This is a genomic window from Enterococcus rivorum (assembly GCF_001742285.1).
Taxonomy (GTDB): domain Bacteria; phylum Bacillota; class Bacilli; order Lactobacillales; family Enterococcaceae; genus Enterococcus_L; species Enterococcus_L rivorum.
The window spans coordinates 57672-115342 of the sequence record NZ_MIEK01000045.1 but is presented as its reverse complement, the minus strand read 5'-3'; the positions used below and the strand labels follow the sequence as shown (position 1 = coordinate 115342).

Sequence of the window (57671 nt, the reverse complement as noted above, 5' to 3'; positions counted from 1 at the left end):
TCAAAGTATTGTCTGTTATTACTCTTTATAAATCCTTTTAATGAACTATTTCTAATGAATAATGATTATTGAAAATATCCTATTCCCCAACACTTACTCTCTCCCCAGTTTTTTTCCTTCATATTCGTTCACTTCCACTAAGTCAAACTTATCTTTACAAAAATTTCTGCACAAAAGAAAGCGGATTCACCCGATGGTTCAATAATCATAATCCGCATTTTTTGTAGAATTGTACAATCACTTTATAATGAGATTTCCTTGAGCATCAAATGTGTAGCTAATTAATTCATGGCTAGTTCCATACATCCAAGTAATTGTACCAAAATTATCACTGTTCCCCCACAGAGAATTGAAGTCATTCCATTTTGTTACAGGGTCTTTTTTTTGCCGATAGTCAATAAAATAGGTAGGGTGTGTCTTCATAAATTTTTCTTCTACCGCTGATAAGGATCTATATTGAAACCAGCCACAAAATACTGTTGCTGGAATCCCAAAATGAGCCCCTACTTTTAGCATATAAGCTGACTGAGAATAGCCTGTTAGTTGCTCAATCGTCCAATCTGGGTGTTTCTCTACAATATCTCCCACATAGGAAATGGCTTCCTCTCCCTGGGGAGAACCAATGGGTCCCATGCCCTTAACTGCCGAAACTACGTCCTTAATATCACTTGGAAAGGTACCCGCTGAAACTACTGTCACATGATTAATATCTGCTTGCTCATCTATAATTGGTGCAACCGCCATTCCTTGGAAGCCATGACTGCCATTTCTTGTTGACAAAATTTGGAAGTATCTTCCTCCAATATAGAGTTTGTTATCTTCATTTTCTTTTAAATTAGCCGTTTCCTTACTAATAAGAACCCTATTTCTATCATAGTTCGGATCAACATAGTACGCCTCTTTATTCAAATAGACCAGATCTTTTTCGCTAAGCAAATAATCTTCATTTTGAGCCTCGGAAAGAATGATATTTACTTGATCTTTTGTTTTCCCTCGCTCAATCAATTCTCCGTCAAAGCTAAAATTTTCTAATGTATCTCCAGTATCTGGTGGTAAATCTACTCCCAAAATAATCCTACTTTTTTCTGTGACTACTTCAACATTTACCCCAAAAAATCCTGCTAAATCATTTTTACTATAACTTTCTGAAAAATGGATTTCTTTAACATCAGCAAATGTATTTTTTATTTGCTTCGCTACAATCATTTCCATGTCAGAAATATCTTTTACTTCTTGCTTTTTCTCTCGATCCTGCTCATAAAAAAATAACCCCACTCCTACTCCTATAAAGCTTAGAATAAATCCCCCTATAAACAACCCTTTTATTTTCAAAATAGCCTCACCTCTTTTTCTTACTTCTTTTGTTCGCTAAGATGACCATTTTAGTTAAAAATACGACTGAACATAATTCTAATTGGACGTAAATTTTTTTAATCTATTGAATAATTCCGAAAAAAACACTTAGTTTTATTTTAGTATAAATGATGTATATCTCTTGAAAATAATAAAAATGTTTTAAATAAGCTTCAATACAATCTCTCGTTTTCTTATTATACCGTATTTCATAATCAGAATCAGTTATTAAAATTTTTTTCTGTGTTCTGATTCTTTAAAAACACATTGTTTGTCAAATTCAAATAGTTAGATTTTTTTCCACTACTCAACAATTACAGATTGCCCTTCCCATAAAAATAATATAGAGTTCTAAAAGACCATGCTCCAGCCTTTTCAGAACTCTATATTTTGTAAAATCATTTTTTATTAATTTATTTTATTCAATACCAAAAAAATTTTAACTGATTTTTATCAATGAAATAATTCCACCAGCTTGTGGGTCATTTGCAGTAGTAATCCTAAGTGTTTGAATACTATTTATAAGTTTCACTGACTCTTCTTTTACCCACTCAGGATCAGTATCATAGCGAGCATCTTGGTAATGATTTGGATTTCGATAGAAACGAATAGAACCATCATGATTCGATATATACGTCACATAGACCGTAGAAGCCATTGAACCATCCATGTTAAAACTTAAAGTGACACTATTTTCCTCTAAAATCTGCGATCCGTTAAATGGTAATACTTGATGTCCAATCGCATTTTTTGTTACAGATATCTCAATTGGTTGACCTACAATTCCATAATATTGTAATAGTTCTTCTGTTACTCGAGCGTATTCAATTTGCTCATCTGAATATCCTGCAAAAACATTAGTTACTGGATTTTGAACATTATTTGAGTTTGCTAACAACACTTCTAACATAACATCCGCCTCTCCATCAGCATAATTTCCAGCATAGTTGGGAGTTGCTAAAGAAATACCTCCATTTTTATTAACAAAAAGATAGAGTTTGTTGATTTTATCAGTTACAAGCTGTCGGTCATAACTATTTGTCGGTTCCATCGTGATTTCCGTATTTACTTTAACTGTTCTAATTCTATTGCCTGTTGTGCCATCAGCATTAGAAACTCTAATCTCTTTTGTTGGTATATTGCTAAAATTCGCATTATATTCTTGTTGTCCAACTAAATTAATATCAAAAATCACCTTTCCAGAATTTCCTTGTGAAAAATCTAAAGTGACAGAATTCGGCACATTCATTCCATGAAAGTCGAATGTTGCCGGATAGGTCAATCCCTCTCGAGCTACCGCGTATGGATAATCTTCTTGAGTGTTTCCTTCCCCAACACCTTTATTAGGATCAATTTTATCTTTATCTTTAATTATTGACTGAGAATAAATTGAACCATCTTTATTTTTCACAGTAATCTTATTATCTCCAAAAGAAAGAACTCTACCGATAGGCAGTACGTACTGATCCCCTTTGGTTAAATTTATCCCATTAATTTCTGCTAATTTTTGATACTTTACATTTATTTTTTGACCAATTGCCCAAAGCGTATCACCTTGCTTCATCGTATATTCTTTCTGATTGTTAGAAATTTGAATAGTATCTGGATAATTGGCTTTCCATCCACTAGCAGAAACCGTTGCCTCTCCAAAATCCGTAAAAACCGCAACCCCAAATAATCCAGACACAACACCCAACGTTATTATTTTCTTTTTCATTTCATGTTCCTCCCGAAATTAGTATAAAAACAAGAAAGCTACACTTTCATTAAATATATTACCATAACATTTACAATATTACAACAAGATTACTTAAACATGACTAAAAAGTCTTTTTGTTTTCAAGAAAGTAACTTTTAAAACATTAAAATGTCTAGAGAATGCTATCTGAACAAATATCTTTTTAACCTTCGGATCGCGCCAACAAGCTTCTTGATGATCACTTCTGTAGCCTCTAATAGGAAATCTCAGTTTATCAATCTATATCAAAACAGAATTTATAAGTTAGGCACATCATATACTAGTAACAGCTATCTATCAGACGAGCTAGTGGTAGTGGTTGTATCGATAGTCGCTTGAGTTGTTGTAGTATTACCGGTTTCTTTTTCTACTGCAGTACTCGTTGTTTCAGTAGTTTGAAGAGATGTAGCTTCATACCTTGGACTGATTGTAGCAGTTAGTGGTGTTCCTTTCAGAACGTACTCACCAGGTATTACTCTTTCTCCATTATATCTAATTTCTTTAATTGGACTATCTAAGGCAATTTCGTGCAATTCACGTTCAAATACCTCGACACGAATCCCAGCCTCCAAAGCTTCTTTATACGTAGTAATAGCAGTAATATCAATATAGTCTTTTTGAGTTAGGGCTTGCATCATTTGCTTTTGCATTTGCCATTGATCGTATTGATTCGCTACCTCATTCATAGTGACTGCATTTATCCAATCCCCACTCATTAGTAGAATGTTCAGTTCTTTTATATTAGGAAATTTTATTAAGTCCATTTTTTTAATCTGTGCTAAAATGCTGTTTGTATCTACGGTTGTTAACTTTCGATTGACTAACACGGAATGTCCTGATACCTCACCTAGCAGTGGCAACGTTGTATCAATGAACTCCTTTAAAGAATTATAATCTTTTACAATAGTTGTTAGCTGTTGAAGGTATGCATTGTTAACCTCTGAATCGTCTTCCAGGGTTAAATATTCCATTTGATGATACAACGTTGATAATCTAGTTGGTTCGGGATTTTTATACGCCTCAGGGACAAAGGTTGTAATATCCAAGTAGATACGAAGTAATTTTATTTGCGCGGCAATCTCACCATCTGTAATATGTTGTTTCTCCTTACTCATTAAAGCTTGTTGGTAGATTTCTTCTAAGCGCTCAACATTCTCCAATGGAATCATTTTTTGCTGTTGGATCATTTGCAACTCTTCTTCCAACTTTTTCCATATTTCAAGGTCATCCACTTGATCTGTCGTAAAATAATTCTTTGTTAATTCTGGCGGGACATTGTTTAAAGTTCCTTCTAATTTTGTATTTTTCCAGACAGCTGTTTGCTGATATTGATAGAGGACTTTACGTCCATAAAAAACAACCAAAACAATCACACTCGTAAAGACAATCAAAAAAAGTCCTTTGCCAATTTTTTTCCATATCATTCTACGTTCCCACCTTTTGGTAATCGTAAATACAACTCTGTTGATAATACTTCAGGTGGAAATGTCCCACCATCCAAATAATACTGATAAAACGGATCTTTTTCACTCTCTGGCCACCCTTTTGGTAAAACTGCACTAGAAACAACTGCATCAAGTTGAGTTGCTTGATAGTCTAGGGTTGGTGGTAAACTGATTGACGAGGTTCTACTATCTTTTGCATCTGTAATGGCCACATCCATCATTAAACCATTGCCACCTAACACCTTAACCGTGTCTGGCTTAATCCAATTAGGAGGTTGGGTTCCATTATTTAATAGTAATTGCAAATCCCTATTCAACTGTTGATACCCTTTATAAGTATCTGGTATTTGTGGTGAACTATTCGGTTCATCATAGCCAGTCCAAATAGAAATCGTATAACCATTATTTGTATAACTTACATACCATGCATCACTTCCCCCAACACCATATGGAGCGGGCGGATTAATATTCTCAGAAAAACCAACTGTTCCTGTTTTCCCTGCATACCCCTCATACTGAGGAATCGCTGCTGCGGCAGCTGTATATTCTGGTTGTGGCACTCCCCGAAGCATATGGTTAAGAACCCATGCTGTTGAAGCAGTCATACTTTGTTTCGTCTGCGGTTCAAACTTTTTTTCACTTCCATCTGTATACTTGATCGACTTGATAAAACGTGGCGCGATATATGTGCCTAAATTATTCAGAGAATTGTAGGCACTTGCTGATTGTAACGTTGATATATTTAGTCCTATACCATCAACCGATGAGTACGTATCTTGAATATCAAGATTCACCCCATGAAGAAATATTTTCATCCGATCTGAACCAAGAATTTCATCGTCAATTCGACCTACAACAGTATTAAGTGATAAGCGTAACGAATCTTTCATACTTTTCATTCCATAAGTATACTGTCCCCAATTCTTCATTACCTTATTTGTTCCTGGATAAACATAATCAGAGGAGTCAAACAAGGTGCCTGTGTTATAAGTATCTCCTAAATATTGAATTAATGGCCCATAAGCCGTAAATGCTTTCATACTGGAGCCACTAGAACGTGTATTTTGAACAGCGCGATTTAATTCATCATCTGGTTTTCGACCGCCAACCATCCCAACAACGACTCCGTCTTTATTCATAGCCGTTACTGCTATTTGTTGTTGTTCATCTAAATAATACTGATTTTCTCTTACTTTATTCGCAATGCTATCGTACACTTTCTCATCTAAAAATGTATGTACTGTTAATGAGATTTCTTCAGGGACATAGCCCATTTTTCTTATTTCATTTAATACTTCATCTGTGTACACTTTATATTTTAAATTCTGCTGTCGTTGTCGCTCTGATTCCCTAAAACGTTCTAACAATCCTTTAGACAAATCATACGCTAGTGCTTCTTCATATTCCTTTTTTGTAATCTTTTTCAACTCATACAATCTCATTAACACCGTCTCTTTTCGAGCATTGGCAGCCTTGGGATTTTCATACAGATTGTATTTAGTGGGCGCCTGAGATAAACCAGCAATATAAGCCTGCTCCGCTAGATTGATCGGCGTCCTCTCTTTATAATCGGCTGGTGTTTTCCCAAAATAGGTTTGGATGATTGCTTTTACCCCTGTCGCGCCCTCTGCATAACTTAAGCTATTTACATAAAAGGTTAGAATTTCTTCTTTTGTAAAATTTTCATCTAATTGTTTGGCCAAAAATAATTCCTGTACTTTGCGAGTGGTGGTCTTATGACCTTCCCCACCATTATAATATCGATTTTTAATTAACTGCTGATCTATTGTTGAACCACCACGAGGGATATATTGAGGGTTTATTTTACTGTAAACCACACCGCCTAACATATTAATAACCCCAGAAATTGAGAAGCCTTTGTTTGTCCAAAAATTTTCATCCTCAATAGCTAATAACGCGGTCTTATACATTTCAGGTATTTCTTCATAGGTCATTGTTTGAACGCGGTGGTCTGTCGGTTGCCAGATCACTTGACCTTTGTTATCTAAAATACGCGTTGGCTCATAAGTCTTTAAATACTGTGCATCCACAGCTGGTAGGTTAACTAGTTTTTGCTTTACATATAAGGTCATAGCCAGAACGCCCAACATAGTAATGAAAATTAGGATTAGAGATGACCAAATTACTCGATTTACCCATTTTCTTTTTGGTTTTGCTTTTTGTTTATTTTTCATTTTTGGGGAATTTTTAATGTATTTTTTAGGTCTGGCTTTTTGCTTCATACTTTTTTCGCCTTCTTTCTTCAGCAATCTCAATTCTATATTTAGTAGGTATTTGAAATAAAAAAATCGCTCTGTTCCTTAGCAGTCGTCTTTATGGTTATTCCAATTCACATAATTTTCAGACAAACAGGTATAATCACTCTAATTGAGGTTAGTGTAATTTTTTCCCAATACCCATGAAGACTTCATCATTCTTTATTTTACAACGAACTTTTACCGATTACCAATTTCAGTCTCGTTGTTCATTCGACAGTTATGAGAATAAATCTGTCACTTGAATGTAGTTTTACTTGCTAACTTATTCTTTCCCAGTAAACGAAACGCTTTCAATCATTTGCCGCATGTACGTTATTTCAAAGTAAGTAGGATACTACTTATCGCTGTATTTCTTTTGGTATTTGTTCATTGACTCTTTTTGTTAGATAGCGATTACCGTTGCTTTCAAACATTATTTTCACTCCTCCTTCCTTATTTTTGGCAACACAAAAAAGAGCCAATTACAGCGAAGCAATCGACTCTCATGATCATAATATATGGTTATTTTTCTAGCTATTTCAAAGCTTGTTTTACATCGCCTTTTTTCAACATTTTCCCTTCATTCTTCAACCACTCATTGTATAAATCATCGAATCGTTCTTGTTCCTCATCTGTATACCCAGCAAAAACAACTTTATCAATATTTTCTTGATTAAAATAAAGAACTTCCTCTGGATTTAAGCCATTCGGGAATTTACAGCCACTGTAGTCATAGAGTACCTTTTCATCATTTTCCTTTAAGACCGGCCCTCTGTTCAAGACCATAATTTTCTGACTACCTTCTCTTAAATAAACAATTGAACCAATTGATAACATTTTTTATCCTCTTTTCTAAATGTATTTCTAAACAAACAACCTAATTTACTTATTTTTCTCTCTATTTTTTGAGTAAGCATACTCCATATTAGTATACGGTCTCACAACAGCAGTATTCAAAAACAATAACACAAAAGATAATAACGCTATTATAGTTAAAACGATGACCTCAAGATATGCGATATACAAATAAAATAAAAAGAGATAAACACCAAAGAAGATGAGCATTGATTGAAAACAAATTTTTCTATAATAAGAATTCATTTCCACCAAATGAATGTCTCCCAGAAATTCTTGTTTGTCTATATATTTCTTTAATTTTTTACGATTGAATAAAGATACACTGCCTCTTAATCCAATAGCTAAAGCGATTGTCACGACAACATAAGTAATTAATGCATGCATTGTTACCTCTTTAAAAAAAATAGCCATAAAACTTCTGAGAAAAGTATAAATTGCTCCTCCCAAACTAATAGCAGCAATATTTAAGCCAGTTGACTCCGAGTATTTAGTCGCACGTTTCAACTCACTGTATTGCTCCTCAGTTATTTCTAGTGCTTTCAGTTTATACTGCCATACAAACATCGGAAAAAACCAGATTAACTTATTGGTATCCATATCTATTAAGTATCTTTTTTTGTTTAGTAAAACGAGTTTGTACCTACTTATTTTAGAATTGTCTATTCTCATTCTTTCATCCTCCAAAACTAGATACTAAACTATTCCAGCCTTTAGAAATAGATTCACCGACTCTCCCTACTTCTTTCTTGATACCTTTAATCCCATTATCAAATCCTTTTGACCAATCATTTGCCATATCTTTAATACCAAGAAAGTTCGATTCATATATTATATTTGCTACTAATCCACTTGCTACAGCAATACCAACAGCTACCATTCCAACTGGGGTAACCCCCAAAGCAACAGTGACCCAAAAACCTACTCCAGAAGCTATCTGTATACCTAACCCCGTTGTAACAGCAGTATGGGCAATAGCTTGTCCTACAGATTTTCCTTCTGAAAGATCACTAGTAAATCCAATTACTGGTCCTGCTACTTTCGCAACACCTTGTAACATCCCTTTTGCTGCAAAACCAGAAGCCGCTGACAAACTAGTACTAGCGTATCCTACCCCCTTAGAAAAATAAGAGCTGACAGATGCACTAACTATGTAATAATATATAGTTATTTTTCAGTTTAGAGCGTTTCTTTAATGTTTAACTTAGGATACTTTGTTGACTTTAATTGTTCTTTTATATTTTTTTGCAATTCTTGTTCTTCTTCTGAAATATACCCTGTGAAATGAATCTTCTGAATATCTTCGCTATTAAAGAAGTAGTTTCCCTCATTAATTTGACCTTGTGGATAAAAACATCCTGCATAATCAAAATAACCAATTTCTCCATTGTTATTATACAGCGGGAAACGTGCTGTAATCATTAATTCTTGTTCCCCATTATTCAAGGTTACGACGGTTCCTATTGGTAACAATTCCATTCTCTATTCCCTCATCTTCTATTTTATTTTTTCACTAATTTCTTGAAATACTTTTTTCTTTTTAAATGGTGAAGAAAAATTTAAAAGTGCTACAACCGCAAAAGTCATTAATATAACTAAAAAAAAGTTTAGTAGTGTTTGTTTAAAATAAAAAGTTATATACGCTATTGGACATAACAGGCTTACTACACTGATTATCTTTATTTGATTAGATAGTAGCAGTTGTCCAACCTTCAAGTATTTGATTAGGTATTTTCCATCGTTCTCTATTTCCTTAAAATTACCAGAAGAACTTTTAAAATACTGGTCTATAACTTGAAAAATATAGCCTATCCCCACTCCTATACAAACACCTGTTACCAAAAAAAAGAAGAAATTCCCGTTTATCCTTTCATTTTTTATACTACGACTCATAACCATAAGCAAAACTGTTAAAACATACATTCCTGCGGGTGTTTTTTCTTCCCGTTTTATAAAAAGTCCACTAGTCAAATCAAAATAAAGTGACTCTTTGCCCAAATAATTGTTCTTAATTAAAATATATTTTGTTTTAGCCAAATAAATTACCTACCCATTTCCCTACAGATTTTACTGCATCCCCTACTTCTTTTTTCGTAACATCATATAGCGGATCAATAACTAATTCAGTAACTCCCAAAGTAACCACTGCACCTAGAGCAATTGCTCCTAAACCAGTTACTCCAAGTGCACCTATTGCTAATCCAATTCCAATATTAGCAATAAGATGAGCCCCTGTTTTGGCCGCAGCATCTGCATCGCTCTCACCACTAGCTACCATTGAGCCGAAGTCAACAGCTGCCCCAATTAGAGGCATTGCTTTCCCTGCCGCTCCAACCATTTTGGAACCGGCATAAAATGCTGAAGAAATATTCGTACCACCAAACTGCTTTGTCCCTGTATTGTATAATCCTACTGCTATTTTGTCGCCATTTTTTACCATGAAATCTTCTGCCATTTCTAAGCCGACATCTTGATTCATAGGAAAAACTGTATCTTCTATAACGTCTTTTTGAACAAAATCCTTCACTACTTTTCGGTTTTCTTTAAGGCTCTGATTTCTTATAGCCTCTTCTATTCTCTTTTCTCTTTTATTCCAATTCTTTGTAATCGGCTTCGCCCAACGCATATCCATTTTCTTTACATTAAATGTTCCTGAACTTTGGTACCAGATTCGCTGTTAAAATTTGCTATTACTACGTATCAGTATCTTGACAAATTGATGGTACTATATTCTGACACATTTTTAAATAACACCTATCTCAATTAGACGATAAGTGTTAAATACAACTAGTCAATTTTAAATTTTGGATATTTTATTAGCGATTCTTTCTCTTCAATATATTTTTTTATTTCTTCCTCAGAAGAATCTACATAACTTTTATAAAAGATTTTTTGTACATCCTCTTGATTAAAAAAGAAATTTCCTTGATAAATATTCCTTGGTGATAAAGACATGCACCATATTCAAAATAACCTATCTCATTACTATATTACTTAGTGGAAATCTAGAAACTATCATCAGTTTCTGATCTCCACTTTTTAGAGTTAATACCGTTCCTAGTGGCAATATATCCATCTGTTCTTACTCTTTTCCAATTAATTAGTATTTAATCTTATTCTCTTTACAAAATAATGTCAATTTCTTCTTATATATACTAAAATACAAGATTGGTTCACAAAAAAAGAAAACTCCAGTTGACCACGCAAAAAAAATTACCAGCAACATAAGGATGTAATCTGGTTTATTAACAAATACAATTCCAACAAGAATTGATAAAATAATGAACATACCACTAAGTTTTAACAGAAAGCTTCTATCCCATTTTCCAATCTCTATCCATTTTTTCAAATCTTCAAAAGAATAATCAATAATACTATTATTTAGCTCTCTTAATTGTTGCCTCTTAGCTAGATAATAAAGAAGTATTCCAAATACAGCTCCAACAACAAAAATTAGAAAAAGCACACCAGTTTTATTAATTTGAGTATCTATTATCGTTTTTCTATACAAAAGCATGAATATACTAAAAAATCTAAACAGCATAAATGCCCGCTTTTTACTTCCGGACTGTCTTTTTAAGTCCTCTCTATAGATTTTTGCTACTTCGTGTGTCTTAAGATTAAAAAAATATTGATAATTTTCTTCATCTGTATATACTAACTGAAACATGCTTTTCTCCTTTAAATTTTTTTGTAGATATTTTCTTTCTCTATACCTACTTACCTTAATTGTCCTAGTTACTCATCCAAGGATTTAGCAGTTATAGTTGCACATACTCTCGCATATCCAAATATCATACAAACACTCCTATAGATCAATTATCTTCTGACCTAAGTTAGTGACCGTATACTAAGCCTTATAAATCAATATACAAATAGTTGTTCAGAAACCAGTAAGTACCTGAACAACTATAGGTTACATTAATAACATTATATCGTGAGCATTTTGCACTATCAGCGCAAAGTACAAGTATAATTTATAGAATCTTTTTGATACTCAGAAATGCTTGCTACATAAAAATTAATGAGAAAAAATAAAAAATCATGTCATTTCACAGTCTATTTGGCTAAACTTATATCCATTTTAATTGAGTATCGTTCCCTTTTTATATCCTGATTTTTCAATCATTTCATCATATCCTATTTGAAATTCTCTTTCACTGTCATTCTCATACCCTTTAAATATTATTTTTGCAACATTTTCTTTATTAAAAAAGTAAACTGCTTCAGGCGCTAACATCCCTTGGGGCACTAAAACTGCACCATAATCATAATAGAACATTTTTTTCTTTTCTTCAATCACGCTACCTCTAGCAACAATCATCAGTTCTGATCCGTCACCATCTTCCAAAATCACAACAGTTCCAAGTGGTAATATATTATCTTTCATTTTTTTCTCCTGACTATTTATTATTTTGATGCAGAGAGACAACACCTAACCATCGAATCAAATTATTTTCCCATAAAAATAAAACAGCTGTAAATGGGAGTATGCCTGCTAAACTAAGCATGACAATTTCACTGCCAATGTTATTACCAATCAAGTTTCCCTCTTTGTTGATGATCCATAATATTATAGGTAATAATATACTTGAAAAATCTAAAGGTTTATCAATAATACCCTTTTTTATTGTATTTGCTTTTGTTTGTTTCCATTCTTTGTATATTTCTTGAAATCTATTCTCGTCTTCATCTATAAAGCCATTAAATAACACTTTATCAATATTTTCTTGATTAAAATATAACACTTGATCTTGGACCAAGCCTGTTGGATAGACACAACCGGAATAATCAAACATTCTAGTTGCTTAATCTATAACAATCAATGGGCCTCTATTTAGAATCATGACTTTCTTTGTTCCTTCTTTCAAATAAACGATACTTCCAATAGGTAAAATTATTTCTCCTTTATATATCTTATTTTGTAATTTGTCGGTGTCACTGCTAAGCGATTAGTCAGCAAAAATAGTGTCAATATCATTGTAAAACACATTGAGATAATCCAATAGTTATCTGAAACAATGACTAAAAAAAAGGCAATCGCTAAAACAAAGGCAAACAATAAATAGACTCCTAGACTTTTTAAAATAGTTGTGAATGAAGAAGGTACAACTCTTATTTTTTTCATAGTCAAAGTGGTATATTCAATTTTTTTATAAAGCTTTTTTTTTGATAATACAGACAGATATACCCTAATTATAATAGCCGGAATAGAAACTGTAATAAGTAATAACAAAACCTTCCCTACCGATGGCATCAAAAGTGCGGTATCACCAAATTGATATATCTGACTATAATTTGTACTAGAATTACTCCCATAGTGTAAAATTTCAGAAGAAAGTATATGAAAAAATACAATAGATAAAGCAATGATTACAACGAATAATTTATTTTTGCTTCTGATTTCATTACTTATGGAATGTACAAGTAAATCATCTGCTATATGCTCATCAATAATATAGATTTTTTGAGGCACTATCCAGTTTAAAACAAAACAAAGATATCCTATTATTGATTGATCTGAATCCATTAAGTAATAACCTAAATCAGAGTGTACTATTTTATAACGGTTATTCTTAAAAACTGTTTTTACTGTCCCATTCTCCATTTTTACCACGACCAATTCATTGGATTAATTGCATCACCAATTCCATTCAAAGCTTCTCCAACATCGTCTAACTTTTCTTTTGCATAATCGATACTGTCATCAATTTTTTTACCTGCCCAATCTATACCTTCATCAACTTTACTACCTGACCAGTCCAAGCCATCTTGCAATCCTAAAAAGTTGTTTTGATACGCAAAATCAAAAGCTATTCCTACAGTTATTTTCTCTTCTAAAACAATAATCTAGACCTAGCTTTATGTCTTATTTACGACTCAAAACTACAAAATTGTTAATCTTGGATATTTAATTGAAGGCAAAACTTCTTCAATGTGTTTTTGAAAATCGTTCTCTTGGCTTGACTCAAAACCTTCAAATAAAATTTCTTCAATATCATCATGATTAAAAAAGAAACTTTCTTTCTCACTAAACCCTTCTGGGTACAAGCAAGCAAGATACTCAAAGTAGCCTATATTCCCTTCGTTATTATACAATGGTAAACGAGATGTTATCATTAATAGATGTTCACCTTTTTTTAATTTTACAATACTTCCAATTGCTAAAAATTTCATGAATGAATCTCTCCTTTAATGTTGAAAAACAACAATTCCTTGTTCTTTTTAATATAACGATATGCGCTCATTCTTTTGAGTGGTGAAACTACTCCGATAAACAGGAAAACAATTGTTGAAAAAAATAATGCAGAAAACAAAAGCAACACGGAGTAATAGTTACTATATAATGGAACTAAGCACACACACAACATTACAATCAAAAAAAAGAGCATCCATATATACTTTCTTAGTTGTTTCTTTCCTTCATTCATATATTTTTCCAATTCTTCATCATCGATATTGAGTATATACTCTAACTTATTGTTATCACTATTTGCGATTCTATTGATAACTATATTAAAGAGAAATCCTCCTATCATTCCTGAAAACACTATTAATAGTACCAGAACCAAAGAGTCAATAGATAATTTAAAAAGCATGTTTCCAAATAAGTAATAGACTAAAATTCCTAAAAAACCTGAGATTATTGAGGTCTTTCCCTTACCAGAATTGATTTCAACAACTACCAATTTTTTTGCTAAATTATCAAAAAAAATGCTTTTGGTTCCCTCTTCTCCATTATAAATAGCTATATATCGTTTCTTCATTCTACTGTCTCACCTTTCTAACCAAAAGCACTTCCTAAATTCCCAAAAAAGCCTCCCACAGCCTGTCCAATATTTTCTCCAATTTTTTCTACGCCATTTTTGATTGATCCACCTAACTCTTTTGCGCCTTCCCAAATTTTTTCTTTGTTATCATACAAACTGTCAAATGCCCAGCTACCAACAGCACCTATAACTACACCAGCTGCAAAACCTACAACGGCTCCTGCAACTGTTCCAACAACAGGAATTGGAATAGCCGTACCTATTGCTGCACCTACTGCAGCTCCAGCTTTCCCTGAAGCAAGTCCTATCCCAACATGTGCAACTGCTTTCACTGCCGCATCTCCAACATCTTCACCTTCACTTACCTGTCCTACAAAATCTAAAACACCACCTAGAGCAGGTAGTCCATATTTTGCTCCACCAATTAAGAGGTTTCCTTGGCTAAACATTTTTGATGTTACTGCGGCCACTCTTGGATTAACAATAACAAAATTTGTTCCTTTTATACCTGTAATATAATTATACCAGCCTCCTAATTTTAAAGTTACATTTCCGCTAGTCTCTAACATCAATGCGGCAAAATCTAATGGAGTTCCATCTTTTACATTTTCTGATATATCATTCCAAGACTTAGATACTATATCCCAAAAGCTTTTAGGCATTTCTTGATTAGGATTTTGTTCTGCAATTTGGATTAATTTTACAAGATCATCTTTAGTAAGTTTTGTTTTTTTCATTAACTTATCAATTTCATTCTTTACAAATCGTTCATTAACCGATTTCGTCCAATCCAAAGCTTTCCCTTTCGGTATAGAAAATGTCCCTGTTGAAGGATTGAAGCTAGTATTCGCTTGTTGTAAACCTTGTGCCAAGGTGCCATAAAAGGCATTCACTTCTGAAAAAATAGCAGGAGACGAGGCATTGAAGGCCAACAATTTTTCTAGCTTCTTCTCCAAGTCTCTTTTCGTGGTTTCTAATGACTCAATAATTCGTTGATTGATTTGTTTCAAGGGATTCGTTCCTAATGGTAGTGACGGTAGATTGTTATTAATGTGTTGCATATTTTGAATGGATTGATTCACCTGTTGAATCCGACGTTCTAATTGGTCAGACTTCAAATCAATGCTATCTACTTCCGATGTATATTGATCCACAAATTTTTGACAGGCTTCTGCAGTCATTTCTGCACCCACTTCAGCGCCTTGAACTAACGGTTGTATCACCGCTGAAAAAAAAGCTTTTGCGGAATCATACGCCTTACTGGATAGTTCTACTGTTCCAATAAATTGTTGATTGCTTTGCAACAAAGAACGATATCCTTGAGACAATTGATTACATACACTTTTCACACTAGCTGCTTGACTTCGTGCTTGTCCTAAGTACATATCAATACTCATTCTGTTCCTCCTTTTCCGCTTTTGCAATTGCTCGTTCTGCCCAAGCCAATGCTTCTTTTTTATCTTCGATTCCTTGTAATTCTTTTTTCATTTCGTGTTCCTGCTCCTCTAAAACCTCTTGAAGAGCGCGTTTCTGCCAATGGATTTGTTCCGCCATGTCTTGATACAACAAATCTGTTTCACTTTGGGCAAACTCTTCTTGTAGTTCTTCAAATAGCGTACTTTGATGAAAAAAATACTCTTCATACGATTCTTCTGTTTGACGAACACTTCGCTGCGTGTTCTCCAGCCCTTCTTGATCGCGCTCTAATTGAAGCTTTTCAGCTTGAACCTCATTCCATGTCTTCATCTGACGACTTCCCCTTTTCTACCTAGGCAATTGTTGAACCGTTTGAGCAATTTTCTGATCTAACCCCTCAAACTCTGAGGCAACGGAACGGATGTTATTACTTGCCTGTGCGACCGCCTGAACAAGAGATGTATTAAAAGATGTTAACTGAGTGATAGCTTGTTGTGCACTTGTATTCCCAGCAACAGTTGTTTGGTTATCTGTTAGGATGGTTCCCCTTTGATTAATGGAACCTAGAGAAGTGGCAATAGCGGAAGCAACCGATTGCGCAACTCCTGAGTTACTTTTTATTCCTGCCATCTGTTATGCCTCCTTTCGTTTGACTGAAAAAAATAAGGACAAAGAAAATGCAAAAGACTTCTCTGTCCTAAAAATATTAACGATTATTAATCGCTTGTGAGATATCGTTATCAGTATCACGCATAATTTGTGCCACTGAACGTAGCTGTTGGTTGATTTGTTCTAACAACTCACCAAACTCACGAATTTTCGGTTGTAATTCCACAAATTGATTGTCAAAGCTTTCAAAACCACTACCTTCCCAATTGGAACGGATTGCGTCTTGTTCTCTCTCAAGGTTAGATAAAACCGTTAAAATTTCTTCTGACCCTTGTGTGTATTTTGTAGCAGATGTTTCTAATTCTTCTGGTGATAATTTGATTTGTGCCATTCTTTTTCCTCCAATGGAATATAGCAGTATATATTCATTTTATATTTTACTAATTAAATTATAACAATGATTACAAAGTGGAGCAATAGAATGCTAAAAAAAATAACTAAAGAGAAATATTCTCCCATTCTTCTTTAGTTATTCTAGAGAAATGTTCTGTTCTCTTCAAGTTCAACAATGGAACCTCAATATCCATTTCTGTTCGTACATATCGTAATCCAGCCTTTTCTTGAACTTTTTTAGATTGTTCATTTTCATCGAAATAACCACACCAAATTGCTTCAACCTTCAACTCTTCAAATGCGTATCTCATTATTTCTGTAAATGCTTCTGGAATGATACCTTGTCCCCAGAATGGAACGCCTAACCAGTACCCAACTTCTGCATCTTTTTTCCCCATAAATAAAAAAAGTTTTTCTTGCGTGTGTAGTATAATTCCAATGCTACCAATCACTACTTCAGGGGCTTCTTTAAAACATACCGCAAATGTTAAAGAATCAGAAAGAACAGTCTTAATAATTTCTTGGCTATTCTCAACACTCGTATGTGCTGGCCATCCTGCAATAGGTCCTACTCGCTTATCCGACGCATAATCAAATAGTGATGCTGCATCCGTATTTTTAAATGGTCTTAATAATAATCTTTCTGTGTAAAAATTCATTTTGTTTCCTCCTAAATAGACAACAATCCGCATCAAGCTCAATAACTATTCCCCACTAACCAAGAACTCCCCTATCACAAACCCTGCATTTCCCACCTGAAAAGCCCTCTAAACCAACCTTCTCTTTTCAAAAACCGCATCATTTATGATACGGTTCTCCGTATCGTAAGTGAATGATATCCGCAGAATCTCACAGCACCAAGCGTTTCTTCGATTTTTGTTCCGAACTCCTACCACTCAAAAAAACCGCATTATTTGTGATACGTATGCCCGTATCATAGATAAGTGATATCAGCTATCATTAACAACACATCAACTGAGATTTACTCAAGTACCCAAATTTCAAGCAGCTGTATCAATAGTGTTTTAAGTGTTCCATTAAACATAAAAGTAAATCCACTTAAACGTCTATCATTTTATTTGTAAGTAATTTGAGTTCAATCTACTTATGAAGCATGACTCATCTTCCTCACGTTCACTAAGCACTGTTAAATCAAAAGAAAGTCCATATAATTGATCAAAAATAATATTTATCTTATCCACATCTAGTAAAAGTTCATCAGAAAAATCTTCGTATATTAGCAATAAATCTATATCATTCGGAATTTTTTTTTCATCAACTATAGATCCAAACAAATATACATTTTTAAATGAATCAAACAATTTTTTATGATATATAATTTTCCGAATAACATTATCCTTTTCTCTAAACATTATTGAGGTACCTATAAAATTCATCCACTGTTAGTAATTTAACTTTCATTTCTTCTGCTAATTCGTATGCTTCTGCTGAAATACAACCTTCACCATTCCAATTATGTAAATTTAAAACTACACATTTTTCTTTTGGAGACAGTTGTAATAATTCGACTTTACTTAAGCAGTATTCATAAATAAAAATTATATGCACACCATTTACTACAATTTCTTTTAGATTATTAAGATCCAAAAAATTAAATTTTAAACCTCTTGATTTTATAACTTTCAGAGCATAATTCAAACTCGAAAAACGAACATTCGTCCCCCTGAAACAATTGTTATCATAATACATTTGTCTTAATCTAGGAATATCATATAGATAAATTTTTTCAGAAATATCATCTTTTTTTATCTGTATATATGGATTATCAGTACCTAAAACAATTGATTCAAACTCTCCTTTATTTTGCAGTGACACTATTAGACTCTCAATAGATTCTACTGATGGTAAAAACCCTTGATTTAAAGGCTCTATTCCAAATAGGGAGTTAATCTCAGTTGGAAACAATACTTGTCTTGTTCTTTCTTTACTTAGTCGAGTAGCTTCAAACTCATCAATATGAAGCATAAATTTTTGTACTATTGCTAAATTTGAATAGTTTTCATCAAAATGATTTTGAATCAACTTAGTGTTATTCTTTAAAATATTTCTTAGCATTCTATTGTTTGATAAAATCTCTCCCTCAGAAATATCCCATAGCTCCCTTTTGCTCTTTAAATAATAATTTTCAAAAATTGTTTGATTATGTAATAACAACGGAACTACTTCCAGTTTTAAATCCTCGAATGTATCGTATTCTTTACTAAAAAAAAAGTTCAAACTCCTCATTACGTAATTGCTTCCATGACTTAACATCCTCTTTGCTGAATGCAGCATTTTTGTCAAAGTTCGTATGACAATTCGGACATAAAATAATTAAATTTTCATATGAGTTATTTTGGGTATCACAATATGGAACTATATGAGCTTTCTCCATTATGTCGCCATTATGTTTGAATAGTTCTACTTTACACTCTGGATTCATACATCTCCCCATAGACTCAGCATATATCTTTCTTTCGACATTAGTACTTACATTTCTGCCCATCTTTTTCCTCTCCTTTAAATTTATCACTTCAGCCTCTATCACTATAATTATACCAAATAGTCATATACTAAATACCTAATAAAAAATTTGACGCATTAAATTGTACTTACATATCAACTATTTATAGCAAGTAAAGTTACACTTTAAGTAGATAAAATTCGTATATTTCTTTAATACTAATAAGTTCCGTAAACCTAGGCAATTTAATAATTTTCTCAATTTTTCTTTACTCCATAGCATCCATATCCAATTTAACACTCAAAAATCTTAGGAATGGAAGGATTAGGCAACAAATTCCTAATGTTAATAAAATATAGCTTGTAATATTTGTAACAAAATAGAGAACTACCTTAGCCAGTTCAAATTCATTTGTACCAATTGCCCATCCACTTATCTGTTCAAATCCCCAAACTAGAAAAATAAGAAATGCTCCCATAAATATCAACACTAAATTTTTCAATGGACTCTTAAACCTAATTATCCATAATTGATATCCTTCCCTATCTCTATATATTTCCATATAAAATATTAATGCAATAGTAATTGCTGCTCCAAAATAGTCTTGTGGGCTAAATACATTATTATTAAAGATAAGCGTCTTACAGCTATTGACTACCGAAAAAGCTACAACAAAAACTATAAATCGTCTTTCTTCCACTGTTGACATATTGTTTTATCCCCTACTAGTTATTATCGTAACATATTTTAGATTTACTTTGGCAAAATTGTATTAAAAAAGATACCTTTATATGTGACAGCACTTACTTCACTATAAAGATATCTCAATCATTTTTTACAGATACTATTGCTTTAATTTCTAACTTTTAATGTTATCACTTCAGCACTTTTCAAAGTCAAATATCCAGTATCTAGACCAACAGCATTTTCAAGAAAACTACTATTGTACAGTCTCCCATATTGTTCATTTATCTTTATTGGTATATCAGAAGCTTTTATTACATCGTGATCAACTATTAGCTCTGTAGCTTGCTTTAAAGCTAATGGTTTAGTAGATTTTTTTTCGTCTAATGGTTCTCTTTTTCTCCAACCCTTATAGCTAATCTGTTTTTGCAATTTCTGATGCTCTATCTCTGTAATAGCATTAAGTTTACTTGCCCTCATAAGCATAGCACTTAACGCAACATTCCATTTTTCTTTCAAGACTAATAGTTTAGCTAGTGTTACTGTTCCTATGTTATCTATATCCTTCAAAAATTCTTCTTTTGGTAACAGGAAACTTGAAGCAAAATCATTCGCTTCTGATTCTTTCTTCCTATACTCAATTGGATCAAGGGCTTGAGGGTCTATTTCATCGGTATGCATAATCCAATGTGCTAATTCATGAGCTAAGGAAAATTGTTGCCTGTAAAATGATGAGTCTGCTTTTGAAATAATTACGTAGTAATTATTGTCATTAATGAATTCATGACTCCCAAAAGCATCCACTTTTTCCATTTCTTTAGGTAATAATGCATTGACAAAACCTTTTTCTTCTAACAATACCATCATAGATTCTATAGGTCTTCTGTCTAAACCCCAGTAGTCTCGTAGTATTTTTGATAGTGTTTCAAATTTTTTATTCTCCACAAGTTCATCAAGATTTGGAATCACAGGTTTAGCAAGATTAGGAAAATTTACGTACTGTTCTAAAAAATCTCGATAAATTGTTACAACTCTTTTTATAGATTCCGAAGGAGCTTTCTGTTTTTGTGTCGAAGTAAACCTAGATCGATAGAAAGTACCATTACTAACCTCTGAAAATTTATCATCATTAAAATAAAACTCAGTAGGAAAATCAAGTATTCTAACTATTTTAAATAAATTTTCAGCAGTTGGATTTGCCTTATTTGTTTCATATTTTGATACCATCTGCTTACTGACTTCTAATTTATCTGCTAAATCTGTTATTGATATACCTTTAAAATAACGTGCTTCTTTTAATCGTTCACCATTAAATTCTCTCACTTTTTAACGACACCCTTCCTAATGTGAGTGAAGATTATGCCTGCTCTTCGTCTTCAATATTTTCATCCCTTTTTAAATCTTCAGAGTCAAACATCGTATTTTCTTTGGGCTTGCTGTCTTTTAAAGAAATCCCTTTAATATCATGTTGATCAGATGTATATTGACTTTCTGTATCATCATCGTTTGGAAGATTTGGAATCAATTCTGTTTCTAAAAGCTGCCCTTCTTTTGAATATAGTTTTAAAGATGTTTTTAAAGCTTTATGTCCATCCATTTCTTTGGACATTACAAGAACAGTATCGTAGGCATAAGCAAATCCCCCAAGAATATCCTTTACAATATCCATTTTAATTTTGTCTTCTCCCTCAGCAAAATCATCTGCCAGCATATCCATTTCAAATGATTCATGCTTGTAAAGTAATGCATTGAAGTAATGATAATCAATCCGAGCTGCTATATTCGTATTGGGATCTTTCATAAAAACTAACACTTCTTTTGACTTTAAATCCAAAACAAGGTCAAACTCCCAAAAGCCCCGCTTAGCTTCTATCACTATCATCCCAAGTGTAGTTGCAGCCGCACTAACATTCCGATATGTAAGATCCCAATTTAAGCCATGTTTAGCATTAAATGTACCTTCCCCCATTTGTTCTTTAAATGCTCTCACATCATCAAGGACACTTTCTTCAAAAGCAACTTTCAACAAATACAAACTTTTCAGTGGAATACTACTGATTTTCATTTTCCAACCTCCTATTTTTAGAAAAAACCATATTTTTGTCTACCTAATAAAATAAGAACGCTTTAAAATAAGCGATTATATTTTTCAAAAGTATACTTATTTAGTGATTTTACCACCTAACTAAAAAAAATACAACTATATATAGTCAAAATTTTTCTTTCTATCAAACATAATAGTTGTTACGCACCTACATAACACTATCCCTAGATATTTCGACTATCTAGGGCTTTGTTATGGATTTCATAACAGGTAATGCTATTCTTTAAATAGTGAGCTCAAAAGCTGTCTGAATCACGAAAAAAACCCTATCCGAGTGAGATAGGGTTTCTTGGTACAACTGGTTCAATTGAGCAATCATTTTTTCATCAAATGCCATCGTCATCTGAATATTGTCTTTTGTCTCTTTATCAAAAGTAATCTTTTTAATGAAAAATCGATACAACTCCTTGATGGCTTTTTTCTCTTGCCCTGCTAACATGGCATCAATCCCTTGAAGGATAGTTTGAACATCTTTTAATTCAATGGGTTGATCTTTGTGTTTTAGGAAATGCAGAATCTCGTTTTCTCGTCTTTGATCGTTACTCTTACGAGTGCGGAGTATCTTTAGCCGTTCGATTAAGGTTTCAACCAACTCTGGATTTTCTTCCAGCACCACTTCCCATTTTGCTATTTTAGCCAATAATTCCTCTTGTTCTATTGCAATAACGGCTAGTTCTTGTTCTAAGGGCTGTATCTGGTTCAGTCGCTCCTCATTCAACTGCCGAACTAAAGGTTCTAAAATTTGAGGGGCTCGGACAATTTCTTTCAGTCGTTCTGCTACGAAACTTTCTGCGGTATCGGCTCGAATGGAATTGGCATGACACACACTGGCTCCTTTGTTTCTAAAAGTCGAACAAGAATAGTAGCGAATTCGCTTCTTAATCCCACCTTTTAAGGTAATAGTAGGTAACTTCTCTTTAGCTTTTTTATGCAATGTTTCTTCGTCTAGCTCTTCCTTCATTAATAAGATGGATTCTTGTCCCCACTCTTCTTTTTCTGTTTTGATGCTCTGTTGCTCCGTTAATAATTGAATGGCTTGATTTATTCTACACATGAATGTTCCTTCCTTTACAGTTGATTTTGATGGTCTAACGTATGAAACTTATAAGTATCCTTCTGAACGAAATGAATAGTAGTCGCCATTACTTCCAATAATAAGATGATCTTGTAGTGTAATGTTTAATAGTTCACAGGCCTCATTCAGTTTTCTTGTGAATGCAATATCCGTTTCAGATGGTTCGACATGACCGCTGGGATGATTATGACAGACAATGCAAGCAACACTATTGGATAGGAGTAGCGGTTTTAAAATTTCTCTAGGCATCGCAATGGATTGGTTCACTGTACCAATATGCGCGACATGAATCATCGTAGGTTCTGCTTTGGTATTCAATCCTGCCACGACGAGATGTTCACGATCTTTCTTCTCAACAAATGGGGCAAATAATTCATAGGCTGCTTCTGGCGAGGAACAGTGACGGCTTTTGTATAAAAAGCTACTTTCTTTTACTAGCTCGACACTAATAATGGACACTCTTTTTCTTGGTTGATTGCCTTCCATGACACACTTCCCCTCCTTCTTAATTGTTCTCTTTTATAGTGAAAGCCTCTCAATATTCCTCTGGTAGTAACATGGTCTGATTGGTGCCATCGTCAATTACCCAAAGCTTCTTCACTTGAAAATTTGATAATGAATTTGTGATTTTGTATTCATGATAGGTGATGAAAAATGGTTCTTCTTGTCGATAAATCACTTCAACGGCTTGACGTTGTTCATCTCGGTTAAACTCAAAAATTTGTAGGTAATCCAGTTTCGTTTCTGCTTCTTTCCTTTTCTGGTCAATCAACTGCCAACAATAGACTTGAATTTCTTTTGGTAGTTGTTCATTGACTCCTTTTGTTAGATAGCGATTGTCATTTTTTTCAAACATTGTTTTCATTCCTCCTTCCTTATTTTTGGCAACACAAAAAAGAGCCAATTGCAGCGAAGCAATTGACTCTCATGGTAATAATATATAGTTATTTTTCTTTTCGTCTCGATTAATTTAGAAAATTATCCTGATAGCAAGTATACTTGTGAGTTATGTTATTAATACTTTTTAATCCTCACAGGTAGCTATAGAATATTCTTTATTCTTCATACCATTCTTTTTCTGTGTATCCATAAAGATTTCTAAATTCTTCTGAATATTTTTGTAGCAATTTATTCTTGATATACTTATCTGGAGAAAAAATCAACGTAGGTAGTAACGTTAAACCAATTAGTAAAACAATTAAACCAACACCCCAAATAATATATTCTAATATAGAAGCATCAGCAGAAGATACCTCTAGATTCATCAACCACCATTTGTTTGTTCTATAAAGAATACTTCCTGCTATAACTATAGCTAAAAAAACTTGTAATAATCTAGAAATTTTGTTCGTCAACGGTCCTGCATAATTATTTTTCAAAGGAATCCCATACTCAACTTTTAGCAAATTAGTAGTTTTATTGCGAATGACATAATAAGCTATCATATATGACACAAATACATATAAAATTGGAAATACATGATATTTATCTGTCTTCACATACAAAAAGACTGTCAGAAAAAAAATGGTTCCTGTTTGCCACAATGCGTACATCACAGTATTATAACTTAATTTTTTAAATAAGCTATTAGAAGTCACATATTTAAAAAATATAATGCCTAACAAAAGAATAGAACACACTGAAAATATGCCATAATAATTTGTCGAAGGTAAGCTTACTAATACTGCCAACAAAAAACTGCCTAGTATTTTAGCTTTATTTGATGCTGTATCTTTATTATTCACAATTCCTTCAATTTCATCATAGCTTATTTTCTGTTTTGCTTCTATGAAACAAATTTCTTGCATATTTACCACCCTGGTAGCCCATTGTTAAAGTCGCCCGTATCTACACGCCCATCTTGTTTTCCAAACCAGTCTTCTTTAATTTTAGTTACATTTTTTTAGATAAGCCCAACCCAAACAGCGTGTGTGACCAGACAGTCATATCACCTTTAATCAAGGTAGTTTTTATTCTCCATACCACTGTTTTTTTGTATAGTCATATCTTTCTCTAAATTCTTCAGCATATTTTTTAATTATTTTTGTTTTAACATAAGATTTTGGTTTAAACAAAAAATAAGTAGGTATCAATGTTATCAGCAATAAAATAGGTATACCTAAAAATATTCCTGTTAAGTCATCAATCAAACTAGTTTGATTTGTTGAGTCGTTCACGATAGAATCCTGTATCCACCATTTATTTAATCGATAAAATTGCATGGCGATTAAAATCAAAAATGCTACTACTCCAGAAATTTTTATCATAATACTCATTGTCTTAGACGTTTTATATTCTCTGTTGAAAATTTTATTAATTTCTTCTACGACCATGTTCTCTTCTACCTTAAAATAAAAAAATAGAAAAACTAAAATACAAGTAGTAACTACCAAGAAAGGAACTATATAATTGCCTTCATCCATACCATAGCCCATCACAAACAAAGATATGTATGCTGATTTCACTATAGTGTAGCTGACTTCTTCATATTCCCAATATTTCAAAACCGTACGACTTGATTTATAAAATTGATATACCATAAAACTTACTATCAATAGCTCTAGGAAAACAGCTAGAATAGTTTGTGGAAGAAAATTCCCTACTTTCACTCTATCTGTTATCAAGCTTATTATCATTGATATAGGTATAAATACACCTACTAAAAAAACGACTAATTTTTTTGTGCCTATAGAAAATTTTTGATTGCCTTTACCATTCATTGCAAACTCGATGTCTTCAAAATAAATATTGTCATTGGCTTCCTTAAGGGATATGGAATCTAAATATTCATTACTTTTATTCTTAATTTTCAACATCATACTTAATTTCCTCCATTTGGAAATATGTTATTGTTTGTATTAGGATTGAAATTAGAGCTACCAGAATGCGATGGAACTCCAGGTTTATATTCACTATTTGGTATTTTGAACCCTGAATAATCACCATTTTTTAATCCTTCATGCCGTTTTTCATAAATATCATACTGCTCATTTATCCAATTCCTTTTATCTTCTTCATTTAAAAATGTATGTTTATCATCTACCCAGTTCAAAACATCTTTAACGTATGGAATTTTATTTACCCCATAAATATCAGATAACCCTCCACCTTGAGCAAAGTAATTAGCCGTTCCAAAAAATGCACCTACTGGTCCGCCATACTGAGCTCCCTCTAGAGGTCCTGCTTCTATAAAGAATATATTTTCTCCACCATATAAGGCTTTACTTACATCTCCATATGCTGGGCTTTTAGGATTAATATATTCTTTATAGGCTAAGCTACTAACTGTGAACCCGTCTCCTACAACAGAAACAACCTCTGTAGCCATTTTATGTTTTTTCAAAAACTCAGCAACTGGTTTCAATTTGTTAAATTTATTGAAAGCAATTTTACTTCCAGCAATCAGTTTTTCACCTGCTGACGATTTTGACAGTATATTCGTCACATTTCCAATAGGAGCTAAAACATCCCAACCTTTATCACTTAATTTGATTAACGCACCATATACGGCTGCTTGTGTTTCATACGATGCTTTACTCAAATAAAGACCAAATTTCGGACTGTTTAAAACGTCACTAGCTAGTTTTTTAGGTAAAACACTCCATGTTTCTTGTGCAATAAAAATGCCTAATATTGCTTCTTCTGCTTTTTCAGGTAATTTACCCGAATCTAATGCTGAAAGAATGTATCCTAGCAATCGGTCATTATTTTTCACTTTTTTTATCGCAGCTGCAGGATTTTTTGCATACAAATCATTAAATTGTTTCAACGATGCTTGAATTGCTTTTTCTTCTGATTTTTCAAGTTCACTCTTCGATTTAATTTTATCAAACCAACTTTTATCAAATCCTTCTGGAAAACTATATGTTCCATCAGGATTAGCAACAGTGATATTCAATACCGCTACACCTTGCATTGCTAACTTCATATCACTTAGGCTGTTCGTAAATAGACCGCTTGTCTCTGCCGAAAATTCTCTTAACTTTTCTAGCTTATCCTCTAGTTCACGAATGTCCCCTTCTAAACTCTCCGCCATCTGATTCAAATTTTTCTGAATGTTTAACAATGAATCTAGAATATTAGCCACTGGATTCATTCGAGATAACGCTCTTGCGACCGCTGCCGATGTTTCCACAGAAGCTTTCATTCTAATATAAGTAAATGGTTCACTTCGTCGATTTCATCGCCATTGACTTTTATTAGTAGGCATGTATGTTTGTCAGTGCCCGAGAAACTCACAAAATAGCTAACACCTTAGTCAGTTCCTCGAGCTTTTTTAGCGTAACATGCCTACCGTTGGCTTTAGTATTTAAATTTGTTCTTTCAAACCTTTTTTACTTCACCCTCAGAATCTAGTAAAATAGCATTTTTATTCCATAAAACCTTCTTACGATTACGCAATTCTTCTAATAATTCTTCTATTTTACTCATAGACTGATGAAAATCATGATAAAACAAGCTAAAAACCTTCGAACAGGCATAGTATTTCCGAACAATCTGTTGTTTATTGACGGGCGTTGTTTTATCAGAGAAATACGTATATACCTATTTCTTGCCATGATTGAAGTCGCTCCCACAAGTCATATAGATTGTAAATGTCTTGATGTGTAATTTCCTTAATTGGCTGGTTCTTTTCTGTTAAAATCATTGTTCATTATCCTTTGAAATTTATTTTGATATACGAAAAAACGGTATCAGTGATTATTCCCTCACTAATACCGTTTCAATAACTTTTACATTTTCTAGCTGAAATGATTGTACATTTAAGAAACATTCGAAAAGACTAGAAATGTCCTCTGAATTTTTGTACAATAAATACAGCTAGCTTTTGTCAACTTGATTAGTGAGATTACCCTTACCATCAAGGCTTTACTATCCGACGCCAATCAGATAGTAAAGTGCCTTTTTATTATTTTATATATTTTCAATTTCATCTTTCTTAACAGGAAATACTTTCCCAACAGGTCCAGTATACTCGTTCCCATTAATATCTTCTGTCCATCCACATCCTGCACACTCTAAAAGTATCTTATCAGAATTATCTTTATAAACTATTTTAATATATCTCAACTCATCATTTGGAGTTATCGGACAGTCTTTTCCTGAATACACAGTAACCATATCCCATAAAGTATCTCTAATAGCCATAGCTAACGTATCAATATTTTCATAATTTCTTACCAGACGTTTCTTTTCCATATTTAAACAAATATCAGGCTTGTCAACTATATACTTCTTTTCTTCAATACTAAGAAGTTCATTTAATCCCCATTCGTCTCTAACTTCATCTGTAAATTCTAAAGGGTACCTTTTAACAATTTGTACTAACGCTCTATAATAACTAGAAAAATCTTTCAATTTTTCGGAATCATTAAAAATTTCGTAATAATCTTTTAATAGTTTTTCATTAATCAATTCTTCGCTCATATTTACCTCCATATAATACCTTTAAGGTTTTGGAACTGGATAAGTAGTAATTAGATTTCCCGCTCTATCCGTAATAACTTCAATCCAGCTAGTAGGATTACCACCGTGTTTTAATGCTGTATTTCCAATTATCTCTCCTGTATCAACAATTCTTTTATATTGTCCTCCAGACATATCCATAACTGTTGACTTAACAACATTTGGAGATTGCAATACCTGTTTCAATTTATCTGCTGTTATAGAAAAAATAGAACGACTATTCGCAATAGGTCGATTAAAATGTCCATCTAGCACATGTTCGAATCCCGCCGATACTGGTTTTCCTGTCGAGGGTCTCGTTGGAGTAAATCTAGTTCTTCCATTTGCTACATTAACTCTTGATTGAACGACCCCCAAATCTGGATTTGGAACATTAGCCCCACTGGCTTTCTTATTGGGTTTAACAGACTTAGGATTTTGTGTTTTTCCTACATTGAGAACACCCTTTACCATTACACCGATTGTAATCATTCCATTTGCTAATAAGGATGCTTTCCCAAGTTTTTCGGCAGTGCTTAATTTCTTTCCGGTTACACTATCAATCCCTGTTGCTAACTCCTTTATTAAGGTAGCGTTTTGTTCATAGAATAATTCATCTATGCCTTTTGGACGTTCACCTTGAATGAAACTCAATCCATATTTATCCACCATTCGGCTTAGCCATTCATTATAAGCTAGTGTCACTCTAACATCTTCTGCTGTCGCAACATTTTTCCCTTTTTCAACCCAACACCATATTTTACCATATCCTAAATCAATTAGTTTGTATTCTCGATTCCCCACATTCGGCGGTCTCTCCTTACCAATGATTCGATCAAGCTCACTCTGTTTTTTTAATTGTTTAAACCAATGAATATCTGTACCCACTGGTAATTGATACGTTCCATCTTTATTTACGATTGTGTTATTCAAGACAAGAATGCCTTGCATTGCTAACTTCATATCACTTAAGCTATTCGTAAATAGACCACTTGTCTCTGCCGAAAATTCTCTTAACTTTTCTAGCTTATCCTCTAATTCTCGAATGTCCTCTTCTAAGCTATCCGCCATCTGATTCAAATTTTTCTGAATGTTTAACAAGGAATCTAGAATGTTAGCCACTGGATTCATTCGTGACAACGCTCTTGCGACTGCTGCTGATGCTTCCACAGAAGCTTTCATTGATTTTTTGATTGTTATTTGCTGATTCAATTTATCTTCATCTAAATTTCCTTCGCCAGCTATCTTACCGTTAGCAGCTGTATATTGCTGTAATTCTTGCTCTACATTATCGATTGCTGTAGTTACCTTACTAATAGTAGGAAGAATTAATTCACTAAATAATCCTTTTCCAGCCGTATAAGCTGCTCCTGATAACGTTTTTCCATTGACAGCGGAAATCACTTTTTGACTGCCTGACTTTAATTGTTCCGTTACCTCTTTCCCGCTGTTCAGATTTGCTTTTAGCCCATTGATTAGGCTACTGGAATCGGAACTCGAATAGATTAATCCCAAGGAATATCACCCCTTTTTCGGTATAATTCTTCTTTTTCATTCTCTATTTTTCTGACTTCTGACTGATATTCTTCTGAGATTTGTTCGTCCATTTCTTCTAAACGATGCCGAAACAGTTGCTCTTGCGCTTCATTTTCTCTTTGTAGCCGAAGACTTTCACGATCTCCTTCATAGATATCCTCTTCATGTAACATGCTTAATTCCCTGTATCCTCTTTGCAGGTCTTCTCTCAAATCAGATAAGCTTCCTTGCATTTTTCGACCTTCATCTTTTAAGTCATCTGCCACCGTCTCTTTTTCCAGTATTAAGCGGTCATATTTAGCCCTTTCCAAATCATTACTATTCTTAGCCATTACTATACTCCTTAGAAATTGATTTTACTATCTTCAATCGCAATCATTTCAGCAATTTTAGGAAAACTTTGACTTTGTTCTTTTACGCATTCAACTAAATCAGACAGGTTAGATAATAATTGATTACTTAATTCAGCCCCTGCTTTCATACTTGCGACAGTACTTGTTCCTAACGTTACTTGTTGCCCTTTATTCACTGAAACAGATTGAAGGCCGCCAACTGCTGCAGTAGCAGTTCCTATATCTGAAGCAATATTTCCCATACAGTATTTTCACTCCTTGTCATCCCTTTTTGTTGTTCATTGAAACGAAAAAAGCTCAATAAATTAGTTTCTCAAATAAACATATTAGCTCTTAACGCTATTCACTTGATTCTCTATGTATTTCCCCCATCATATTGATACCTATTCTGCATATATAAGTGAAAAAAGACGAAGAAAGTTTCTTATTCTCCGCCTACACTTTCAACTAAACATTAACGATTATTAATCGCTTGTGAAATATCGTTATCTGTATCACGCATAATTTGAGCTACTGAACGTAGCTGTTGATTGATTTGTTCTAACAACTCGCCAAACTCACGAATCTTAGGTTGTAATTCCACAAATTGATTGTCAAAGCTTTCAAAGCCGCTACCTTCCCAGTTAGAGCGGATAGCCTCCTGTTCTCTTTCAAGGTTTGATAATACCGTTAAAATTTCTTCTGACCCTTGCGTGTATTTTGTGGCTGATGTTTCTAATTCTTCTGGTGATAATTTGATTTGTGCCATTTTTTCTCCTCCAATGAATCTAGTAACTATGTAACACTTTTATATTGTGTCAATTAAATTATAACAATGATTACAAAGAGGAGCAATAGAATGCTAAAAAAAATAACTAAAGAGAAATATTCTCCCATTCTTCTTTAGTTATTCTAGAGAAATGTTCTGTTCTCTTCAAGTTCAACAATGGAACCTCAATATCCATTTCTGTTCGTACATATCGTAATCCAGCCTTTTCTTGAACTTTTTTAGATTGTTCATTTTCATCGAAATAACCACACCAAATTGCTTCAACCTTCAACTCTTCAAATGCGTATCTCATTATTTCTGTAAATGCTTCTGGAATGATACCTTGTCCCCAGAATGGAACGCCTAACCAGTACCCAACTTCTGCATCTTTTTTCCCCATAAATAAAAAAAGTTTTTCTTGCGTGTGTAGTATAATTCCAATGCTACCAATCACTACTTCAGGGGCTTCTTTAAAACATACCGCAAATGTTAAAGAATCAGAAAGAACAGTCTTAATAATTTCTTGGCTATTCTCAACACTCGTATGTGCTGGCCATCCTGCAATAGGTCCTACTCGCTTATCCGACGCATAATCAAATAGTGATGCTGCATCCGTATTTTTAAATGGTCTTAATAATAATCTTTCTGTGTACAAATTCATTTTATTTCCTCCTAAATATAAAACAATCTGTGACAAACTCAGTAACTATTTCCCACTAACCAATGACACCCTTATCACAAACCCTGCATTTCACACTTAAAAAGCCCTCTAAATCAACCTTCCCTTCCCAAAAATATCATTATTTATGATACGGTTCTGCGTATCGCATTCTAATGATATTTTACTTAAGATATGGTCTATCTTATCTCTCAGTAAAATTCGCTTGTCATTCATGTCGATGTTCCTCGTATCGCAAGTGAATGATATTTGATTTATAATATGTTCTTCCTTACCTCTTTATACAATTCGCTTTTTATATGACAAATTGGATTTATAAAACTAAAATCAATTAAATTAAAAATTACAATACAAAGATTATCCTTTCCCCATTGTAAATGCAGTCAAAACTTTTTGAATTTCACATCATTTGTCTGTTTTTACCTCGATTATTTTGATTAAATAGCCATTTTCATCATAGACACTAGTCTTTCCATTTGGTTTTACAATCATAATTAGCTCTTTGGATAAAAATATCTTTTCGCTTTCTTTTAATCGGCAAAATAGCTCTCCATCCTTGTCATAGTAATACTTTGTTGACATTTTCCCTGGAAAACTTTTAGATACTTGATAGACATTTTGCATTTTCTTTATCTCAATTTCTGAGCCATTATTTGCTTCAATAAGAATCTTCCCTTTTTGATTTATTAAACCTTGATCATAATTCTTTGTACTAAAAATAGATCATCCAGAATCTGTAAATTTACTAAAATCATAAATCTCTTTTGTTTGACTCTCTTTTTCAGAAAAAAGCTTCTTTCCAGAACTATTTATAATGGCTGGAAAAGCATCTTCACCCAGTCTTTGAATAGAAAACAACCCATTTCCAAGATAAAAAGGAGTTCTTTCATAACTATCTGGGAACTCTTTGACCACTTCGAATTTTTCATTCATTAAACCATATTTTTCATCGTGCAGTTTTCCAATTCTAACCAAAATAGTATCATCTTTCAAAAATCCGTGAAAAACAGAAACACCAGCTTCTACTTCCTCAGAAACTACGGTCACAACTTCACCAGCTTCATTAATGACAAGGTCATCACCATATGATTGAGCTAAAGCAAACCCTTTCTCAGAAAAAGATGAAATATATTGAAACAACAAAGGTTCTTCAGCCTCGTAAACTACTTTCCCCTGTTGATCAATTAAACCATACTCACCTTCTTCTGTTTTATAAATGGCTGCTGAACGTTGTTCATAAGGAAAAATCTCTGTTATTTCCATTTTCTTTGCTTCTTCTGGGGAAAAAATTAATCCTTTTTTATCATGAACAACTCCATAATTTCCATCGATTTTAACAACAGCTAATGATGTATTGATTCCCTCTTCTTCCAGATAATCAAAATTTTCAATATCTTTTAATAGCATCTTGCCTTCATTATTCATTAACCCCTCGGTATTACCTTTGAAATAAACATGAGCGAAACTATCATTTCTAAAAATAAATTCTGATATACCATCTGGCATATCTTTAGCTTCTTTTACAAGTGTTCCATCATTCAAAATAAGCCCAAATTTATTCAGATTGTCATCTTTATATCTACCATATTTACTATTTTCAAACGACCGATTGTGAATTCTAAGTTCTGGGTTTTCAGGGAAAATTTGATAACTATCTGTGTTAAAATAAAACACATCATGCATAGTTGTAGTATATTCCAACAATGTACTATTAGAAAATGCATCAATTTCTTTTATCCGTTCTTTTTCTCCATCCATTAAAATAGTTCCCTTAGTATCCATTAACCCCATAAAATTGTTGGACATATAAATAATTGGACGCTCAGCTATTGATTTTTCCGCTTTTTTTATCATTTTTTCTTTATTTTCAGACTGTTCTACTTCTTCCTTATTCGCACAGCCACTAACAAAAATACTTAAAAAAAGAGCTATACCTACAAACAAACTTTTTTTCTTCATTTTTCTCTCCCATCTAATATCATTAAAAAACACATAATACTTTCATTTTAACAAAAGTTTACTTCTCTTTACAGAGCATTATTTCGTTTAACTCCTTTCATTATAAGGCTTGAAAAAATATCCCTACTTATGATGCGGTCTACTTTATCTCTCAACACAATTCAATTTTCACTTATGAGGATGTTCTCCGTATCGAAAGTATAATACTTACATCTGTTTGAACTGTTTCCACAGATGAACTTTCAGTGTTATTGTTACTTGAAACAACCGCTAATAAAAATAGCAATATAAAAAAAATTAGAATTTTCTTTTTCACTTTTTCCTCCTTTTACCTCTGAATTATTTCTCAATTAAATATTCCATTCTATAATCTTCAACACCTAATTCTGAATTCAATATCGGTCCTTCAATAAAAGCAAAACCACATTTTTGATAAAATTCTTTTGCACTCGTCCGAGCATTCACACTAATTTTGTGATAACCTCGGCTTTTTAAATCTGTTAAAAGAAACACTACTAATTTTTTGCCAAGACCTAATCTTTGAAACTCCTTACTTATTGCAAATGCTGTCAACTGTGCAACAAAAGGTTCTCTCTCAAAAAAACTAAGTGTTCCAATTAGATTCCCATCTTTAAAGACTCCATAAAAATCATTTCCTTTTTCTAAGTCTAGATTTTCATCATAAATGGATTTTTGAATCGGCACCCGAAGAAGATCATTTCGCAACACTAAAGAATCTTTATAGACTTTTGAATCTATACTCTTATACTTTTTATATTCAAACATACCTATTCCCCTACCCCAATCTTCAAAAAAATATACTGATGTTACTTAACCTTAATTTTATATTCCCAACTAAAAGAAACAAGAATCTACCTTCATCCGTTAATTGACCTGCTTTTCTTTCTCCCAATTTTTGTAGTCCTTTTAATCATCCGGTTGTTTCTTTAAAAACTGGTGTGTAACTAGGAAAATATTTTTTCACATTGTTTCCTCCTTCGATTTAAAAATTTTGGACATACTCAATTTAGAAAAACAGACATTATTATAGATGGCTAAATAAAATATTTCACTTTATAATATAAAATTAAATTTCATTGATAGGTGAACCTCATTAATTTCATAAATGTTTAGGTTTCTATTCACTTAAAAAAAGTAGCTAATCTTTATACCTACCAAACCTCTCAATACAATCCTAGTTTCATTTATAAGGATGTTCTGCGTATCCGAAGTGAATGACATTTCTCTAAATATTTACTTTAGTTTTTTAATTATTGTGACCTTATGCCAATGAGCTATACGAATAATTAAAGATATTACCAGTTATGTGAATAGTAATTAAAAATAGGATTCTTCTTACTAATTAGATATTCCCCTAATTTTTTTTCTAAAGTATTTACAACTTTTCTATCATTTGATTTGACGGGTAATATTAAAGCATAACTAGTAAATTTATTCATATCAACATTTAATTGTTCTAGCTCCTTTAGCTTCTCTTTTGAGCTAATTAAAGATTTTAACAATAATCTTTGAGTTCCAACCCCAAAAAAGTCGAATTTTTCAAATAAATCGCCGTATCCGGCTTTTTCTAGAAATGATGTTCTACCAACAGTCACTATCATTCCATCATCCCGGAAAGATACCCAGAGATAGTGATATTTATCTCTTTTACCACATTTTTTCATTATCTCTTTTTTTACTTCCTCTTTATTCATATTAGAAACTAATATCGGAAATTTATTAATTATTTGTAGTTCCGCTATTTGTCCTTTCTCTATCCAATTTTCTATCACTTTTTTTACTATATTAACATTCTCCTCTGCTCTCATACTATCCTTATATTTTTTAGCTTGAATTAACGACATTTCTTCTCTCAGTATCCAGTTCCTAGGCCGCTTTAAATCTGCCAATTCCTCTTCTCTATTACTCATTTTCTAATCCCTCCATCAAATATTAGTTCAATTTCATTTAAGAAAAGTGTTTCACATCAAAAATGCTGCTCCAATTTGTTTTTAGTTTATGATAGTGTTCTGCGTATCACATGCCAATGATATTTTACTTACGATACGGTCTACCGCATCTCTCAACACAATTCAATTTTCACTTATGAGGATATTCTGCGTATCGGAAGTGAGTGATATTTGAAGAAGTGCTTGTTATTACTTGTTTTCAATTTTTCTTAGAACTCCATAAAAATAAAAAACTCAAAAAATAGTAGAGCAGTGGTCAGCTTTCCTAATAATTTTGAGTTCTGTCTGGATTTCCCTTTTTTATAATACATTTCAAAATCTATTAATGTACATAATAGAGAGGTGAATGATATTCTCAATTCCTATTTCACTAACTCTCCTTATCAATCTCTAGCTTATTGTAAACCATTTTTATAAAAAGCTCACAATATTCCTTTTTATAATTTAGATTTGACTTTTAAAATATAAGAAAGATCTAGTATGTTACCCAAACTTCGTGAACACCATTGTTTTGACTAATTCCATCTGTTAGTATCAACCGTGACGAGTTAGATAGATAGCCGTAATAGACTTGGCTTCCACCACCGTTATCCCATTGAATAGAAATTTTCACGTTTGAATTGATGCTTTTCGTTGCCGGCATACGTGATGGATACATGGTATCTGTGTTATAACTTAAGGCACTTGATGAATTGGCTGTAATAGATGCTGTTCCAAAATATTGTGTGCCATCATAATTATTTTGTGTAACGCCACCATTTCCTGTAATGGTCAAACGACTTTGTTTTTGACCATCCTGTAAATAATAAAACACGTAAGTATTCGCCCATTTAGCCAAATCTCCATTGAAACCGGATGACGTATCAGCTGCTTTAACGGTTGCCGCTTCGTTTGCTTTTTGTTCTGTTTTTTTGTCTTCGTTTTGTTCTTGCAATCCCTTATTATTTGAGCTAGACAAATTTTCAACGGCTTCTTTTAGTGTTGAATAATCTTTATTTCCTAAGACACTTACAGGAATTAAGGCTAGTTTTAGTTCAGATTCTTTAAAATTACCTTCAATGTTTAATTTCTTTGCTTCTTTCACAATTTCATCATACGTTTCCATTTTTTCAGCATCATTCAATTTTTCAGCTGATTGTTTTGAACTGGTTTCGTTACTACTCACCATTGTTTTTTCCTTTTGCCCATCTGTACAACCTGTTAAAGCACTCAGTACGAGGATTACCAATAATACACTTTTTTTCATTTTGCTTCTCTCCTTTAATACTCTATTTATTTTATTGTAATACATAACTAGAAAAAAATGATTTTCATGCTGTTCTCACATTAATTTTCTACTTTTTTATGTCTACTTTATTGACATTTATCCACCCTTTTCATTTATGAGGTTGTTCTCCGTATCACATGCTAATGATATTTTACTTACGATAAGATCTACCTTATCTCTCAACACAATTCAATTTTCACTTATGAGGATGTTCTGCGTATCACAAGTGAATGATATTCGAAAAAGTACATGACATCATAGCTTCTTCAATATACACAATAATTCAAAGAAATAGTTTTAGTTTAAACTTCAAAACTAATGTTTAATCTTACGTAAATCTAAATGCTTTTTTTCTAATTTTTCTCGGTACTTTTCTATTCCATTTAATAGATTTACAACCACATCACGATTGTCTTCTACTAGATCTTTTTCAAATTTATAGGATTGTTCAAAGAGTTCTTTAAGTTCTCTTCCTAATTTATTTTGATTGGCTATATGAAATAACCCTCCTCCAAATAAAATAACTGGTGCTGCTACAACTGCTGCTACACTGCTAATTCCCCCTACAGCTCCTGGAAGTCCAAACCCTGCTAATGCAGACATTATTTCAGCACCACTCATGCCTGAAAAAATTGCAAAAACAGTTGTTACTCCAATTGTTCCTGCGCCTAATGCTCCTAATGCACCCGCTAACTCAGGTGGAAAATTTTTTGAATATGTAATTTGTGCCCTATTTTCACTAAGGAATGCGGCTTCTGAAACAAGTAATCGAAACTCATCAACTTCCTTTTTATTAATAGGTGTTATTTTTCCTGCGATATCATTAATCAACTTCGTAATCACTACATCCTTTTTTATTTCAACATCTTTTTAAAGTCGTCATAATCAATACTTTTTATTCAAGAATTGATTGCCAGTATTGTTGCTCATCTTTATCAATATCATCTACAGATACATTTAGAAATTTACTAGGCATATTTTTACTATATCTAAGAATATGCAAATTCCCTACAGTTTTCCACTCCCTGACTAGCATATCTTCCATCGCCTTTAGCGACGGTGGATTTCTCAAAAATTCTTTAAACTTAGCTGCTGTAATTTTCCCTTCGAATGCCCAGTTTTCCTGTCTAAAATAGATATTCATATCTGTATCTCTTACAACTGGCGGATTTCTACTAATAAAAGCATTTAATGCAGCCTCATCAATTACATAGATATCATTAAACAATCCTGCTACACCTAAAGTTGAAGAAGTAACAAAGATTTTTACGACTTCCTTTATTTCTATATCCTTCTTTTTATTCAATTTTTTTAAAACCAAATCCTTATTTTCTGAAAAATAATCTGCATTTACTTTAAATTTTTCAATTTCATTTATTATCTTACTGTTTGTTTTTGCATGATCTTTTATTGTATATGGTGGAACAATTGATTTACACTCTACAATAAACAATGTTCTATTCAAAATAAATATTAAATCCGATTCCCTATTGCTTTTATTAGTTTTATTTTTAGGATGCGAAGCAATTTGTTCAGCACAAATACCAACTTCCTGTAACTTCTTTTTCAATCTCTTTTCAAATTCATAACCTTTAAAATTCACTTGTGCTCCTTTATGTGTGAACATTGATACAAGAGCAATTTCTGGTAATAATTGAAACGTTATGCTTGGAACTAATACTAGCTGATCTTTAAATGCAATCAACGGATTATCAATTAAATCTTTTGAATTCCCATCAAATGTAAAAACATTTATTATTTTCATCGCTTCTTTTTCAGTAATTGAAGAATCGTATTTCATCAATTCTTTTACCCACCAACTTTTGTTATGAACAACGCATAGCTCAGATAATTTATTAATATTTCTCCTTTTTTTAAGTTTCTTACTAGAAAGTTCTTTTATGAAAAAATATGCATTCATCCATTTTTCCAATGATACTGTCCATATTTTATTGTCCATATTTTCTGTGCCTAGCATTCTTTGAATTTGTACAAAAGAGATATAATTTGCTCTTTTTCTCATTGTATCAAACTGATGTTCAACGAATTTTAGTTCAAAATTTATTGTATCCGCCATACTAGCCATATAGTTTTTTTCTCTAAAGTTTGAAATAAGCACTGATTTATCAAATTTTTGATCGGCTATTTCTACATAAAACTCATTAGCTTCTTCCTTTATTGAAATATCTGAAAAACAAAAGAATTCTTTTATATCCATCAAATCATCCCATTGTGCATCAAAAATGAAATGCTTACTAGCTGTATCTATATCCGATTCAGAATAAATTTTAGAGCTAGTTTTGAATAATACTTCTTGTTTTATAAAGTACTTAATTACATGTGAAACAAACCCAATGAAAGCGTCATATATGTTCATTCTATTCTCAATGGTATCATTTCCATTTATAATTCTAACATTTTCGCTAAATGGAACTGCAAGTATATTCATATAGACTTCAGCCGCAACCACCAATAACTCGCCGTTAATTTCTTGCTTTGTCAAATTATTAGCAAAAAAGCTATCTCTATAAGAGAAAAATTGATTCTCAAATTTATTAATTAGTAACACTTTACGCTTAAATTCATTCCAAAAATGAATATCTTTCTTAGATCCAATTCTTTCAATCTCATCCGATAAACGAACTAGAAATTTATTCTTTAATGATAAATTATCACCTATTAGAATACCAGAGACTTTTAATGCTGTACAAAAAGCGTCTACCCCCTGATCAAAATAGCTTTGTAATGCTTTTTTTATTATGAGGTCAACCTCATCTTTTGGTGATATTTGTTTTCTAAATTTGAATAAATCAAAATCGGCATTGTATTCTTTATACATGTTATCCCTCCTAAAAACCATTAAATACATACAAAAAAGCTAAGTTCTAAAAAAGGCAGAATAACTTAGCATAGATGTACATAATAGCATTTTTATATTATCTCCAAAAATAAATCATCTTGAATAGCATTAATAATAATAACTCTGACATTATTCATTAGTTTCTTCACATCAGACTCCAGGCTTTCATAGTCAATCTCTTTAATTCCTATTTTCTGAGACCCATGAGCAATACTATTTCGATAATTCAGTAATTTATTGATTGTAGCTTCTGATATATCAATTTCTTCAAACGGAAATCCTAATCTATATAGAATCTTTTTTAAGACTGCTGGTTTTAAATTTGATTCAGTATCTACAATACTATCAGATATATAAACTTGCTCTGTTAGAAAATTATTGAATTCTTCGACAAAAGTTATCTGTCTAGAATATTTGTGAAGTTTGTTATCTTCTGGTAAGCTCCTTTTAAATCTTTCATCTTTTTTTGACTCATTACCATACTCTAAAAACATTTCATGTAAGGAGGATGTTCGAATATGTAAATTAACTTCTGATCTCAACAATGCTTGAGAATTAATCATTTTGATGTAAATCTGAAATGCAGATTTACAAAAACCTTCATAACATGAATACAACATCACAACCAATGATTTTCTATACCTTAGCTTGTCATCCTCTTTATTGATTACAGATAACTGATTTTTTAAAAAGTTTAGTTCTTCCAATCTCCATGTCAGTTCTTCTTCAATCTGACCAATCACATCAATTTTGTCCATACTCAACACTCATCGCTGTTTCTACATATCTAATTCTATCCATTAATTGCTTTCTTGTATTTTTACCACCGCCAGTGGTGATTCGTCTAAATTCTGTATGATCTTTTATTGATATAAATATTTCTCTCAATTTGGACATTTCTTCAATATCATCTTCATTAATCCTATCAATGAATGATTGAATACCTAAAGAGAATGCCTCAAAATGATAAATCAAAAAAGTATTAGATGGTTTTCCCTTTGTTGATAAGCCAGAAAAACCCTGCCCATTCATAGATTTATCTATTATTTTAAATGTTTTTTCAAAAATTGAAGTTTCTAAGTCCACATCAAATTCTCCATCTTTTATTTGAACAGTAGCTTTCTCCATATACTCTGTAAGAAAATCACCAACATCATGAGTATACTTTTCGATGTCATTTTTGAATGCCAAAAATCGTAGTACTAACTCTTGATCATATTTTTCCATAAATTTCTTTTCAGACACATTACATATTGTATTTTGAAAGTGATCGTATTGACTAAGTTTTATTAGTATGTCGTTAAACCCTGCATCCATAAGGCGAATCGTACTGTTTCTAATCTCTTGCTCACTAAGTATTTCGCCGCCCGTGTTTAGTCTTTTAAACATATAATATCTTAATCTTGGGTCACTCTCTTTTCTTAATATTTCTACTCTGATAAAATTTCTTTTGAGCTTAATCTCTAAAGGTTTAGGCAATTGATTATATTTTAAACCATTAAGCTCTGAAACAATGTCACAATCAACTAGCATTAGTGGTTCTCTATCCTCTAGCTTACCTCGAAAGTTTAAGTAGGATGATATCCTTTGTAAACCATCGATTAGCTCATATACACCTTCCTCAAGTTCAATAACAAATATAGGAGGAACTGGTAATTCTAATAATAGCGATTCAATAAAACGTGATTGTTTTCCTTCTGACCATCTAAACAACCTTTGATATTCTGGATCAATAATCAGTTCTTTATCCATAAACATATCCAAAAGCTCATTAAAAGATAAGTCCAAAGATCTTGTTCTGATTGATTGTATGTTTTCTTCTACTGCTCTTATTAAATCAATACCACCTACATCTGTCATCTTAATTCATCCTTTCAAATATTAATACTGTTTCAACTGGATTAGAAATATCTCTATATACCTTTGAATTTTTATTTAAAGTAGCCATAGTTTGTTTTTTGGTAAAATCTTTTTTTTCAAGTGTTTTCCAACCATTATTATTAAATAGTTCCTTAAAAACCTGCGAAATATTTAAATAAATATCTTTATAAAATGAATCTTGTACAACAATTATAACCTTTCCATTTTTTTTAGTCACTCGAGATATTTCTAATATGGAGTCAGTTATTCCCTCAAAATACTGTATAAATTGTTTGTAATAGTAAGTTTTCGATGCTTTTGACGAATGGTTATAAACACTTTCTAAAAATAGTATTGCAGTCTTACTAGGTATTTCTCTCTGGAAATACTCACTATTTGTAACTTTTGTAGTACCAATCATCTGCTTCCTCAATGATTCAAAATCGCTGTTACTAGACATCCCCAAAACTGCTAATTCCACCCGTGTAGCAACTGCGTAATCAATCCTTGTACAGTATGGTGGTGACGTAATAGTTAAATCAATTGATTCATCTTCAAGAGGAAGTGTTCTCGAATCTGATACGCCTAATTGAACTTCTTTTTTTAAGTTTCTAGTTTTCTTTTCTAAAATTCCATTTTTTGCTTCTAGCTCACTTAAAAAGAGTTTTTGAAATTCGTTTTGAGTTATCTTGATTTTTTCATTTGGCGATTTTGCTATTTTAATCCATGTAGGATTAGTAGATTTAAATTTTTCTGTTAACTTTTTGACTACTTCAAAAAGGACTAAGTAAGTATATGCTAATTTGTGATTCAAAATTAACAATTCATAAAAGTCAGGGAAAATAGCTAAATAATTAACTTCATATGCTGATTCCTCAAGTAATACTGCATTTCTTATATTTAATTCTGTATTTCTAATATTTTTTACTGACGTTTTAGTAAACCATTGTTCTAATGGATCTTGCAAAATATCTCTATTCATCAAATAATTTCTTTGCTTTAAATCTAGTTTTGTATTCTCATCGTATTCCGCCAATTCACCAGAAGCAATGACAGACATAATTGGGTTTATATCGAAACCATATACTTTCTTTACTCCCAATTGACACGCAACTCTACTTGTTGTTCCACTACCATTCCATGGGTCTAAAAGAGCCAAGTTATCTAAGTTATATCCACTCAATATTTCTGAAACAAAGCTAGTAGAGAAGCCTGCATAGTATCTATAAATAAATGAAAAATCATTCGAATTGTATTTAGGATTTTCTATATTTGTCTTCATAAAATCAATCTCACTTTCATTTGTTTAGTATAGCATAACTTCTTTACTATCAGTAGTTCGGCAATTATTCTAAACTCTAATATAGTCGTTACGCACCTACATAACAACCACCCTAGATATTCGAACTATCTAGGGCTTTGTTATGGGGTTCGTACCAATTGATGCTATTCTATACAACAAGCTCAAAAGCTGTTTGTAGCACGAAAAGAACCCTATCCGATTTAGATAGGGTTTCTTGGTAAAACTGATTCAATTGAGCAATAATTTTTTCATCAAATGCCATCGTCATCTGAATGTTGTCTTTCGTTTCTTTATCAAAAGTAATCTTTTTTATGAAAAATCGATACAACTCCTTGATGGTTTTTTTCTCTTGCCCTGCTAACATGGCATCAATTCCATGAAGGATAGTTTGAACATCTTTTAATTCAATGAGTTGATCTTTGTGTTTTAGGAAATGCAGAATTTCATTTTCTCGTCTTTGATTGTTACTCTTACGAGTGCGGAGTTCCTTTAGCCGTTCGATTAAGGTTTCAACCAACTCTGGATTTTCTTCCAGCACCACTTCCCATTTTGCTATTTTAGCCAATAATTCCTCTTGTTCTATTGCAATAACGGCTAGTTCTTGTTCTAAGGGCTGGATTTGTTTTAACCGCTCCTCATTCAACTGCTGCACTAAAGATTCTAAAATTTGAGGGACTCGGACAATTTCTTTCAGTCGTTCCGCTACGAAAGTTTCTGCGTTATCGGCTCGAATGGAATTGGCATGACACACACTGGCTCCTTTGTTTCGGAAAGTCGAACAAGAATAATAGCGAATTCGCTTCTTAATCCCACCTTTTAAGGTATTTGTGACATTGCTGGCAGCCATAGGGGCACCACATTCCGGACACCTCAAAAGACCTGTTAAGACGTTCTCCCCACTTTGCGTCCATGATGGTTGTTTGGATTCCACTTTAAGTCGTTCTTGTACAGCTAAGTAGATTGCCTCACTGATGATTGGCTCATGGATTCCTTTGACTAAAATAGGGCTGGGATTCTTGCCCCGTCGTCTTTTGGTATCCCAGTTAAGATAGCGGGCGTATTCGATATACCCCCCATAGATTTTATTATGAAGAATGTTTTTGATCGCAGTGATTGAAAAAGCATTGCCTTTTAACGTTTGATACCCTTGACGATTTAAGTAGTTCGCAATCGCTTTATAACCATCTCCACCTAGGTATTTGGCATAGATGACTTGTACGATTTTGGCTTCTTCTGGTTCAATGACTAATTGCTTTTGACCGTTTTCATCAACACCACTGACATATCCTAACCGACGACCGCCTGCATAGCGCTTATGATCTCTCACAAGGCTTTGCATCGTCATAGAAACATTTTCTGAAATCTGGTTTCGTTCAAACTCCCCAAAGCTACCTAGAAGCTGCAACATCAGCTTGCCACTGGATGTGGTTATATCGAATTGCTCTGAAATCGAATACAAACCAATCCCAAGACTTAGCAGCTCTTCCACCGTTTGGAGAACATCCAACATATTTCGCCCAAGCCGTGTCAACTTCCAAATAATCACCACATCAAATTTCTTCTGACGCGCATCGGCCATTAATTGTTGATACGCCAGCCGATTTTTGGTGGATTTGCCACTCTCTCCTTCATCGGAATACACCTCCACGACTTCATGTCTTAATCGAAACGCTTGTTCCCGACCATTTTGTTCTTGTGCTTGAATACTATAACCCTCGGTCGCTTGCTCGGTCGTGGAAACCCTTAGGTATAGTGCCGCTTTTTTTTCCACCTCGTCAGAAGCGGGAGTTTGTGATTGATTGTTTAAAACACTCTGAGTCATCATATAATGTCCTTCTCTCGATAAATATTTTCTGGTACTTTTGTTAAATAAATGCCTGTTAATTTTTTCGTTGTATCAATAGTAATCCTAGCTACTTGTGACAAAAGAAGCGCTTGAATGGGTTGTTCTTTTAATTTTAAAATCTCTTGTAGCTTTTTCTCATATTGCTTTCTTGTGGCAAGTGACAAGACTCCAGTCCCATCGTTAATGGTTAATGTCTCCAATTGAGCTTTCATCGCCTCTACTGTGAGTTTTCCTGCTTCAAATTCACGCATGATTCTGTCTTTACTTTTTACTTTTCTCTGTCGCTGTTTTTGTTCCGCTTTTTTTAGGAGTAGAATCTGCTGGTTCATTTCTTTTACAATTTCTGAATAGACAACCTCTAAATGAATGAAGTCATGTAGGCTTTTCAATACATGGGCTTCTACTTGTGTGGCTTCAATAAAAATGCCTTTGCAGGAACGGTTCGAGCAATAATAGTAATAGCAGCAACTTGTTTTTTCTGTATTAACTTGTCGTTTTGGGCTTAGCTTTCGCTGACAATACGGACATTCCACCTTTTTTCTTAATAGATAGACGCGCTCATCTTTTTTCTGCACTTGTCGACTTTCACGAATCTGTTGGGCTTGTTGAAACTGTTTCTTTGTGACAATCGACTCCACTTCACCTGTGTAAGCACCAAAGCTCCCACCTTTTATTTCTCCAGTATATAAGCGATTTTTCAGAATTTGGGCGATGTTATGTCTTCTAAAGGGTTGCTTGTTTCTAAAAATGTAGCCTTCCTCGTTTAATTGATGGGCGAGACATTGATAACCAAAGTTTCCTGTTAAATACAATTCAAACAAACGACAAACAGCTTTTGCTTCTGTTGGCTCTTGCTTAACCATTCCTTTAACTAGTTGGTAACCAAAAGGGACTCTTGATGATAAATATAAGCCTTGTTTTTGCTTATAAAATAATCCTGAACGAATATTTTCAATGATGCTGGTTCGCTGCATTTCCCCATGAATGAATAATAGCTGGATAAACATTTTTTGAGCGGCTATTCCTGTCCCAGCCCCTTGTGGCAAAGGCTCTGATAGCGACACGATGTGCACATGATGTTGTTCACACAAGGACATGAATTCGATGGCTACCGCAACATTTCTAGCAATCCGATCATACCGCCAGACCAGCAACACCCTCTCTTCACTAGACGCTGTAATTGCTTCTCTTAAGGCTTGAAACCCTTCTCGCTCTATTGTGCCACCTGAACGTCCATAATCACTAAAACGCATTACTGTTGCGCCAGATATTTTTTGAACATAGGTCTTTATTTTTAACCATTGTGCTTCGTTAGAAACTTTATGGGTGTCCCAACTAGACGTGCGATCGTAGGCATAGAACTGCATACTTACACCTCCTTTTTATTTTAAACAAACGGAGGGGGCTAGCCCCTCCTCATTCGCCAATGAATTGACTCAAAACGGACTTTCACTCAATTCATTGCTTAACTCTTCGGTAAGTAGAACACCAATTGTTCCCGTTTTTTCAAAAATTTCTAATAGCATCTCTTCCGTTAACTCTTCTTCACGCATACATCCTTCACCTCCTTCCATTTCACTAAATAGCTATTTTTAGCTGGTAAAATCATCGTTCTCCTCAATATGGTGATAGAGATAAGGAACCAAATTTTTAGCAAATAATCGGGAAAATTCTTCTATATTTTTTTCCATAATAACTACTCTCCTTATTGTTAAATGATGCTCCTGCTGACTATTGTTAAACCAGCAGGAGTGAAACATGTTATTCTGTCAAATCATTGTTTTCTGCTTCAACAATAGCGATATTCTCTTCATAGCGAAGCCAAAATTTTGGTGTGGTTGTCCAGACTCGAACACCCTTGCCCGTATAAGCTACCTCTTCATCAGTCGGTTTTCGATTGTTGAGATATCCTGCTTGGACTTTGGCATATAGCTGACCGCTGATGTCACTACTCGCAAACCCATGCTCTGCTTTTAATTTTTGGCTAATGACAGAAGTTAGAAACTCAACGCCTACTTCCTTCACGGTCTCTGCAATTGCTTTATCTGTCAAAAATGATTTTGACGTGCTAATTACTTTTTTTGAAGTCGTTGTTTTCTTTTTGATTTTTTTTGTTGTGTCTAGTCCTAAGATTTTATTGGTTACTACTGATTGACCTTGTACATGTTGCTTTTCTTCTAATACGATGTTTTTTTCTGACACAACCGATTCTGATACTTCTTTAACTGCTTTTAATCCGTTGCTGTTTTCCTTCTTATTCTCTTTATTAATACGCTTCATCGCCATTTTAAAAGCTCCTATTCTTAGTATTATTTGTTTTTATGAGTACTTGTGATTGCTAAGGCAAACACATTGCACTCGCCTTAGCACAATTGATTTTCGCCTATATCATACGATTCAATCTTCTTTATCCAAGTTCAGATTATCTGCTACAAGATTTTTTTCCGCAAAATAGCTGCTTTCAACACCTGCAGATAAATAATTAGCATTTAAACGAAAATAGTCTTTGTATTTTAGAGGTAAAATGAGTTCAATCGTTGTTTGGCTCTGCTTATTTATCCGAACTCGCTTTGTTAAGCGACCTTGCTCAGCTTTAATATGCCCGTTCTTTATAAGATTTTTTATGATATAACTAATGTCATTCGTATTGAACGCTCTTTTCAATTGCTCTTCCATCACGCTGCTAAAGGTATTAACTTTTATAGTATCGGCCGTTATGCTAACTTTCCCCCAGATTGTTCCAGATGGTTTCTGAGCGGTGTTTTTAGCATCCATGTAGTGATTGGCATTTTTCAAGATAATTTCAACAGTTTTTGAATAATAATCAATGGCTGCATTTTTCTTCTCTTGAACAGTATCTTGATACATTTCCAACAGCTTGGATTCTAATTCATCCATCGAAAAACCCAAGTCTAATAGCTGATTAGACACTCGACCAGCAGTATAAATGACCGCAAAATTTGTTAAAATTCGCTCATCTAAATGCTCATCATTCACTTTTTCTTTCAAACACGTTATTGCTTCTTCCAAGCTTTGCAAAATAAAGTCTTCGGATGTTTCATTTAAACGATTGAGTAGCTGTTTTGTGACATGTCCATAATTTTGTGTCGCATATTGCTTGATGGCATCCGCTTCTTTAGCAGTGCTTGTCCATTGGATATCAAGTAATTCAACATATCTTGCATATAAGCCACCTTGCTCTCCTACTAAAGATTTCATTCGTTTTTCGGAGCTTACCAATGGCACCGTAGAGAACGTTTGCTGCGCTCTTAGCTCCATGGATGTATTTAATCTTAATCGCTCTTGACCCGAGGATAGTTGGTAGAAAATAGCAGTTAAGTCTTGTATAGCTGTTGTACCAAGTTCGTCAAGGATTAACGGGACACCATTGTTATCAGCGGCTAATTTGATAATGGCATTCGATGTAGCGTTCATTGTGCGAATTAGCGTTCTAGGATTCCCATAAAAACTGGCAATCAAATAAAGCATCGTTGTTTTTCCAGAGCCAGACAATCCTGTTAAAGAAATCAAAAAATTGGTCATTTCCTTTGTTCCTGCTATTTTCGCATGTCCAAATACAAATGAAGTAAAGCCAATGGCTACCGCTAAGCTAAGCCCAAGAGAATAGTCACAATTTTTGAGTAGCTGTTGAAAAGCTTTTCCTTCTCCTTTGCTTGAAAAGTCATAGGGCGACTCTGCGGCTATTACTGAGGGCTTAGATAACACTTGCTTTGAGTAGCTCTCATCCAGCAAATACACAGGGGTCTGCTCTTCCAATACCCAGCCAACGCTTTGATGAGCATATACCTTTGAAGCAGTTTTCCTTTGCATCAAGATGTAATCAATTGCCTCCATCTCATGTTTTGGATTAAATGACAGTCCCTTGCTGACCAATCCTTTGAAGCGACTATACTGCAATACGGCCGCTGAAATCCTTTGTGGCTCAGCCCAATGCCCATCAAATTGGAAATGCAACTCATAGTAAACATCATGTGTTTCCTTAATGATAGTGGTTTCGCTGATAAAAAAAGGGTCAGCAATCTTAACCTTTTTCCCTTCTTGACTTAAGAACGTCACACCTTTATTAGACAGCTCGTAGACTCCATAGTTGAAAATATGGCCATCTGCTAAGGCCTTTTTGGTCACGGGCTCTTCACTAAATCGATTAACAATTCTAGCACTATTAGGTATTGGATACCGCTTCACAAAATCCGTGATTGTTGCATGTTGATCTGACGCATGCTTACACTGGAATCGAATCCTGTTGTTCTTAGTGACGGACAAACAGGCCCCGCTTTGATTATTTTTGTGCTGTCTAATCGGACAAGAACTAAAGATTAGAAGCGTTACTCCTTCTGTGTCTCCCTCTGTTTCTTGAAAATCCAACTTATAATGATTCAGCCATTTTCGTGCATCTGCAACAACATAGTCCTTTTGCTTTTTTTGTTTTGCTGGTTTCTTTATCTCCATCAGTTGATTTTCTTCAACAATCCTTTCGAATACTGACAGTGGAGTATCTTCTACCTCACTTGGAACCGAAAGCAGCTCGCTTAATCTATGCGGGCGTTCTTCACTATTTCCTCCTTTGATTGCAGGTGTTCCTAGCAGTTTGGCGATTCTAGCTGGATTATAGACACTTGTATCTACATGAACATTATTATTGCTGAAACGTTTATGAAGTACTTTCAAAAAAGATTTGTGAAGTTCTTTCACTTCAGAAGTTATTCCTCTCTGTACAGGTAAAAATAATCCGTACCCATTACCACTATCGAATTGAATTATCGCCTTAACGCCTGCTTCTGCTAAATAATCGACAATCTTATCTTTTAGTTGATAAACCAGCTCCTTTTCCTTATCAGTCGAAGAAGTATTGGCTGCTCGTTTAGGATCTAAATCTATATAAAAGAATCGAACGTTCGTTATTTGACTATCCCTCAAAGACTCCCCTTTGTTAATCCCCTCAGGATCAAATTCATTGAAGGTAGTATAGACTGTTCCAAACTCAAGCTTTTTTTGAGAAATAAAACCCACAACTTTTTCAGGATCACTTGTCAAAAATATTTTGCTACAAATTTTTTTGTTCGTATTTTGAGAAGGTAATGCTCGTATCTCTACAGAAGGGATACCAAAATTATTTAAAATGCTTAAGTGTTCTCTAACCGTTTTTTCTTGAAATTTAATACTCGTCATAATCAGTTGCCCCCTTGTTATTTAGGCGGTAGAGCGGTAAAACCTGTGGTAAAGGCTTATATAGCGTCCTAAATAGCTTTACCCATAATAGTACCGCTCTACCACATCACTTTTTATTCAATTAATAACTTAACTACCATATTAAAAAAATGACTCTTTTCTCTCCTCTCAAAGGTACTTATTCATTTTCACTAGTAAAAGATGTTTTTTTTGTTTGTAATTACACTCTGATCATATCCAAAAAAACTGCTCTACTCAGCTACCTAAACTGACACTCAGAGTTTCAAATTTAGCTATTGACAAAAACAGAAAAGCAGCATCCGAAAAATATCGGATGCTGCTTATTTCTATTCCTTTACTTAAAACCAATAATTCCCATCATTCTTTTTATTGTCTTTCGCTACCAACAACAATGATAATCGACCATACCCCACTGTTAGATTATTGAATAACAGATTGAAAGAATCATGGTAGGTATGTTCTGTATTGGAAAATTCATTGCAAATGTACGTTATTCCAGGAAAAAATACTTCCGACAGTACACTGTCAAATAATGTAAACAATGAATAAGGTTCAATCTCTTTTTTGCACAATGTATGTTGATTATCCAGTGACCAGTCACCTTTTCTCAACAACTCAAGTAAGAACCAAGTTTTGTCACCCTTCAAATTCCGATTGCTCATGATTGTATAGTTTTCATGAAAATCGACCATTTCATAGGTAAGATATGTATTTATAGGCCGTAGCTTTTCTCCATCAAACTGCTTAATTGCTTCAACGAATGGACGATAGATATCGAATTTATAGATGGCAGAATACAATGGATATTTATTAAAGTCAACCTCTAGTATTTCTTTTTTTATGCTAGTATTTAATTCGCTATATTTTTCAAACTTATTATCATAATCCTCTTGCATAGCATCTGTTAGCATCTTGTGAAATTCATTACTTTCTGCACATAAAAATAATAGTTGTAAACTAAAGTAACAATTTAAATAGGTCAATCCATAGGTTCGTGTAAGTGAATTAAACTGATTACTTTTTGTTTTTTCACTTCTAACAATAGCGACAATGCTGTCTGCATTTTCTTCCTCTGTCTCCAATAAAGCTGTAGCATTTGTTTTGTACCATTTCTTATTTTCAGAATAGTTTTGAAATAAAAGCAATAGAAGCAAGGTCTCATATTCGTTTAAATTATTTTCAGTATCGTTTGGACAAATATTTACATTAAACTCACTAGTTATCTTCCCCTCAATAGTTTTATTAATCCATATTTTATAACCCGTTGTTGGATCAACTGCAACATTTTCTACAATGGTACACAAGTGAGGAAAAACGATGAGATATTCTTGCCTATTCTTTTTTCCAGTTCTTTGTATAGAAAGTAGTACTAAATTCAGACTATCAACGTAGGCCTCCCTGTTTTTTTTATAAGCAGCTTTTGTACTGTATTCAGTTACGTCAAACAAGTGATTCAAACTACGATTGCCATAAGTATAAATAGGAAAGTTTTTCATTTTCCGTTTCCTTTCTGACGAACATTTTCTTTAATAAAGTATACCATGGAATATGTAAGCAAAATATTGTCATTCTCTATTTTTATTTTTGGGCGTTTTGGGACTTCTTTCAAGCTGTTGCTTTAAAAACATTCTGCACTCCTTATTTCTCCCAACAACCCAAAATAGAAATGGGCTGTTGGGAATCATACTCTTTTCAAAACGCTGACTGGTTGCCAAATGAAGGAGACTCCCAAAAATCCCATTTTTTCAAAAACAGTTCCTCTTACAATAAACAGGAAAAAAAGAGACTCTCATCTTATGTAATGAAAAAGAAACAAGAAAACTATTATCGGTTCCCTTGCTTCTTTTAATTGCTTTTTTTATTTATGACAATAAGACTATTAGTCCCTCAAAATAGGCCTTTGTTATTCAATTCTTTGCCAACGATGACTTCCACCAGCATAACAAGTTGTTTTTTCTGTTTCTGCTGGATTAAAAATAGTCGTCGTGGTTCGATTGCATTTTGTGCATTGATACGTCCTTTGCCAAGACTGAGCCAACTTTGTTGGTTTAGATTCTCGACTATAGGCCCATTTTATTAATGCTAAAAAAGCTACACCTACTATAATAAAGACATTTTTATCAGATAAATTCAAATTGGTATTTTCTCTTGCCCATTGAATTAGTTTATAAACACCAAAAATGACCGCTACTATAACCACAAACTTTATCATTCACTTACACTCTCCTTCATCATTTCCTTAATGACACCTTGAACCCATCTTGTTGAAAAACCATAAGTCGTTGTAAACTCCCGAATATCTACCTCCTTCCCCTGATCAAACTTCTCTCTAATTTTTTCTGCTACAAGATGCTTATCATACAATTTCATCGGATATGATATTTGTTGTCCTTTAAAAATATAATGAAATGTAGATAGTACTTCTGGACTAATTTCCTCCTCTTTAAAGAAATCTAATACGCTTTGATAAGAGCTTGCTAAACAGTCCGTATCAATTGCCATTTTCTTCTCCCCCCAATTCTCACCTCATGGTAATTAGAAAATATCACACTAGCCTTGGTATTGATAATGCGTAATACACGTGAAATCACATGTTTTTTCACACAACTATTTTTTAGCCAAATCTCCAGCTTTTGAGAATAGACATTCTGTTTTTCCAAGTAACCATTTTTTCCTAGCATAAACACTCAAAGGATGAGCAATAGCACCCGTTGAATTGACCAGCACTTTTGTCAGTTTCTTTTGTTTAGGTGTTAACAAGTTATAACATCTTTTCGTTTGATCCATCGCTACCGAGTTCGTCTTAACAATTGAGCCCACGGCAAAAATAATTTGACTAATTCGCTTCTCCGATAATACAGTCGTGAACACTTCTAATGATTGTTTATCCATTCCTTTCAAAAAGGAAGCTCGATCTTTGGCTTCTATAGAAGAGAAAAGATTCACCGCAATGAAACCTGAAAAGCCTAGCTGACGGACATTTTTTTCAATTAACATCATGGTTAAATCTTCTGTGTATGGGCTCGTACTACTTGGTCGTATCGTCACGACGGCTGCTAAATTCCCTTTTTTGTCCTCAGTACCTTCGAACCATTCTCTTCGTAACACATAACGGTGGGTGTTGGTTTCGTCTGACCAAGCCTCACTTTTGATTGTGATTAATTGTTTGTTTATCATTTCGCTTCTTCCTTTCTAAACTGCCGACCATTGAAGCCATTCAGTAATAATCGTTGTTGTGACCATAACCAATACGCGTATAAAAAATGACATGAGCTCACTTCCCTTCTAGCTTTTCTAGTGTGTTAATAATTTGAGTTAAACATAATAGGATCAATTTTCTTACTTCTGGTGTCATGCATTCAACCATTTGGAATAGACCAATTCACCTTCTTTTAAAATGCCACAAAGAACAGGTTGATTAGTTGTCCCTTCAGCTAAAAAATACACAATATAATCAACTCCTTGATTGTCTAAATAAAAAAAGGTATGGGACATTACTATAGTAGGTAACTTCTCTTTAGCTTTTTTAGGCAATGTTTCTTCGTCCAGCTCTTCCTTCATGAATAATACAGATTCTTGGCCCAAATCATCTGCTTCTGTTTTAATATTCTGTTGCTCCATTAATAATTGAATGGCTTGATTTATTCTACACATGAATGTTCCTTCCTTTCTCTTCCTTACTTTTTATTTTTCAAACCTTACAAATAGCCTTCTGAACGAAATGAATAGTAGTCGCCATTACTGCCAATAATGAGATGATCTTGTAGTGTAATGTTTAATAGTTCACAGGCCTCATTCAGTTTTCTTGTGAAAGCAATATCCGTTTCTGATGGTTCTACATTGCCACTGGGATGATTATGACAAACGATGCAGGCAACGCTATTGGATAGAAGTAATGGTTTTAGTATTTCTCTAGGCATCGCAATGGATTGATTCACCGTACCAATATGAGCGACATGAATGATAGTAGGTTCTGCTTTGGTATTCAATCCTGCCACGACGAGGTGTTCCCGATCCTTCTTCTCAACAAATGGCGCAAACAATTCATAAGCTGATTCTGGTGAGGAACAAAAACGGCTTTTGTACAAAAAACTACTTTCTTTTACTAACTCAACTTGAACAATGGATACTCTTTTCTTAGTTTGATTGCCTGCCATAGTACACTTCTCCGCCCTTCTTAATTGTTATTTTTTCTAGTGAAAGTCTCTCAATATTCCTCTGGTAGCAACATGGTCTGATTGGTGCCATCATCGATTACCCAAAGCTTAGTCACTTGAAAATCCGCTAATGGCTCTATGATTTTGTATTCATGATACTGGATAAAAAACGGCTCCTCTTGTCGATGAATCACTTCAATGGCTTGGCGCTGATCGTCTCGGTTAAACTCAAAAATTTGTAGGTAATCCAATGTTATTTCTGCTTCTTTCCTTTTTTCATCAATCAACTGCCAACAATAGACTTGAATTTCTTTTGGTAGTTGTTCATTGACTCCTTTTGTTAGATAGCGATTGTCGTTTTTTTCAAACATTGTTTTCATTCCTCCTTCCTTATTTTTGGCAACAAAAAAAAGAGCCAATTGCACCGAAGCAATTGACTCTCATGGTAATAATATATAATTATTTTTCAGTTGAACACACCAGCACACTCTTTCATCATATCAATAGACAAATATATATTGACAATTGTTCACTATTCAATTCTTTCTAGCCACTTTTGAAAACTATATATATCTAATAGTATACACCCAGTACATAAATATAATTAGATAAATTATTAATATAAGAATGTCTTCCTCTTTCTATATTCGGACATAGATTTTCAAAATGACAATTTGTAATCTAATACTTATAATTCTTATTACCCCTGCCTACAAGTGTTAGTTGCTTTATCATTTTTTATGAACCCGTTGATTCATACTTTAGTATCCCTTTTTTCCAGAAAATTAAAGCTATACCCAGAAGAGTTAATGAAATAATAATTACTCCTCCAATATTAAATAAAATATTTTCATTAGTTAAAAAAAAACTTGCTGGATAATAGCCTGCAAATGCAAAAGGAATCACAAAAGTTATTATAAATTTTATCGAATTGTTATAAATGGAAACCGGGTATTTAGAAAAGTCATTAATCATGTAAAAAATATACATAACACTGCCTGCCTGTTTATAGCGAAAAGCCATGCTTGCTGCTATAACTTTTAAGCTCGTATAAATTATTGTAGTAAATGGAATAGTTATTAAAAAGAGACAAAATTTTACTGCTGACCAAGAAATATAGCTAGTGGTTATAGCCAGCAGAGATATTCCTATTATTAATTCTCCAAAAGCATCTATACAAAATTTTTCAATTAAAACATGTAATAAGGGATTTATTGGCCTTATCAAATATTTATCAAATTCACCAGTCTTTATAAATTGCTGTCCTACAGACCACAAGTTATCAAAAAAAAGATGATCTAGCCCTTTAGGTATTAATGAAAAACCATAAATAAAAGCAATCTGTTTCAATGTCCAACCATTAAGTGTTGGAATACTTTTAAAAATTATGTTTAAAAAAAGAAGATTCAATCCTTGTGTTAAAAACATTCCAATTACTCCAACTAAAAAATCTCCTTTATACTCCATTAACTGCTTCAGATACTGTTTAATAAATACTTTCTCTAACTTAAATGCTCTCTTCATTTTTATAATTCATTCCTTTCCGGCTTATTGTAACGATTATTTTGAGAGATTTTATATATTTTTAGAGTGTAGTTACTTTTTATATTAAGATTAACAATGGAATGGCAACACTTATTTTTGACAAAATTTATAAGGTGTCCTGATTGAGTTCCTTGTTCCGATTGCTTGTGACAACGAGCCTCCATGGCATGGGGCATGATAGCTGGCGGCAAAAGCTTAGGCCGCGCCCTTTTGGGTATCATCCCCATGCTCATTGTCAAGGGTTCGCTCCGCCAATCTAACGTTGCGATAGGCGATAGGTGCTACATACCCCAAGGAACCGTGCAGTCGAAGGTGGTTCCACCAATGAACATAGTCAAACAGATGCAGAGCCAATTCTTCCAGTGAAGAGAAAGCGGTTGGTTAAACAAACTCAACTTTCAACGATTTATAGGTCGATTCCGCTACGGCATTGTCATAAGGACTTCCTTTCTGACTTAATGAGCGTTCGATTTGAAAAGAATCAACAAGAGCTGTAATCAGCTGATTATCAAATTCTTTTCCTCGATCTGTATGGAAAATCTTAACGTCTAGTAAAGAATAGAGAAGTCGACTAAAAGCTTGCTTCACGAGAGCGGTGTCTTTGTGCCTTCCGCATGAATAGCCACTGATTTCTCGATTAGACAGATCTAAAATCAGGCATATGTAGTGCCAGTGATGACCAACACGAACATAAGTCAAGTCTGTAACAATCGCTTCTAGCGATGCTCGGTTGGAAAATGATCGTTGTAATTTATTATCAACCAACGCTTCATTTACAGCGGATGTTATCTTTTTAAAGTGAGCTTTGGTGTAGTTGGATAATAAGCCACGACGTTTCTTTACCTGACCAATTTTACGCCGACTAACACAGAGGCCTCTTTTTTTCAGCTCCATTTTAATTTTACGAGTGCCGTAATTTTTTCTACTTTGAAGAAAAACCTCTTCTACTAGTGCTTCCAGTTCACTCTCACTTTTCTTTTTTGAGGGTGATAATAATAGGCTTGGCGGGAAATACCTAGTGCTTGGCACTTCGCTGAAATCGAATAAGTTGCTTTGTTTCCCTCGATTATTTGTCTTTTCGTCCGAAGATCAGCGCCGCTTGCTTTAAACTATCATTCTCCATTTCCAACTGATTATTGGGTTTGCGTAGGGCAATCCGTTCTTTCTGTTCTGGTGTTCGATTGTCTTTTTCAGAAAATGAGCCTGTCATTTTCCCTTGCTTGAGCCATTTATCAAAGCTAGAAGGATTCAGGTCATACTCTCGAATGACTTCTGCACGTGGTTTCCCTGCACCATATAAATCTAAATAAGCCTGCTAAGATATGTGCGTTCCTTACTATCATCTAAGTTTAAAAATCTCTACACGACCTCCTAAGCTAGGGATAGCATATCTCAGCTAATTTTTCACGCTAAGCTTCGCCAATCCATCAAGTTCAATTCATTATTTATGCACCTTTTAAATTCACAAACCTGTGAAGGAAAGCATTGTCCATAAAATTACGTCTGTTTTCAAGGAAATACAGCTATATAAATATTTATCTTACTTGTTCTAAATCCCATTGCTAAAGTAAACACAAAAAGGAGGTAGTCTCATCATGACCTATCAATATTTATTCCTTTCTTGAAATTCCAATTAACTGAATATCCATTCAACTTTTTCCAAATAAAACTCTATATACTTTTTTTGCATCATTAACCTCCTTGTACACTAAGGTGCTTAATTACAATATTCCAAATAAACTTGGATAAAATAAAAAAGAAAGCCAGC

Annotated in this window: 62 protein-coding genes and 3 pseudogenes (1 of these 65 only partly in view); all 65 read right to left on the bottom strand. The window is 33.5% G+C overall.

What is annotated here, in order from left to right:
• Positions 1-237 precede the first annotated feature (237 nt).
• On the bottom strand, positions 238-1332 hold the full coding sequence (locus BCR26_RS13805) for a hypothetical protein (RefSeq protein WP_069699572.1): 1095 nt from the start codon (positions 1330-1332) through the stop codon (positions 238-240).
• Between the two features lie 460 nt (positions 1333-1792).
• A complete protein-coding gene (locus tag BCR26_RS13800) occupies positions 1793-3070 on the bottom strand; it encodes a LysM peptidoglycan-binding domain-containing protein (protein WP_069699571.1) in 1278 nt (425 codons plus the stop codon).
• Positions 3071-3381: 311 nt separating this feature from the next.
• Positions 3382-4515 carry a hypothetical protein gene (locus BCR26_RS13795; RefSeq protein WP_069699570.1) on the bottom strand — a complete coding sequence of 378 codons (1134 nt, stop codon included), beginning with the start codon at positions 4513-4515 and terminating at the stop codon, positions 3382-3384.
• Positions 4512-6779: a transglycosylase domain-containing protein gene (locus BCR26_RS13790; protein ID WP_069699569.1), complete on the bottom strand. Its 2268-nt coding sequence runs from the start codon at positions 6777-6779 to the stop codon at positions 4512-4514. Before BCR26_RS13790 ends, BCR26_RS13795 begins: the two co-directional genes overlap by 4 nt.
• Positions 6780-7328: 549 nt before the next feature.
• Positions 7329-7631, bottom strand: a complete 303-nt coding sequence (locus tag BCR26_RS13785; RefSeq protein WP_069699568.1) for a DUF4176 domain-containing protein — start codon at positions 7629-7631, stop codon at positions 7329-7331.
• 45 nt (positions 7632-7676) lie between these two features.
• On the bottom strand, positions 7677-8321 hold the full coding sequence (locus BCR26_RS13780; protein WP_069699567.1) for a DUF443 family protein: 645 nt from the start codon (positions 8319-8321) through the stop codon (positions 7677-7679).
• 4 nt (positions 8322-8325) lie between these two features.
• On the bottom strand, positions 8326-8709 hold the full coding sequence (locus tag BCR26_RS13775; protein ID WP_211272309.1) for a hypothetical protein: 384 nt from the start codon (positions 8707-8709) through the stop codon (positions 8326-8328).
• A gap of 119 nt (positions 8710-8828) precedes the next feature.
• Positions 8829-9128, bottom strand: coding sequence for a DUF4176 domain-containing protein (locus BCR26_RS13770; RefSeq protein ID WP_069699565.1), 300 nt, complete (start codon positions 9126-9128; stop codon positions 8829-8831).
• Positions 9129-9146: 18 nt separating this feature from the next.
• The gene (locus BCR26_RS13765; protein WP_069699564.1) at positions 9147-9686 is read right to left on the bottom strand and encodes a hypothetical protein; all 540 of its coding nucleotides are present in this window, start codon (positions 9684-9686) and stop codon (positions 9147-9149) included.
• Positions 9679-10281 (bottom strand): hypothetical protein, encoded by a 603-nt coding sequence (locus BCR26_RS13760; RefSeq protein WP_069699563.1) that lies wholly within the window; start codon positions 10279-10281, stop codon positions 9679-9681. Before BCR26_RS13760 ends, BCR26_RS13765 begins: the two co-directional genes overlap by 8 nt.
• 342 nt (positions 10282-10623) lie before the next feature.
• Positions 10624-10725, bottom strand: a complete 102-nt coding sequence (locus BCR26_RS19255; RefSeq protein WP_139124958.1) for a DUF4176 domain-containing protein — start codon at positions 10723-10725, stop codon at positions 10624-10626.
• Positions 10726-10749: 24 nt separating this feature from the next.
• Positions 10750-11319: a hypothetical protein gene (locus tag BCR26_RS13750; protein WP_069699562.1), complete on the bottom strand. Its 570-nt coding sequence runs from the start codon at positions 11317-11319 to the stop codon at positions 10750-10752.
• A 414-nt stretch (positions 11320-11733) separates the two neighbouring features.
• Positions 11734-12039, bottom strand: coding sequence for a DUF4176 domain-containing protein (locus BCR26_RS13745; protein WP_139124957.1), 306 nt, complete (start codon positions 12037-12039; stop codon positions 11734-11736).
• 13 nt (positions 12040-12052) lie between these two features.
• A pseudogene (locus BCR26_RS19175) lies at positions 12053-12538 on the bottom strand (DUF4176 domain-containing protein).
• Positions 12539-12546: 8 nt separating this feature from the next.
• Positions 12547-13257, bottom strand: coding sequence for a DUF443 family protein (locus tag BCR26_RS13735; RefSeq protein ID WP_084387148.1), 711 nt, complete (start codon positions 13255-13257; stop codon positions 12547-12549).
• A gap of 2 nt (positions 13258-13259) precedes the next feature.
• Complete coding sequence (locus tag BCR26_RS18580; RefSeq protein WP_211272308.1) at positions 13260-13427, bottom strand: hypothetical protein; 168 nt, start codon at positions 13425-13427, stop codon at positions 13260-13262.
• A 108-nt stretch (positions 13428-13535) separates the two neighbouring features.
• Positions 13536-13826 (bottom strand): DUF4176 domain-containing protein, encoded by a 291-nt coding sequence (locus BCR26_RS13730; protein WP_069699559.1) that lies wholly within the window; start codon positions 13824-13826, stop codon positions 13536-13538.
• The gene (locus BCR26_RS13725; protein WP_069699558.1) at positions 13823-14416 is read right to left on the bottom strand and encodes a hypothetical protein; all 594 of its coding nucleotides are present in this window, start codon (positions 14414-14416) and stop codon (positions 13823-13825) included. Before BCR26_RS13725 ends, BCR26_RS13730 begins: the two co-directional genes overlap by 4 nt.
• Positions 14417-14433: 17 nt before the next feature.
• Positions 14434-15816 carry an LXG domain-containing protein gene (locus tag BCR26_RS13720; RefSeq protein ID WP_069699557.1) on the bottom strand — a complete coding sequence of 461 codons (1383 nt, stop codon included), beginning with the start codon at positions 15814-15816 and terminating at the stop codon, positions 14434-14436.
• Complete coding sequence (locus BCR26_RS13715; RefSeq protein WP_069699263.1) at positions 15806-16165, bottom strand: DUF3958 family protein; 360 nt, start codon at positions 16163-16165, stop codon at positions 15806-15808. The genes BCR26_RS13720 and BCR26_RS13715 overlap by 11 nt, the downstream gene beginning before the upstream one ends.
• A gap of 18 nt (positions 16166-16183) precedes the next feature.
• Positions 16184-16465 (bottom strand): TIGR04197 family type VII secretion effector, encoded by a 282-nt coding sequence (locus BCR26_RS13710; RefSeq protein WP_069699556.1) that lies wholly within the window; start codon positions 16463-16465, stop codon positions 16184-16186.
• 76 nt (positions 16466-16541) lie between these two features.
• On the bottom strand, positions 16542-16835 hold the full coding sequence (locus BCR26_RS13705; protein ID WP_069697824.1) for a WXG100 family type VII secretion target: 294 nt from the start codon (positions 16833-16835) through the stop codon (positions 16542-16544).
• A 106-nt stretch (positions 16836-16941) separates the two neighbouring features.
• Positions 16942-17496, bottom strand: a complete 555-nt coding sequence (locus tag BCR26_RS13700; protein ID WP_069699555.1) for a GNAT family N-acetyltransferase — start codon at positions 17494-17496, stop codon at positions 16942-16944.
• A 411-nt stretch (positions 17497-17907) separates the two neighbouring features.
• Positions 17908-18234 (bottom strand): nucleotidyltransferase family protein, encoded by a 327-nt coding sequence (locus BCR26_RS13695; RefSeq protein ID WP_069699554.1) that lies wholly within the window; start codon positions 18232-18234, stop codon positions 17908-17910.
• Positions 18203-19012 (bottom strand): HNH endonuclease, encoded by an 810-nt coding sequence (locus BCR26_RS13690; RefSeq protein WP_245341986.1) that lies wholly within the window; start codon positions 19010-19012, stop codon positions 18203-18205. Before BCR26_RS13690 ends, BCR26_RS13695 begins: the two co-directional genes overlap by 32 nt.
• 46 nt (positions 19013-19058) lie before the next feature.
• Positions 19059-19343, bottom strand: a complete 285-nt coding sequence (locus BCR26_RS18830; RefSeq protein ID WP_209591868.1) for an HNH endonuclease signature motif containing protein — start codon at positions 19341-19343, stop codon at positions 19059-19061.
• A 226-nt stretch (positions 19344-19569) separates the two neighbouring features.
• Positions 19570-20010 (bottom strand): hypothetical protein, encoded by a 441-nt coding sequence (locus BCR26_RS13685; RefSeq protein WP_069699553.1) that lies wholly within the window; start codon positions 20008-20010, stop codon positions 19570-19572.
• Between the two features lie 143 nt (positions 20011-20153).
• On the bottom strand, positions 20154-21308 hold the full coding sequence (locus tag BCR26_RS13680) for an XRE family transcriptional regulator (protein WP_069699552.1): 1155 nt from the start codon (positions 21306-21308) through the stop codon (positions 20154-20156).
• A 34-nt stretch (positions 21309-21342) separates the two neighbouring features.
• On the bottom strand, positions 21343-22050 hold the full coding sequence (locus tag BCR26_RS13675; protein WP_069699551.1) for a DUF5986 family protein: 708 nt from the start codon (positions 22048-22050) through the stop codon (positions 21343-21345).
• A gap of 700 nt (positions 22051-22750) precedes the next feature.
• Positions 22751-22993: pseudogene (locus BCR26_RS19250) on the bottom strand (recombinase zinc ribbon domain-containing protein); the annotation flags it as partial.
• Positions 22994-23191: 198 nt separating this feature from the next.
• Entirely contained in the window at positions 23192-23650 is a 459-nt protein-coding gene (locus BCR26_RS13665; RefSeq protein WP_069699549.1) for a JAB domain-containing protein, read from the bottom strand.
• 49 nt (positions 23651-23699) lie between these two features.
• A complete protein-coding gene (locus tag BCR26_RS13660; protein WP_069699548.1) occupies positions 23700-24020 on the bottom strand; it encodes a DUF960 family protein in 321 nt (106 codons plus the stop codon).
• A gap of 199 nt (positions 24021-24219) precedes the next feature.
• Complete coding sequence (locus BCR26_RS13655; protein WP_069699547.1) at positions 24220-24972, bottom strand: hypothetical protein; 753 nt, start codon at positions 24970-24972, stop codon at positions 24220-24222.
• A gap of 162 nt (positions 24973-25134) precedes the next feature.
• Positions 25135-25983, bottom strand: coding sequence for a hypothetical protein (locus BCR26_RS13650; RefSeq protein ID WP_084387147.1), 849 nt, complete (start codon positions 25981-25983; stop codon positions 25135-25137).
• 2 nt (positions 25984-25985) lie between these two features.
• On the bottom strand, positions 25986-27311 hold the full coding sequence (locus BCR26_RS19010; protein WP_139124956.1) for a hypothetical protein: 1326 nt from the start codon (positions 27309-27311) through the stop codon (positions 25986-25988).
• Positions 27312-28078: 767 nt separating this feature from the next.
• Positions 28079-28591, bottom strand: a complete 513-nt coding sequence (locus BCR26_RS13635) for a hypothetical protein (RefSeq protein WP_069699546.1) — start codon at positions 28589-28591, stop codon at positions 28079-28081.
• 21 nt (positions 28592-28612) lie between these two features.
• On the bottom strand, positions 28613-30124 hold the full coding sequence (locus BCR26_RS13630) for a T7SS effector LXG polymorphic toxin (RefSeq protein ID WP_069699545.1): 1512 nt from the start codon (positions 30122-30124) through the stop codon (positions 28613-28615).
• Positions 30115-30477 (bottom strand): hypothetical protein, encoded by a 363-nt coding sequence (locus tag BCR26_RS13625; RefSeq protein WP_069699544.1) that lies wholly within the window; start codon positions 30475-30477, stop codon positions 30115-30117. The genes BCR26_RS13630 and BCR26_RS13625 overlap by 10 nt, the downstream gene beginning before the upstream one ends.
• An 11-nt stretch (positions 30478-30488) precedes the next feature.
• Entirely contained in the window at positions 30489-30740 is a 252-nt protein-coding gene (locus BCR26_RS13620) for a hypothetical protein (protein ID WP_069699543.1), read from the bottom strand.
• A 212-nt stretch (positions 30741-30952) separates the two neighbouring features.
• Positions 30953-31246, bottom strand: a complete 294-nt coding sequence (locus BCR26_RS13615; RefSeq protein WP_069697204.1) for a WXG100 family type VII secretion target — start codon at positions 31244-31246, stop codon at positions 30953-30955.
• A gap of 106 nt (positions 31247-31352) precedes the next feature.
• A complete protein-coding gene (locus BCR26_RS13610; RefSeq protein ID WP_069699542.1) occupies positions 31353-31907 on the bottom strand; it encodes a GNAT family N-acetyltransferase in 555 nt (184 codons plus the stop codon).
• Positions 31908-32330: 423 nt separating this feature from the next.
• Positions 32331-32549, bottom strand: a complete 219-nt coding sequence (locus tag BCR26_RS13605; RefSeq protein ID WP_069699541.1) for a hypothetical protein — start codon at positions 32547-32549, stop codon at positions 32331-32333.
• A 99-nt stretch (positions 32550-32648) separates the two neighbouring features.
• Positions 32649-33884, bottom strand: a complete 1236-nt coding sequence (locus BCR26_RS13600; RefSeq protein ID WP_069699540.1) for a WG repeat-containing protein — start codon at positions 33882-33884, stop codon at positions 32649-32651.
• A gap of 339 nt (positions 33885-34223) precedes the next feature.
• Complete coding sequence (locus tag BCR26_RS13595) at positions 34224-34670, bottom strand: GNAT family N-acetyltransferase (protein WP_069699539.1); 447 nt, start codon at positions 34668-34670, stop codon at positions 34224-34226.
• A 530-nt stretch (positions 34671-35200) separates the two neighbouring features.
• Positions 35201-35815: a hypothetical protein gene (locus BCR26_RS13590; protein ID WP_069699538.1), complete on the bottom strand. Its 615-nt coding sequence runs from the start codon at positions 35813-35815 to the stop codon at positions 35201-35203.
• Between the two features lie 514 nt (positions 35816-36329).
• Positions 36330-37100, bottom strand: coding sequence for a hypothetical protein (locus BCR26_RS13585; protein WP_069699537.1), 771 nt, complete (start codon positions 37098-37100; stop codon positions 36330-36332).
• A 336-nt stretch (positions 37101-37436) separates the two neighbouring features.
• A complete protein-coding gene (locus BCR26_RS13580) occupies positions 37437-37964 on the bottom strand; it encodes a hypothetical protein (RefSeq protein ID WP_245676976.1) in 528 nt (175 codons plus the stop codon).
• A 52-nt stretch (positions 37965-38016) separates the two neighbouring features.
• Positions 38017-39960 (bottom strand): hypothetical protein, encoded by a 1944-nt coding sequence (locus BCR26_RS13575; protein WP_069699536.1) that lies wholly within the window; start codon positions 39958-39960, stop codon positions 38017-38019.
• Positions 39961-40052: 92 nt separating this feature from the next.
• Positions 40053-40739 carry an MAE_28990/MAE_18760 family HEPN-like nuclease gene (locus BCR26_RS13570; RefSeq protein WP_069699535.1) on the bottom strand — a complete coding sequence of 229 codons (687 nt, stop codon included), beginning with the start codon at positions 40737-40739 and terminating at the stop codon, positions 40053-40055.
• On the bottom strand, positions 40726-41841 hold the full coding sequence (locus BCR26_RS13565; protein WP_069699534.1) for a DUF262 domain-containing protein: 1116 nt from the start codon (positions 41839-41841) through the stop codon (positions 40726-40728). The genes BCR26_RS13570 and BCR26_RS13565 overlap by 14 nt, the downstream gene beginning before the upstream one ends.
• Before the next feature lies 1 nt (position 41842).
• On the bottom strand, positions 41843-43123 hold the full coding sequence (locus BCR26_RS13560; RefSeq protein WP_069699533.1) for a hypothetical protein: 1281 nt from the start codon (positions 43121-43123) through the stop codon (positions 41843-41845).
• A gap of 169 nt (positions 43124-43292) precedes the next feature.
• Positions 43293-44966: a recombinase family protein gene (locus BCR26_RS13555; protein WP_069699605.1), complete on the bottom strand. Its 1674-nt coding sequence runs from the start codon at positions 44964-44966 to the stop codon at positions 43293-43295.
• Positions 44966-46357 (bottom strand): recombinase family protein, encoded by a 1392-nt coding sequence (locus tag BCR26_RS13550; protein WP_069699532.1) that lies wholly within the window; start codon positions 46355-46357, stop codon positions 44966-44968. The genes BCR26_RS13555 and BCR26_RS13550 overlap by 1 nt, the downstream gene beginning before the upstream one ends.
• Before the next feature lie 394 nt (positions 46358-46751).
• Complete coding sequence (locus tag BCR26_RS13545) at positions 46752-47276, bottom strand: hypothetical protein (protein ID WP_069699531.1); 525 nt, start codon at positions 47274-47276, stop codon at positions 46752-46754.
• 111 nt (positions 47277-47387) lie between these two features.
• The gene (locus BCR26_RS13540; RefSeq protein WP_069699530.1) at positions 47388-50180 is read right to left on the bottom strand and encodes a DUF927 domain-containing protein; all 2793 of its coding nucleotides are present in this window, start codon (positions 50178-50180) and stop codon (positions 47388-47390) included.
• A 359-nt stretch (positions 50181-50539) separates the two neighbouring features.
• Positions 50540-51697, bottom strand: coding sequence for a hypothetical protein (locus tag BCR26_RS13535; RefSeq protein WP_069699529.1), 1158 nt, complete (start codon positions 51695-51697; stop codon positions 50540-50542).
• Between the two features lie 407 nt (positions 51698-52104).
• Positions 52105-52413 (bottom strand): hypothetical protein, encoded by a 309-nt coding sequence (locus BCR26_RS13530; RefSeq protein WP_069699528.1) that lies wholly within the window; start codon positions 52411-52413, stop codon positions 52105-52107.
• Positions 52410-52703 (bottom strand): Mor transcription activator family protein, encoded by a 294-nt coding sequence (locus BCR26_RS13525; RefSeq protein ID WP_069699527.1) that lies wholly within the window; start codon positions 52701-52703, stop codon positions 52410-52412. Before BCR26_RS13525 ends, BCR26_RS13530 begins: the two co-directional genes overlap by 4 nt.
• 105 nt (positions 52704-52808) lie before the next feature.
• Positions 52809-53378: a DUF1643 domain-containing protein gene (locus BCR26_RS13520; RefSeq protein ID WP_069699526.1), complete on the bottom strand. Its 570-nt coding sequence runs from the start codon at positions 53376-53378 to the stop codon at positions 52809-52811.
• 174 nt (positions 53379-53552) lie between these two features.
• Positions 53553-53855, bottom strand: a complete 303-nt coding sequence (locus BCR26_RS13515) for a hypothetical protein (protein WP_069699525.1) — start codon at positions 53853-53855, stop codon at positions 53553-53555.
• A gap of 44 nt (positions 53856-53899) precedes the next feature.
• Positions 53900-54358 carry a JAB domain-containing protein gene (locus BCR26_RS13510; protein ID WP_069699524.1) on the bottom strand — a complete coding sequence of 153 codons (459 nt, stop codon included), beginning with the start codon at positions 54356-54358 and terminating at the stop codon, positions 53900-53902.
• A 50-nt stretch (positions 54359-54408) separates the two neighbouring features.
• Positions 54409-54729: a DUF960 family protein gene (locus BCR26_RS13505; protein WP_069699523.1), complete on the bottom strand. Its 321-nt coding sequence runs from the start codon at positions 54727-54729 to the stop codon at positions 54409-54411.
• Between the two features lie 367 nt (positions 54730-55096).
• Positions 55097-55882 (bottom strand): ABC transporter permease, encoded by a 786-nt coding sequence (locus BCR26_RS13500; protein WP_069699522.1) that lies wholly within the window; start codon positions 55880-55882, stop codon positions 55097-55099.
• A 216-nt stretch (positions 55883-56098) separates the two neighbouring features.
• Positions 56099-57218 (bottom strand): annotated as a pseudogene (locus BCR26_RS13495) (IS3 family transposase); the annotation flags it as partial.
• A gap of 377 nt (positions 57219-57595) precedes the next feature.
• Positions 57596-57671 carry the 3' end of an ABC transporter permease gene (locus BCR26_RS13485; RefSeq protein WP_069699521.1) on the bottom strand. 743 nt of this gene lie beyond the right edge of the window, so the window shows 76 of its 819 coding nt (coding positions 744-819); its start codon lies beyond the right edge, outside the window — the gene reads right to left on this strand; its stop codon occupies positions 57596-57598.

Bases quoted from the DNA above. Each gene is read 5' to 3' on its own strand.
- BCR26_RS13530 (WP_069699528.1), bottom strand. From the start codon at position 52,413: ATGATAAAGTTTGTGGTTATAGTAGCGGTCATTTTTGGTGTTTATAAA.
- BCR26_RS13505 (WP_069699523.1), bottom strand. From the start codon at position 54,729: ATGTTTGAAAAAAACGACAATCGCTATCTAACAAAAGGAGTCAATGAA.
- BCR26_RS13540 (WP_069699530.1), bottom strand. From the start codon at position 50,180: ATGACGAGTATTAAATTTCAAGAAAAAACGGTTAGAGAACACTTAAGC.
- BCR26_RS13705 (WP_069697824.1), bottom strand. From the start codon at position 16,835: ATGGCACAAATCAAATTATCACCAGAAGAATTAGAAACATCTGCTACA.
- BCR26_RS13800 (WP_069699571.1), bottom strand. From the start codon at position 3,070: ATGAAAAAGAAAATAATAACGTTGGGTGTTGTGTCTGGATTATTTGGG.
- BCR26_RS13515 (WP_069699525.1), bottom strand. From the start codon at position 53,855: ATGTGTAGAATAAATCAAGCCATTCAATTATTAATGGAGCAACAGAAT.
- BCR26_RS19010 (WP_139124956.1), bottom strand. From the start codon at position 27,311: ATGAAAGCTTCTGTGGAAACATCGGCAGCGGTCGCAAGAGCGTTATCT.
- BCR26_RS13605 (WP_069699541.1), bottom strand. From the start codon at position 32,549: ATGCAAAATGTCTATCAAGTATCTAAAAGTTTTCCAGGGAAAATGTCA.
- BCR26_RS13785 (WP_069699568.1), bottom strand. From the start codon at position 7,631: ATGTTATCAATTGGTTCAATTGTTTATTTAAGAGAAGGTAGTCAGAAA.
- BCR26_RS13770 (WP_069699565.1), bottom strand. From the start codon at position 9,128: ATGGAATTGTTACCAATAGGAACCGTCGTAACCTTGAATAATGGGGAA.
- BCR26_RS13555 (WP_069699605.1), bottom strand. From the start codon at position 44,966: ATGACTCAGAGTGTTTTAAACAATCAATCACAAACTCCCGCTTCTGAC.
- BCR26_RS13715 (WP_069699263.1), bottom strand. From the start codon at position 16,165: ATGAAGACATGGAATGAGGTTCAAGCTGAAAAGCTTCAATTAGAGCGC.
- BCR26_RS13795 (WP_069699570.1), bottom strand. From the start codon at position 4,515: ATGATATGGAAAAAAATTGGCAAAGGACTTTTTTTGATTGTCTTTACG.
- BCR26_RS13745 (WP_139124957.1), bottom strand. From the start codon at position 12,039: ATGAAAGATAATATATTACCACTTGGAACTGTTGTGATTTTGGAAGAT.
- BCR26_RS13635 (WP_069699546.1), bottom strand. From the start codon at position 28,591: ATGAGCGAAGAATTGATTAATGAAAAACTATTAAAAGATTATTACGAA.
- BCR26_RS13545 (WP_069699531.1), bottom strand. From the start codon at position 47,276: ATGGCGATGAAGCGTATTAATAAAGAGAATAAGAAGGAAAACAGCAAC.
- BCR26_RS13660 (WP_069699548.1), bottom strand. From the start codon at position 24,020: ATGTTTGAAAAAAATGACAATCGCTATCTAACAAAAGGAGTCAATGAA.
- BCR26_RS13570 (WP_069699535.1), bottom strand. From the start codon at position 40,739: ATGGACAAAATTGATGTGATTGGTCAGATTGAAGAAGAACTGACATGG.
- BCR26_RS18830 (WP_209591868.1), bottom strand. From the start codon at position 19,343: ATGGGCAGAAATGTAAGTACTAATGTCGAAAGAAAGATATATGCTGAG.
- BCR26_RS13700 (WP_069699555.1), bottom strand. From the start codon at position 17,496: ATGAATTTTTACACAGAAAGATTATTATTAAGACCATTTAAAAATACG.
- BCR26_RS13720 (WP_069699557.1), bottom strand. From the start codon at position 15,816: ATGAGTATTGATATGTACTTAGGACAAGCACGAAGTCAAGCAGCTAGT.
- BCR26_RS13600 (WP_069699540.1), bottom strand. From the start codon at position 33,884: ATGAAGAAAAAAAGTTTGTTTGTAGGTATAGCTCTTTTTTTAAGTATT.
- BCR26_RS13535 (WP_069699529.1), bottom strand. From the start codon at position 51,697: ATGAAAAACTTTCCTATTTATACTTATGGCAATCGTAGTTTGAATCAC.
- BCR26_RS13590 (WP_069699538.1), bottom strand. From the start codon at position 35,815: ATGAGTAATAGAGAAGAGGAATTGGCAGATTTAAAGCGGCCTAGGAAC.
- BCR26_RS13520 (WP_069699526.1), bottom strand. From the start codon at position 53,378: ATGATAAACAAACAATTAATCACAATCAAAAGTGAGGCTTGGTCAGAC.
- BCR26_RS13610 (WP_069699542.1), bottom strand. From the start codon at position 31,907: ATGAATTTGTACACAGAAAGATTATTATTAAGACCATTTAAAAATACG.
- BCR26_RS13665 (WP_069699549.1), bottom strand. From the start codon at position 23,650: ATGGAAGGCAATCAACCAAGAAAAAGAGTGTCCATTATTAGTGTCGAG.
- BCR26_RS13650 (WP_084387147.1), bottom strand. From the start codon at position 25,983: ATGATGTTGAAAATTAAGAATAAAAGTAATGAATATTTAGATTCCATA.
- BCR26_RS13735 (WP_084387148.1), bottom strand. From the start codon at position 13,257: ATGGAGAATGGGACAGTAAAAACAGTTTTTAAGAATAACCGTTATAAA.
- BCR26_RS13595 (WP_069699539.1), bottom strand. From the start codon at position 34,670: ATGTTTGAATATAAAAAGTATAAGAGTATAGATTCAAAAGTCTATAAA.
- BCR26_RS13685 (WP_069699553.1), bottom strand. From the start codon at position 20,010: ATGTCAACAGTGGAAGAAAGACGATTTATAGTTTTTGTTGTAGCTTTT.
- BCR26_RS13560 (WP_069699533.1), bottom strand. From the start codon at position 43,123: ATGAAGACAAATATAGAAAATCCTAAATACAATTCGAATGATTTTTCA.
- BCR26_RS19255 (WP_139124958.1), bottom strand. From the start codon at position 10,725: ATGGATATATTGCCACTAGGAACGGTATTAACTCTAAAAAGTGGAGAT.
- BCR26_RS13525 (WP_069699527.1), bottom strand. From the start codon at position 52,703: ATGGCAATTGATACGGACTGTTTAGCAAGCTCTTATCAAAGCGTATTA.
- BCR26_RS13750 (WP_069699562.1), bottom strand. From the start codon at position 11,319: ATGTTTCAGTTAGTATATACAGATGAAGAAAATTATCAATATTTTTTT.
- BCR26_RS13760 (WP_069699563.1), bottom strand. From the start codon at position 10,281: ATGGATATGCGTTGGGCGAAGCCGATTACAAAGAATTGGAATAAAAGA.
- BCR26_RS13510 (WP_069699524.1), bottom strand. From the start codon at position 54,358: ATGGCAGGCAATCAAACTAAGAAAAGAGTATCCATTGTTCAAGTTGAG.
- BCR26_RS13585 (WP_069699537.1), bottom strand. From the start codon at position 37,100: ATGAAAAAAAGTGTATTATTGGTAATCCTCGTACTGAGTGCTTTAACA.
- BCR26_RS13695 (WP_069699554.1), bottom strand. From the start codon at position 18,234: ATGAATTTTATAGGTACCTCAATAATGTTTAGAGAAAAGGATAATGTT.
- BCR26_RS13775 (WP_211272309.1), bottom strand. From the start codon at position 8,709: ATGTTACAAGGTGTTGCGAAAGTAGCAGGACCAGTAATTGGATTTACT.
- BCR26_RS13790 (WP_069699569.1), bottom strand. From the start codon at position 6,779: ATGAAGCAAAAAGCCAGACCTAAAAAATACATTAAAAATTCCCCAAAA.
- BCR26_RS13780 (WP_069699567.1), bottom strand. From the start codon at position 8,321: ATGAGAATAGACAATTCTAAAATAAGTAGGTACAAACTCGTTTTACTA.
- BCR26_RS13710 (WP_069699556.1), bottom strand. From the start codon at position 16,465: ATGGCAGGAATAAAAAGTAACTCAGGAGTTGCGCAATCGGTTGCTTCC.
- BCR26_RS13615 (WP_069697204.1), bottom strand. From the start codon at position 31,246: ATGGCACAAATCAAATTATCACCAGAAGAATTAGAAACATCAGCCACA.
- BCR26_RS13725 (WP_069699558.1), bottom strand. From the start codon at position 14,416: ATGAAGAAACGATATATAGCTATTTATAATGGAGAAGAGGGAACCAAA.
- BCR26_RS13675 (WP_069699551.1), bottom strand. From the start codon at position 22,050: ATGAAAATCAGTAGTATTCCACTGAAAAGTTTGTATTTGTTGAAAGTT.
- BCR26_RS13620 (WP_069699543.1), bottom strand. From the start codon at position 30,740: ATGGGAAATATTGCTTCAGATATAGGAACTGCTACTGCAGCAGTTGGC.
- BCR26_RS13655 (WP_069699547.1), bottom strand. From the start codon at position 24,972: ATGCAAGAAATTTGTTTCATAGAAGCAAAACAGAAAATAAGCTATGAT.
- BCR26_RS13550 (WP_069699532.1), bottom strand. From the start codon at position 46,357: ATGCAGTTCTATGCCTACGATCGCACGTCTAGTTGGGACACCCATAAA.
- BCR26_RS13730 (WP_069699559.1), bottom strand. From the start codon at position 13,826: ATGAAATTTTTAGCAATTGGAAGTATTGTAAAATTAAAAAAAGGTGAA.
- BCR26_RS13565 (WP_069699534.1), bottom strand. From the start codon at position 41,841: ATGACAGATGTAGGTGGTATTGATTTAATAAGAGCAGTAGAAGAAAAC.
- BCR26_RS13575 (WP_069699536.1), bottom strand. From the start codon at position 39,960: ATGTATAAAGAATACAATGCCGATTTTGATTTATTCAAATTTAGAAAA.
- BCR26_RS13625 (WP_069699544.1), bottom strand. From the start codon at position 30,477: ATGGCTAAGAATAGTAATGATTTGGAAAGGGCTAAATATGACCGCTTA.
- BCR26_RS13500 (WP_069699522.1), bottom strand. From the start codon at position 55,882: ATGAAGAGAGCATTTAAGTTAGAGAAAGTATTTATTAAACAGTATCTG.